The sequence below is a fragment of the Fibrobacter sp. UWH4 genome, from assembly GCF_900142475.1.
Lineage (GTDB): Bacteria > Fibrobacterota > Fibrobacteria > Fibrobacterales > Fibrobacteraceae > Fibrobacter.
The window spans coordinates 57,672-115,342 of record NZ_FRAY01000006.1 but is presented as its reverse complement, the minus strand read 5'-3'; the positions used below and the strand labels follow the sequence as shown (position 1 = coordinate 115,342).

At 52.2% G+C, this 57,671-nt stretch carries 50 protein-coding genes and 1 CRISPR repeat array (2 of these 51 cut by a window edge); of the genes, 39 read left to right on the top strand and 11 right to left on the bottom strand.

Annotated features, from left to right (window positions below; genetic code table 11):
- The 20 genes from casA to BUA93_RS11915 form a co-directional block, all read left to right on the top strand.
- Window positions 1-415 carry the final stretch of a type I-E CRISPR-associated protein Cse1/CasA gene (casA, locus tag BUA93_RS12010; RefSeq protein ID WP_072979755.1) on the top strand. It extends 1,145 nt beyond the left edge of the window, so only the last 415 of its 1,560 coding nucleotides appear in the window; the start codon falls outside the window, past its left edge; it ends in the stop codon at window positions 413-415.
- Between the two features lie 5 nt (window positions 416-420).
- The gene (gene casB / locus BUA93_RS12005; protein ID WP_072979753.1) at window positions 421-936 is read left to right on the top strand and encodes a type I-E CRISPR-associated protein Cse2/CasB; all 516 of its coding nucleotides are present in this window, start codon (window positions 421-423) and stop codon (window positions 934-936) included.
- Window positions 936-1,556: a type I-E CRISPR-associated protein Cas6/Cse3/CasE gene (gene cas6e / locus BUA93_RS12000; protein ID WP_072979751.1), complete on the top strand. Its 621-nt coding sequence runs from the start codon at window positions 936-938 to the stop codon at window positions 1,554-1,556. Before casB ends, cas6e begins: the two co-directional genes overlap by 1 nt.
- 26 nt (window positions 1,557-1,582) lie before the next feature.
- Window positions 1,583-2,704: a type I-E CRISPR-associated protein Cas7/Cse4/CasC gene (gene cas7e / locus BUA93_RS11995; RefSeq protein WP_072979749.1), complete on the top strand. Its 1,122-nt coding sequence runs from the start codon at window positions 1,583-1,585 to the stop codon at window positions 2,702-2,704.
- Window positions 2,705-2,706: 2 nt separating this feature from the next.
- Entirely contained in the window at window positions 2,707-3,447 is a 741-nt protein-coding gene (cas5e, locus tag BUA93_RS11990; RefSeq protein ID WP_072979747.1) for a type I-E CRISPR-associated protein Cas5/CasD, read from the top strand.
- A complete protein-coding gene (gene cas1e / locus BUA93_RS11985; RefSeq protein WP_072979745.1) occupies window positions 3,448-4,317 on the top strand; it encodes a type I-E CRISPR-associated endonuclease Cas1e in 870 nt (289 codons plus the stop codon).
- Window positions 4,318-4,605, top strand: coding sequence for a type I-E CRISPR-associated endoribonuclease Cas2e (gene cas2e / locus BUA93_RS11980; RefSeq protein ID WP_072979743.1), 288 nt, complete (start codon window positions 4,318-4,320; stop codon window positions 4,603-4,605).
- A 48-nt stretch (window positions 4,606-4,653) separates the two neighbouring features.
- A CRISPR array of direct repeats spans window positions 4,654-6,267; the repeat unit is 28 nt; unit sequence GTTTTCTCCGCGCAAGCGGAGGTGTTTC.
- A 328-nt stretch (window positions 6,268-6,595) separates the two neighbouring features.
- Window positions 6,596-7,099 (top strand): DUF1016 N-terminal domain-containing protein, encoded by a 504-nt coding sequence (locus tag BUA93_RS11975; protein ID WP_072979741.1) that lies wholly within the window; start codon window positions 6,596-6,598, stop codon window positions 7,097-7,099.
- A gap of 15 nt (window positions 7,100-7,114) precedes the next feature.
- Window positions 7,115-7,660 (top strand): virulence RhuM family protein, encoded by a 546-nt coding sequence (locus BUA93_RS11970; RefSeq protein WP_072979739.1) that lies wholly within the window; start codon window positions 7,115-7,117, stop codon window positions 7,658-7,660.
- Window positions 7,661-7,961: 301 nt separating this feature from the next.
- Window positions 7,962-8,465 (top strand): DUF1016 N-terminal domain-containing protein, encoded by a 504-nt coding sequence (locus BUA93_RS11965; protein ID WP_217651006.1) that lies wholly within the window; start codon window positions 7,962-7,964, stop codon window positions 8,463-8,465.
- 248 nt (window positions 8,466-8,713) lie between these two features.
- Entirely contained in the window at window positions 8,714-9,664 is a 951-nt protein-coding gene (locus BUA93_RS11960; protein WP_072979735.1) for an Rpn family recombination-promoting nuclease/putative transposase, read from the top strand.
- Between the two features lie 149 nt (window positions 9,665-9,813).
- Window positions 9,814-11,196: a Y-family DNA polymerase gene (locus tag BUA93_RS11955; protein WP_072979733.1), complete on the top strand. Its 1,383-nt coding sequence runs from the start codon at window positions 9,814-9,816 to the stop codon at window positions 11,194-11,196.
- 36 nt (window positions 11,197-11,232) lie between these two features.
- Window positions 11,233-11,454 (top strand): hypothetical protein, encoded by a 222-nt coding sequence (locus BUA93_RS11950; RefSeq protein ID WP_072979731.1) that lies wholly within the window; start codon window positions 11,233-11,235, stop codon window positions 11,452-11,454.
- Between the two features lie 110 nt (window positions 11,455-11,564).
- Window positions 11,565-12,770, top strand: coding sequence for a cytosine permease (locus BUA93_RS11945; RefSeq protein ID WP_072979729.1), 1,206 nt, complete (start codon window positions 11,565-11,567; stop codon window positions 12,768-12,770).
- On the top strand, window positions 12,739-13,569 hold the full coding sequence (locus BUA93_RS11940) for a pyridoxamine kinase (RefSeq protein WP_072979727.1): 831 nt from the start codon (window positions 12,739-12,741) through the stop codon (window positions 13,567-13,569). Before BUA93_RS11945 ends, BUA93_RS11940 begins: the two co-directional genes overlap by 32 nt.
- A gap of 2 nt (window positions 13,570-13,571) precedes the next feature.
- The gene (locus tag BUA93_RS11935) at window positions 13,572-14,231 is read left to right on the top strand and encodes a TatD family nuclease-associated radical SAM protein (protein WP_072979725.1); all 660 of its coding nucleotides are present in this window, start codon (window positions 13,572-13,574) and stop codon (window positions 14,229-14,231) included.
- Window positions 14,232-14,336: 105 nt separating this feature from the next.
- Complete coding sequence (locus BUA93_RS11930; protein WP_072979723.1) at window positions 14,337-15,278, top strand: LysR family transcriptional regulator; 942 nt, start codon at window positions 14,337-14,339, stop codon at window positions 15,276-15,278.
- Between the two features lie 62 nt (window positions 15,279-15,340).
- On the top strand, window positions 15,341-17,305 hold the full coding sequence (locus BUA93_RS11925) for a GTP-binding protein (RefSeq protein ID WP_072979721.1): 1,965 nt from the start codon (window positions 15,341-15,343) through the stop codon (window positions 17,303-17,305).
- Window positions 17,306-17,714: 409 nt separating this feature from the next.
- Complete coding sequence (locus BUA93_RS11920; protein ID WP_072979719.1) at window positions 17,715-18,422, top strand: hypothetical protein; 708 nt, start codon at window positions 17,715-17,717, stop codon at window positions 18,420-18,422.
- Between the two features lie 28 nt (window positions 18,423-18,450).
- A complete protein-coding gene (locus BUA93_RS11915) occupies window positions 18,451-20,889 on the top strand; it encodes an AAA family ATPase (protein WP_072979717.1) in 2,439 nt (812 codons plus the stop codon).
- Between the two features lie 177 nt (window positions 20,890-21,066).
- Here the strand turns inward: BUA93_RS11915 and BUA93_RS11910 are convergent, their stop codons facing one another.
- Both BUA93_RS11910 and BUA93_RS11905 read right to left on the bottom strand, forming a co-directional pair.
- Window positions 21,067-21,957, bottom strand: a complete 891-nt coding sequence (locus BUA93_RS11910) for a DUF58 domain-containing protein (RefSeq protein WP_072979715.1) — start codon at window positions 21,955-21,957, stop codon at window positions 21,067-21,069.
- 181 nt (window positions 21,958-22,138) lie between these two features.
- Complete coding sequence (locus tag BUA93_RS11905) at window positions 22,139-22,960, bottom strand: hypothetical protein (protein WP_072979713.1); 822 nt, start codon at window positions 22,958-22,960, stop codon at window positions 22,139-22,141.
- A 645-nt stretch (window positions 22,961-23,605) separates the two neighbouring features.
- Here BUA93_RS11905 and nhaA point away from each other — a divergent pair.
- Together nhaA and BUA93_RS11895 are read left to right on the top strand one after the other, a co-directional pair.
- Window positions 23,606-24,949 (top strand): Na+/H+ antiporter NhaA, encoded by a 1,344-nt coding sequence (nhaA, locus tag BUA93_RS11900; protein WP_072979711.1) that lies wholly within the window; start codon window positions 23,606-23,608, stop codon window positions 24,947-24,949.
- A gap of 57 nt (window positions 24,950-25,006) precedes the next feature.
- Window positions 25,007-25,351, top strand: a complete 345-nt coding sequence (locus BUA93_RS11895; RefSeq protein ID WP_072979709.1) for a GIY-YIG nuclease family protein — start codon at window positions 25,007-25,009, stop codon at window positions 25,349-25,351.
- Window positions 25,352-25,392: 41 nt separating this feature from the next.
- Here BUA93_RS11895 and BUA93_RS11890 read toward each other — a convergent pair whose 3' ends face one another.
- Together BUA93_RS11890 and BUA93_RS11885 are read right to left on the bottom strand one after the other, a co-directional pair.
- Complete coding sequence (locus BUA93_RS11890; RefSeq protein ID WP_072979707.1) at window positions 25,393-26,166, bottom strand: sulfite exporter TauE/SafE family protein; 774 nt, start codon at window positions 26,164-26,166, stop codon at window positions 25,393-25,395.
- Window positions 26,167-26,273: 107 nt separating this feature from the next.
- Window positions 26,274-27,419 (bottom strand): serine hydrolase domain-containing protein, encoded by a 1,146-nt coding sequence (locus BUA93_RS11885; protein WP_072979705.1) that lies wholly within the window; start codon window positions 27,417-27,419, stop codon window positions 26,274-26,276.
- 111 nt (window positions 27,420-27,530) lie between these two features.
- Here BUA93_RS11885 and BUA93_RS11880 point away from each other — a divergent pair, with 111 nt between their 5' ends.
- The 6 genes from BUA93_RS11880 (at window position 27,531) to BUA93_RS11855 (ending at window position 36,057) form a co-directional block, all read left to right on the top strand.
- Window positions 27,531-30,128, top strand: coding sequence for a hybrid sensor histidine kinase/response regulator (locus tag BUA93_RS11880; protein WP_072979703.1), 2,598 nt, complete (start codon window positions 27,531-27,533; stop codon window positions 30,126-30,128).
- Window positions 30,125-31,234, top strand: a complete 1,110-nt coding sequence (locus BUA93_RS11875; protein ID WP_083597405.1) for a BMP family ABC transporter substrate-binding protein — start codon at window positions 30,125-30,127, stop codon at window positions 31,232-31,234. Before BUA93_RS11880 ends, BUA93_RS11875 begins: the two co-directional genes overlap by 4 nt.
- Window positions 31,209-33,731, top strand: a complete 2,523-nt coding sequence (locus BUA93_RS11870; RefSeq protein WP_175547433.1) for a response regulator — start codon at window positions 31,209-31,211, stop codon at window positions 33,729-33,731. Before BUA93_RS11875 ends, BUA93_RS11870 begins: the two co-directional genes overlap by 26 nt.
- Window positions 33,731-34,264 (top strand): NUDIX hydrolase, encoded by a 534-nt coding sequence (locus BUA93_RS11865; RefSeq protein WP_254793970.1) that lies wholly within the window; start codon window positions 33,731-33,733, stop codon window positions 34,262-34,264. Before BUA93_RS11870 ends, BUA93_RS11865 begins: the two co-directional genes overlap by 1 nt.
- A complete protein-coding gene (locus BUA93_RS11860; protein ID WP_072979695.1) occupies window positions 34,264-34,503 on the top strand; it encodes a DUF1653 domain-containing protein in 240 nt (79 codons plus the stop codon). The genes BUA93_RS11865 and BUA93_RS11860 overlap by 1 nt, the downstream gene beginning before the upstream one ends.
- A 75-nt stretch (window positions 34,504-34,578) precedes the next feature.
- Window positions 34,579-36,057 (top strand): amidophosphoribosyltransferase, encoded by a 1,479-nt coding sequence (locus BUA93_RS11855; protein ID WP_072979693.1) that lies wholly within the window; start codon window positions 34,579-34,581, stop codon window positions 36,055-36,057.
- 75 nt (window positions 36,058-36,132) lie between these two features.
- On the opposite strand, the gene BUA93_RS11850 is transcribed toward BUA93_RS11855, so the two are convergent.
- Window positions 36,133-37,047, bottom strand: a complete 915-nt coding sequence (locus BUA93_RS11850) for a DMT family transporter (protein ID WP_072979691.1) — start codon at window positions 37,045-37,047, stop codon at window positions 36,133-36,135.
- A gap of 240 nt (window positions 37,048-37,287) precedes the next feature.
- Between BUA93_RS11850 and BUA93_RS11845 the strand changes: the two genes are divergently transcribed.
- A complete protein-coding gene (locus BUA93_RS11845) occupies window positions 37,288-38,565 on the top strand; it encodes an O-acetylhomoserine aminocarboxypropyltransferase/cysteine synthase family protein (protein ID WP_072979689.1) in 1,278 nt (425 codons plus the stop codon).
- Between the two features lie 155 nt (window positions 38,566-38,720).
- Here the strand turns inward: BUA93_RS11845 and BUA93_RS11840 are convergent, their stop codons facing one another.
- Window positions 38,721-41,003, bottom strand: a complete 2,283-nt coding sequence (locus tag BUA93_RS11840) for a YgiQ family radical SAM protein (protein ID WP_083597401.1) — start codon at window positions 41,001-41,003, stop codon at window positions 38,721-38,723.
- A gap of 168 nt (window positions 41,004-41,171) precedes the next feature.
- Here BUA93_RS11840 and BUA93_RS11835 point away from each other — a divergent pair, with 168 nt between their 5' ends.
- From BUA93_RS11835 to BUA93_RS11825, 3 genes are all read left to right on the top strand, one after another.
- Window positions 41,172-42,338, top strand: a complete 1,167-nt coding sequence (locus BUA93_RS11835; protein WP_072979687.1) for a pyridoxal phosphate-dependent aminotransferase — start codon at window positions 41,172-41,174, stop codon at window positions 42,336-42,338.
- 500 nt (window positions 42,339-42,838) lie between these two features.
- Window positions 42,839-43,675 (top strand): TIGR02147 family protein, encoded by an 837-nt coding sequence (locus tag BUA93_RS11830; protein WP_072979685.1) that lies wholly within the window; start codon window positions 42,839-42,841, stop codon window positions 43,673-43,675.
- Window positions 43,656-44,636 carry a hypothetical protein gene (locus tag BUA93_RS11825; protein ID WP_175547432.1) on the top strand — a complete coding sequence of 327 codons (981 nt, stop codon included), beginning with the start codon at window positions 43,656-43,658 and terminating at the stop codon, window positions 44,634-44,636. The genes BUA93_RS11830 and BUA93_RS11825 overlap by 20 nt, the downstream gene beginning before the upstream one ends.
- Before the next feature lie 3 nt (window positions 44,637-44,639).
- Here BUA93_RS11825 and BUA93_RS11820 read toward each other — a convergent pair whose 3' ends face one another.
- Window positions 44,640-45,305, bottom strand: a complete 666-nt coding sequence (locus BUA93_RS11820; protein ID WP_072979837.1) for an epoxyqueuosine reductase QueH — start codon at window positions 45,303-45,305, stop codon at window positions 44,640-44,642.
- 48 nt (window positions 45,306-45,353) lie between these two features.
- Window positions 45,354-45,746, bottom strand: coding sequence for a hypothetical protein (locus BUA93_RS11815; protein WP_072979681.1), 393 nt, complete (start codon window positions 45,744-45,746; stop codon window positions 45,354-45,356).
- Window positions 45,747-46,053: 307 nt separating this feature from the next.
- Between BUA93_RS11815 and BUA93_RS11810 the strand changes: the two genes are divergently transcribed.
- On the top strand, window positions 46,054-47,463 hold the full coding sequence (locus BUA93_RS11810) for a carbon-nitrogen hydrolase family protein (protein ID WP_072979679.1): 1,410 nt from the start codon (window positions 46,054-46,056) through the stop codon (window positions 47,461-47,463).
- A gap of 2 nt (window positions 47,464-47,465) precedes the next feature.
- Entirely contained in the window at window positions 47,466-48,026 is a 561-nt protein-coding gene (locus BUA93_RS11805; RefSeq protein WP_072979678.1) for an NUDIX hydrolase, read from the top strand.
- Here BUA93_RS11805 and BUA93_RS11800 read toward each other — a convergent pair.
- Window positions 48,023-49,582, bottom strand: a complete 1,560-nt coding sequence (locus BUA93_RS11800; protein ID WP_072979676.1) for a hypothetical protein — start codon at window positions 49,580-49,582, stop codon at window positions 48,023-48,025. The genes BUA93_RS11805 and BUA93_RS11800 overlap by 4 nt on opposite strands.
- Window positions 49,583-49,664: 82 nt before the next feature.
- On the opposite strand from BUA93_RS11800, the gene rsmG reads away from it, so the two are divergent.
- A complete protein-coding gene (gene rsmG, locus BUA93_RS11795; RefSeq protein ID WP_254793968.1) occupies window positions 49,665-50,498 on the top strand; it encodes a 16S rRNA (guanine(527)-N(7))-methyltransferase RsmG in 834 nt (277 codons plus the stop codon).
- 88 nt (window positions 50,499-50,586) lie between these two features.
- On the opposite strand, the gene BUA93_RS11790 is transcribed toward rsmG, so the two are convergent.
- Window positions 50,587-52,773 (bottom strand): PorV/PorQ family protein, encoded by a 2,187-nt coding sequence (locus tag BUA93_RS11790; RefSeq protein ID WP_072979674.1) that lies wholly within the window; start codon window positions 52,771-52,773, stop codon window positions 50,587-50,589.
- On the bottom strand, window positions 52,766-53,329 hold the full coding sequence (locus tag BUA93_RS11785; RefSeq protein WP_072979672.1) for a hypothetical protein: 564 nt from the start codon (window positions 53,327-53,329) through the stop codon (window positions 52,766-52,768). Before BUA93_RS11785 ends, BUA93_RS11790 begins: the two co-directional genes overlap by 8 nt.
- A 66-nt stretch (window positions 53,330-53,395) precedes the next feature.
- On the opposite strand from BUA93_RS11785, the gene BUA93_RS11780 reads away from it, so the two are divergent.
- From BUA93_RS11780 to BUA93_RS11765, 4 genes are all read left to right on the top strand, one after another.
- Window positions 53,396-54,820 carry an FKBP-type peptidyl-prolyl cis-trans isomerase gene (locus tag BUA93_RS11780; RefSeq protein WP_254793967.1) on the top strand — a complete coding sequence of 475 codons (1,425 nt, stop codon included), beginning with the start codon at window positions 53,396-53,398 and terminating at the stop codon, window positions 54,818-54,820.
- A gap of 2 nt (window positions 54,821-54,822) precedes the next feature.
- Window positions 54,823-55,281, top strand: a complete 459-nt coding sequence (locus BUA93_RS11775; RefSeq protein WP_072979670.1) for an RrF2 family transcriptional regulator — start codon at window positions 54,823-54,825, stop codon at window positions 55,279-55,281.
- Between the two features lie 29 nt (window positions 55,282-55,310).
- Window positions 55,311-56,378 carry a glucokinase gene (locus BUA93_RS11770; protein WP_072979668.1) on the top strand — a complete coding sequence of 356 codons (1,068 nt, stop codon included), beginning with the start codon at window positions 55,311-55,313 and terminating at the stop codon, window positions 56,376-56,378.
- Between the two features lie 72 nt (window positions 56,379-56,450).
- On the top strand, window positions 56,451-57,671 hold the 5' portion of the coding sequence (locus BUA93_RS11765; protein ID WP_072979666.1) for a DEAD/DEAH box helicase. 327 nt of this gene lie beyond the right edge of the window; 1,221 of the gene's 1,548 nt are visible here — the first part of the coding sequence; the start codon lies at window positions 56,451-56,453; its stop codon lies off the right edge, out of view.

The window sequence follows — 57,671 nt, the reverse complement described above, 5'->3', positions numbered from 1 at the left end:
TGAGTCTGAAACTCAATTGCACTCAAGTGCTTTTGGAGATTCTTTTTGCAATAAGCTTTTTGAAGAAATGAGAAAACTTAATGAATTCTGTTTTGATTTGCAAAAATTTGTGGTTGGGTATAATGCGGAGATTAGAGGAGGAAGTTCCTCAAAAAATGCAAGACAAATCGGATCGCAAAATATTCCAAGCGTAGAATCGGATTATTGGCAACAATGCGAAAGTATTTTCCAACGAATAGTTGATACCTGTTCTATTGATACTACAGACCAATACAATCATGAAATGGATAAAATCAACGATCAAATTTGGCAATTTGTAAAACAGATTTATAATCAATACTGTCCGAACCAATCGGCCCGTCAATTGGAAGCTTGGGCGAAAAATTTCCCTAAAAAGTTTGAAAAGAAGAGGTAGTGATAATGGCTGATGAAAATAAACAGAAAGAACCTTCATTGGTGGCGAATGTTTTTGCCCGTTGCAAAAATGACAGGGGCTTTGCTGCAACGTTAAAAAGGGCTGATAATCCTGATACCGCTTATCAGGCATGGGAAATTTTGGCTGCTTTTAAGGTTCCTTTAGACGTGGACTCAAAGAGGTTGCCTTATGCTTTAGTTTTTGCTGCAATAGCAAGGTCTTCCAGAGAAAAAGACGGAAATCTTGGCTTAGGAGCTGCTTTGGCGAATGCTTATCAAGATGATGGTGGTAGAGATAGTGATGCGGCAAAAGTCAAGTTGCGGAGAATTCTAGCTTGCGATAATGTCATTGAAGTGTGTCAAGTGCTACGTCCTATTTTGCAATTGATTTGTAGTAGAGGGGTTGGCATTTCGTTTGAAAAGCTCTTGAAAGATTTGATATTCTTTAATCCTGATAAAACACTTGCTCGATGGGCGCAAGATTTCTTTGGTTCAATATCTAAAGAAAATGAGGAGTCGTAATGTTCATATCCGTTTTACGATTGTCTCGAAGCGATATCCAGCAGATTGCTGTGTGTAATCAAGGTGTCTTTGATGCATACACTTTGCATAAAACTGTTTATTCGTTGTTTCCAAGGGAAAATGAGAATACTAGAAGTTTTCTGTATGCAGATCGTGGTGGTGATTTCAATGAAAAGAAAATTTTGATCCTTTCAAAGAATGTGCCGAAAGAACCTGAAATCGGAAAAGTTGAAACACAAGAAGTCCCGTCGCAATTTTTGCAACAGGAGTATTACGGTTTTGAAGTCTTGATGAATCCTGTCCGTTGTGATTCTAAAACAAAAAAGAAAATTCCCATCAGGGGGAATGATAAGGACTCCTTGAAACTGTGGTTTTTAGAAAAGGCTGAAGCAAATGGATTTGAGGTTGTTCCTGATTCATTGTCTATTGGGAATACCTCGGTTTTACAATTCCATAAGGACAAACAGAAAGTTGTTCTTGGAAAAGCCTCCTTCAAAGGTCGCCTTAAGGTCACTGACCGAGAAAAGTTTATTAATGCGTTTGAAAAAGGTCTTGGAAAGGGAAAAGCGTATGGCTTTGGACTCTTCCAAATTGTTCCACTAACAAATGCAATTGTCTAAAAAGTTTTAATAATAGGAGATAAAAAATGGTTAATCAGAACCCTTACACCAACAAGAAAATTGAATTCCATATCTTGCAGTCTTTCCCGGTTACGTGCTTGAACCGAGATGATGTGGGTGCACCGAAAACGGCTATGATTGGCGGCGTGAGTCGTGCTCGAGTTTCTAGCCAATGCTGGAAACGTGCTGTTCGTTTGGCAATGCATGAGGTTAGTGGCGTTGAACTTGGCACCCGTACAAAATTGCTTTCGGATCTTGTTGCATTTGCTTGTAAAGAAATTGAAGCTACACCGGAACAGGCAAAAGCATGTGGCGATAAAATTGAACAAATCTTTATAAAGTCAGACTCTAAGAAGAAAGGTGATGAGGAAGGAGATTCTAAAGCCGATACCTTAATGTTTTTGGCTCCTGCGGAAATCTCTTTGATTGCCGAAAAGTTTAAGGAATGTGAATTTAAGCCTGAAGAAGTAATTAAAGATGCAAAGCATCCCGAAAAGGATTTGGCAAAGATTATCGATAAGTCTAAGTTCGCTCAGTCTGAAACTTTGGACGGCCTTGATATTGCCTTGTTTGGTCGAATGGTCGCTCAGGCTCCGACAATGAATGTTGAAGCGGCAGCATCTTTTGCTCATGCTATTTCGACACATCGTGTAACAAATGAAGTTGAATTCTTTACGGCTGTTGCAGACTATCCCAAGGATAATCAGGGGTCTGCTCATATGGGATCTCTTGAATTCAATTCTGCTACATATTATCGTTATGTTTCCCTTGATTTGGGCCAACTTTATGAATCTTTGGGCGGAGATCAGTTCTTGCCGCAAGCGGTTTCCTCTTTTATTAAGGCTCTTTATGTTGCGGTTCCGTCTGCAAGACAAACAACGCAGGCCGGAGCATGTTCTTGGGACTTTGCAGAAGTATATGTTCGCAAAGGACAGGGAATGCAGCTTTCGTTTGAAACGCCTATTAAAAAAGACAATAACGGAGGTTTTTTGTCCAATAGCATAGATTACGTGAAAAGTACTCTTGCTAAAAAGGAAAAGCTTTCTGGATCGCTGTTTGGTTTGGTCAAGAAGTTTGAATTTGGTGAAGATGAAAACTTCTCTATTGACAATCTTATTGAAGGTGTTGTATCTGCAATTAAGGAGTAACAATGGATACTCGTTGGATGCTTCTTTGGTTTGAAGCTCCATTGCAATCTTGGGGTGCTGATTCCAAGTTTTCTCGCAGAGATACGCTAGAATTCCCAACGAAATCGGGAGTTCTAGGTCTTGTTCTTTGTGCAATGGGGGCTTCTGGCGAACAGAAAGAATTGTTGGCTCGTTTCTCGAATTTGAAACAGACCGTTTTGTCGTTCCGATACGATAGGGAGTCTTTGTTACATGATTTCCAAATGATTGGTTCAGGATATGATTCCAATGATCCTTGGCAGTCTATGTTGATTCCTAAAACAGGAGCAGGTAAATCAGCTGTGGGTGGAGGAACAAAATTGACTCATCGATATTATTTGCAAAATGCAGTTTTTGCGGTGTTGCTTGAGGTTCCTGCGGATTTGACGGAAAAGATTGCGAATGCTTTGCAAAATCCAGTATATCCAATATATCTGGGACGACGCTGCTGTGTTCCGACTGATTTTGTATATCATGGAGAATTCGCTTCTGAAAATGAGGCTGAGCAGGCTGCAAAGAATTATGCTGCTAAGAAATCAGAATTGCGTAATGAAAATCTTCCTGATTATGCTAAAAAATTGTTGTCTTTGAATTTTAAAGTGATAGATGGTGATTTCCCTGAAAAGGGCGATGTCTTTACATTGAATGATGTGCCTATACAGTTTGGTACTCAAAAGATGTATCGTGATCGTCGTGTCACCAAGATTTCAGAAGGATTGTCTTAAATGGCTGCTAATCAGATAAAAGAAAAAAGTAGCCGATTGATTATCAAGGTAACGCACGACACGTTACCACAAATAAAAGATCGGTACCCATTTCTCTATCTTGAACGAGGTCGTTTAGAAATTGACGATAGCAGTGTTAAGTGGATTGATAGTGAAGGCGAAGTTGTTCGCCTTCCTATTGCTACAATAACGACTTTGCTTTTGGGGCCTGGAACAAGTGTAACTCATGAAGCGATTAAGGTCCTCGCTGCCGCAAATTGTAGCGTGTGCTGGGTTGGTGAGGATTCTTTGTTGTTTTATGCTGTTGGCAATTCTCCTACCGCAAATACTCGGAATTTGCGGCGTCAGATGCAGATTTCGTGTGATCCTGAAAAATCTCTTGCGGTTGCAAGACGGATGTATGAACGGCGTTTCCCTGATGAAAATTTAAAAGGCAAGCCTTTAAAAGAAATGATGGGCATGGAAGGATATCGTGTTCGTGCGTTATATGAGAAAAAAGCGAATGAATATGGTGTTGGTTGGCGAGGACGCTCTTTTACACCTGGAAAGATGGAATTGAGCGATGTCACAAACCAAGTGCTGACTGCATCCAATGCCGCATTATATGGAATTTTATGCTCTTGCATCTATTCAATGGGCTATTCTCCACATATAGGTTTTATTCACTCGGGATCACCGTTACCTTTTGTCTATGATATGGCTGATTTGTACAAGGAAGAATTGTGCATAGATTTGGCTTTTAAGATGACATTGGATTTGGCGGGAGAGTACAACAAACATCGGGTATCAGCTGAATTCCGGAAGCGGGTTCTTGATTATAAATTGTTAGAACGTATAGGTCCAGATATTGAGGAAATGCTAGGTAAGTAAATGGTTGTTGTTATCGCAAATGATTTGCCCCCGGCTGTTCGGGGAAGAATGAAGTTATGGTTCGTAGAACCAAGAGCGAACATATTTGTGTCAGGAATTAAGGACTCTGTTGCAAATGATGTCGTCCAATATTTGTTAAAGTCTTGCCCTGCTCAATCAGGGCTTTTAATTTTTCAGCGAATAAATAAGGCTCCCGGATTTAAGATTTGGGGACAGGGTGATCCGAATAAGAAGATAGATGAAATATCGGGTTATCAGCTGATTGTCGAAAAACTCTTAAATCAGTGAAGTACTATATTTTGTGTATTGCCAAGTGTGTAATCACAAAATCTTGGTGTTTTCTCCGCGCAAGCGGAGGTGTTTCTACCGAGCAGGCTCGCGGCAGCGTCGAACACTCGTTTTCTCCGCGCAAGCGGAGGTGTTTCCCTCGCTGTGGACGTGTGTCATATCTATGTTTGGTTTTCTCCGCGCAAGCGGAGGTGTTTCCAGTACGCCGATGACCCTCTGTACCAGTTCTCCGTTTTCTCCGCGCAAGCGGAGGTGTTTCCCTAGCAGCAGCCATGAAGTCGTCGAGGGACGAGTTTTCTCCGCGCAAGCGGAGGTGTTTCCCTGCGTTTTGCTTTCGTGCAAGCGTTTGATGCGTTTTCTCCGCGCAAGCGGAGGTGTTTCTTGCCGAACGAATCCCGGCCAAGGAAGAACCGAGTTTTCTCCGCGCAAGCGGAGGTGTTTCCTGCGCCATTTGGGTGGGCAAAATTTTCCCGGTGTTTTCTCCGCGCAAGCGGAGGTGTTTCTTCCTACTTTGGACACCGTTCGCGTTTGGTTGGGTTTTCTCCGCGCAAGCGGAGGTGTTTCTACGGTTACATTGTGGCTGGTTGGCGTAAGCATGTTTTCTCCGCGCAAGCGGAGGTGTTTGATAAAGGATTTTCCATGATTGACTCAAAAAGATGTTTTCTCCGCGCAAGCGGAGGTGTTTCCGGGGTCGATGCGCTGCGGAGCGGGCAAGGATAGTTTTCTCCGCGCAAGCGGAGGTGTTTCTACGGCAAGCTCGCGGACGCTCTCCTGGAAAACGTTTTCTCCGCGCAAGCGGAGGTGTTTCCACTAAAGGCGATTTCAGGTATGTAGCCAAGTTGTTTTCTCCGCGCAAGCGGAGGTGTTTCTTACGAAGATTACGCAAATCTCGTCCTCGGCAAGTTTTCTCCGCGCAAGCGGAGGTGTTTCTGACCCCGTTAAAAAATGTTATACGTCCTTGATGTTTTCTCCGCGCAAGCGGAGGTGTTTCTCCCTTATCCCGATTGGAAGGTGACAGTTCCGCGTTTTCTCCGCGCAAGCGGAGGTGTTTCTATAATCATGCCTTGATTCAATAATTTGCGGCAGTTTTCTCCGCGCAAGCGGAGATGTTTCTAATGGATGCGGGCTTGACGGGCTGCGTGTGCGGTTTTCTCCGCGCAAGCGGAGGTGTTTCCGGTGCTTGGGTACACTTCTTGCAGGGCAAGAGGTTTTCTCCGCGCAAGCGGAGGTGTTTCTGGGCGACCTATGGCAGCAAGCGGCCTACCTTTGTTTTCTCCGCGCAAGCGGAGGTGTTTCTTCCGCAAGCCATGATCGACCTCCTTTTGGTTGGTTTTCTCCGCGCAAGCGGAGGTGTTTCCAAAATACCGACTAAAGGGATAGAGGACAAAAGGTTTTCTCCGCGCAAGCGGAGGTGTTTCTTGAATGAATCTTTTCCGTCAAGTCAGCCATGCGTTTTCTCCGCGCAAGCGGAGGTGTTTCTGACGATGCGGAACCTTTCGGCATAGCAACGGAGTTTTCTCCGCGCAAGCGGAGGTGTTTCTAAAGTTCTTTTCCGCCTTGTTGCCGTCGGCGTGTTTTCTCCGCGCAAGCGGAGGTGTTTCCGCCGATGGTAAGGTAGCATTTCCGGGTAGTGGGTTTTCTCCGCGCAAGCGGAGGTGTTTTACGATTAAATAAGGAACTGGATAAACTTATTAGTTGCGTCAAGAGATTACTTCGCTCTGCTTGTAATGATAGCTGATACCTTTCGTATTTTATGCGGCATTCAAAAAGGTTTTTTTAAAGTAGAAGTGCACTAAGAACGAATAACCCCAGTGGTTATGTAAAATTTCGTTATACCCCTTGCCAGTTCTTTGAGATTTTGATACATTACCGCTGAACGCATCTCGCTGTTTTAAGGCGAGGTGCGTTTTTGCGTTAAATCGGTTTATCGGTTTTGCAAGAACGCCTCAAACGTTAACAAGCCGTTTTCTGCGGCAAAATGGAGGCTAATATGGCTAAAGAAGTTATCTCTACGAAGCTGGTCCAAGATGCCAAGCAAATCATCGAGACTGCGCGGGAAAATGCGGTCAGGAGCGTTGATTTCTGTCGTGTCCAGATGTACTGGAAACTTGGCAAGCGTATTTTCGAAGAAGAACAGCATGGCAGGAAGCGTGCCGATTACGGGGCGTATATCGTGAAATCGCTTGCAGAAAAGCTGGAAGCAGAGTATGGGAGCGGATTTTCTAAGCGTCAATTAGAATTTTGCCGCCAATTTTTCATTACCTATCCAATTGCGAATACAGTGTGTTCGCAATTGAACTGGTCGCAATATCGTATGTTGATTCAGATTCCTGACCTCGACAAGCGCGAATATTACGAGCTTGAGGCAGTGAACAATTCTTGGAATGGCCGCGAGCTTGAACGCATCCTTGAAGCTCCGCAAGAGGTCATCAAGGATCCGATGATTTTGGAATTCCTTGGGCTGGAAAGTAGCCCCGCCTTTTTATGCATGTAGGCGGATGGAGGAAAGATGAAGAATGTCGGTTTGTTGCCGTCGGGTGAGGGTGACGACGAAAAGAACGAAATCATCGTGTATCAGCCGGAAGGGGGCGAATTTCACATTGAAGTTCGCGTGGACCAGGATACTGTTTGGCTGACGCAGGCACAGATGGCGGAATTGTTCAATACGGACAGAACTTCAATAAATCGGCATATTCGCAACATTTTTCAGACGCAGGAATTGTATGAAAATTCAACTTGTGCAAAAATTGCACAGGTTCGTTTGGAGGGTGGACGGTCCATTAAACGAGTTGTCCCGTATTACAATTTGGATATGATTATTTCTGTGGGTTACAGGGTCAATTCCATTAGCGGCACTCGCTTCCGTCAGTGGGCAAACCGTGTCCTCAAAGAGCACATGTTGAAGGGCTTCAGCGTAAACCAGCGCCTTGTTGCACATGAAAACAGGCTGGAAAACATTGATTCTCGGGTCATTTATCTCGAAAAGCAGGTGGATTTCTTCGTGAAGGCGAACGACGCGGAATCAAACTTGTCTGATTTTGTTTCTCTTCAGTAAACCATTTTGCATTTTTTGCAAATTACAAATTTGGGCAAACCTGTCGGAAATTCCGACAGGTTCAAATCAAGAGCTTCCACAAGGTCTTTGTTGATCATAGTATTGAAATACGAATAACCCGTCTCGTTATGTAAAATTTCGTTATACCCCTTGCCAGTTCTTTGAGATTTTGGTACATTACCGCTGAACGCATCTCGCTGTTTTAAGGCGAGGTGCGTTTTTGCGTTAAATCGGCTTACCGTTTTTGCAAGAACGCCCCAAACGTTAACAAGCCGTTTTTTGCGGCTAAATGGAGGCTAATATGGCTAAAGAAGTTATCTCTACGAGGCTAGTCCAAGATGCCAAGCAAATCATCGAGACTGCGCGGAAAAATGCGGTTAGGAGCGTTGATTTCTGTCGTGTCCAGATGTACTGGAAACTTGGCAAGCGTATTTTCGAAGAAGAACAGCATGGCAAGAAGCGTGCCGATTACGGGGCGTATATCGTGAAATCGCTTGCTGAAAAGCTGGAAGCGGAGTATGGCAGCGGATTTGGTATTCGACAAATTGAACGCATACGTCAATTTTTCCTATTGTATCCAATTGCGTCCGCAGTGCGGACGCAATTGAACTGGTCTCAATATAAGATGCTCATTGCTATTTCTGACCCCGACAAGCGTGAATATTACGAACTTGAGGCTGTGAACAATTCTTGGAATGGCCGCGAGCTTGAACGCATCCTTGAAGCTCCGCAAGAGGTCATCAAGGATCCGATGGTCCTGGAATTTCTTGGGCTGGAAAGTAGCCCCGCCTTTTTGTGCGTGTAGGTGGAGGGAGGAAAGATGAAGAATAGCGGTTTGTTGTCGTCGGGTAAGATTGACGGAGAAAAAGAAATCCTTTCACCAGTCTCCTTTTGTAAATCATTGTAAAATTTTCCGAAAAAACAGTTTAGACCATCTGAAAAAAACGTGTATAGTACAGGACCTCAAAATTAGGCTTTTTCCTAAAAAGATCCTGTCCTGCGGAACTCCTTTCGCGGGTCGTCTCTAGAATATGCAAAAAAGGACCGTTGCTAATGAATAATGTTATCATTGCAGAAAACAATACCCATCCTGAAGACGATATCAATATTGCAAAGGAATTCAACATTATTCTTGATTCTGTTGCAGACGAAAGCAGCTTTACCCATGACCGTTACCTGCGTTTCGCCTTCGCGAATCCGAAGCGCATGGCAGAATTGCTTGAACTCTATGCAAGGCGAAAGCCATCGCTGAGGGAATTTCTTGACACCATCAACATCTCAACGCTGCGTGGCGTCCCCGAAAATTTTTCGAGCGACAAACATGCCGGTTCGGCTGACCTCGTTTTCGAGGCGGATCTGAAAACGGGCGGCAAGGCGGGGCTATTCGTGGGCATTATCGCGGAGCACAAGTCCGATATCGATGATAACGTGATGAGACAGATTTCTGAGTATCACCATCATTTATTTGCCGAGAAGAAGAAGGATGTCCCCGTGGTCGCCTTTATTGTCTATAACGGCGCGGACGGCTGGGATCCGCTCTCAAAGCCGCATTTTGCGGACTATCCCGAATACTACCACGATATCGGCTACCCCTTCAAGGTAGAATTCCTTGACATCGGCCACGATATCGATGACGCTGAATTGAAGTGCTTTTCGCCCATGACCCTTGTCGCGCTCACTTCTTTGAAGTATATTTTTAATGAAGAAAAGTTCACTGTTTCTTTCCGCGAGGCTGCGGCACACCTGCTCAAGCTGGACCGCTCGCCCGAAGGCAGGGACTTTATCAAGCAGTCGCTCTCCTACTTTTTGTGGAGGTGGCCCAACAAGCACAAGGATATCAAGATGGACAGGCCGGAAATTGTAGCGAAGCGTGGATACGAAACCTTTGCGGAGCATTACGTGAACAAGGGGCACGCAGATGCTATCGACATTATGCGCGAGGTGGGCATTTCGCATGAGCAAGTCGCTGAAGTAAAAAAACGACTTGCTGCTTTGAATAAGTAATATCACTCAAATTTTTTTTGAAACCTAGCTTTCATAAGGCTAGGTTTCTTTCTTTGGCTTAAAGAACTGCAATCTCGGCAATAAAAAGATCGTCGAGCTTCTTCTGGAATTCTTCGTCGGTCTTGATTTGTTTAGTTATATTTCCCATTATGCCTTCACGCACTTATGCGGCCATAGACTTAAAGTCGTTCTTTGCCTCGGTGGAATGTATCCTCCGGGGGCTTGACCCGCTTAAGGCGAAGCTCGTGGTGGCCGACGAGAGCCGCACCGAGAAGACGATTTGCCTTGCGGTGACGCCTGCGCTCAAGGCTTACGGGATTCCGGGGCGTGCGCGACTTTTCGAGGTGAACCAGAAGGTGCGCGAGGTGCTGCGCCGTACGGGCGAAAAGGTCGAGTTCACGATTGCGAAACCGCAGATGGCGAAGTATGTGGAGTATTCCACGAAGGTGTACAATGTCTACCTGAAGTACGTGAGTGCCGAAGACATTCATGCGTATTCCATTGACGAATGCTTTTTGGATTTGACGCGCTACTTGAAGCTTTATAAAAAGACGGCACGCGAATTAGTGAAGACGATTATCCAGGATGTTTTCGCGACTACGGGAATAACGGCCACGGGCGGAATCGGGACGAACTTGTACCTTTGCAAGATCGCGATGGACGTGATGGCGAAGCATGCGGATGCCGACGGCGTGCGCATCGCGGAACTGGACGAGATGAGTTACCGCAGGCAGCTTTGGTCGCACAGGCCGCTCACGAGTTTTTGGCAGGTGGGGCGCGGCATTGCGGAGCGCCTGGAAAATTGCAGGCTGAATGCGGGGCGCGGCATTTACACGATGGGCGATATTGCCCGCGTGAGTGTGAAAAATCCTGAAGCGCTGTACAATCTGTTTGGCGTGAATGCGGAGATTCTGATCGACCACGCTTGGGGTTACGAGCCTTGCACGATTGCGGACATCAAGAAGTCAAAGCCGCGGAACAGGAGTACGGGCGAAGGCCAGGTGCTGCAGGATCCGTATCCGTTCGACAAGGCGCGTCTCGTGGTGCGTGAAATGGTCGATACGGTTTCGATGACTTTGATTGCGCACGACCTGGTGACAAATGCGATGGTACTCACGGTGGGTTACGACCGCGAAAATGTGGACAAGGGAATTTACCACGGCGTCACGGTCACGGATTTTTACGGGCGCACGATTCCGAAACCTGCTCATGGCACGGCAAGCATCGGTTATTATACCAGCTCTCAGTCGGTAATTGCCGATGCGGTCATGAAACTTTTCGACCGCATCGTGGACCCGAAGCTGACGGTGCGCCGCCTGAACCTGGTGGCCGCCGACATCGTGGATGCAAGTCACGAACAGTACGACTTGTTCACCGATGTGCAGAAGCAGGAAAAAGAAAAGAAGCGCCTGAAGGCGGAACTCCTGATCAAGAAACGCTTCGGCAAGAATGCGATTGTGAAGGGAATGGATTTGCAAGAAGGCGCCACCACCATTGAACGCAACGGACAAATCGGAGGACACAGGGCTTAGGGGTGTGAGGTCGCTCCCCTTGCAGGGTCGCTTTTTATGATTGATAATTACAAAGACATCATTGATTTGCCGTATCCGCGGAACGACTGGAATTTCATGATGAAGCATCCGCGCATGAAAGTGGAAGACCGCGCAAAGATTTTCCACCCATTTGCGGCGTTGCGCGGGCATGCCGAGGCGCTTGACGCGACGGCCGAACGGAAGCAGGATGCCGTGGCGAACGAATTGACGCTAGACGATCAGGAATTCGGCGCCTAGATTTGCTGTTTCTTTGGGTTATAGTTTAAAGCTATAATTGTAGATACAAAAGTAGTATAAGTCGTAGCCCTTGTGACGGTGGGGCCGCTTTTTTATTTTTGGCACCGTTTATGCGTACTAGTGTTTTTTCAAATGGAATTATTTGGTTCGGTGTCGCGATTTCCGTTTCCGAGATTGAGGCTGGTATCGAGATCGGCTCCGCGGCGGCGAAGGATTCCCTGTGGCTTCCCCTGGTTCTTGGTCACCTTCTAGGTGGCGTGATGCTGTTCTTTGTCGGTCTCATCGGTGCGCGTGTGCGTCTGAACGCCATGGAGACGACGGCTTCGACTTTCGGCAAGTACGGTTCCAAGTTTTTTGCGGCGTTGAATGTGTTCCAGCTGCTTGCGTGGGTGGCCGTGTTGAATGCGCAGGGTGCGTCGGCGCTTTCGGGGCTCAATCTGCCGATTTCTTTCCCGCTGACTTGCGTGATTCTTGCGGTGCTGATTGCGGCGTGGGTCTATGTGGGCCTCAAGCGTTCGGCGAATGTGGCGACGGTCGTGATGGCGGCCCTTGCGGTTTTGCTTGCCGTGCTTTCTGTTAAGTTGTTCGGTATCGCCCCGGCGTCTGGTGCCAAGGCTGCTGCAGTACTTGGTTTTTGGAATGTTTTCGAGATTTCGATTGCCATGCCCATTTCGTGGTTGCCGGTGATTTCCGACTATACCAAGGATGCCGAAAAACCGGTCGGGGCAACGGCGGTTTCTGCGGTGGCGTATTCGCTGGCGAGCCTCTGGATGTATTTTATCGGAATCGAGATTGCGGGAATTGGGGCGAGCAACAACATCGCGCAGGCGATTCTCTTGGCGGGCCTCGGTATCCCGGGAATCGTGATTGTGGTGCTTTCGACGGTGACGACCAACTTCTTGGCGGCGAACTCGGCCGGTGAATCGGCAAAGGCAATTTATGGCAAGCTGAATCCGAAAGTAGCAGGTGTTGTCGTGAGCGTGCTGAGTGCCGTCCTTGCGATTTCGGGAATCATGGATCATTACATCAGTTTCCTTTACCTGATTGCGTCTGTGTTTGCGCCCATGGCTGCCGTGTTGCTGGTTTCGTTCTTCTTTGCGAAGGGGCGTAGCGAAAGTCTCGGCGCCTGGCTCTGGAACTTTTTTGCGTGGCTTGCGGGGTTTGCGGTTTACCAGGTGGCGGAACGCCTGGATTCCGTATTCCTTGGTCCGACACTGATTGCGGTTATTGTTTCGGCAGCGCTAGCCTATGCCCGCGTTCTCAAATTTCTATTTTTGAATGGTCATGCCACAGAAAAAGATAGCGCTCATCAATGATATCACGGGTTTCGGACGCTGCTCGATTGCCGTCATGGCGCCTGTCGTTTCGGCGATGAAGATTCAGGCGGTTGCGGTGCCGACGGCGATCCTTTCGACGCATACGCAGTTCCCCGAATACTATTTTGACGACTACACTCCGAAAATGCGCGACTATATCCAGACCTACAAGAATCTGGACATGTCGTTCGACGCGATTGCGACCGGTTTTTTGGGTTCCGAAGAACAGGTGGATATCGTTATTGATTTTATCAGGACATTCAAGAAACCCGGCGTGTTCACCCTTGTCGACCCGGTGATGGGCGACGACGGACTCCTCTACAAGACCTATACGCCCGCGCTTTCCGAAAAGATGAAGGGCCTGGTTCGTTATGCCGATATCCTGACCCCGAACTTGACGGAACTCTGTGCGTTGACCGGCACGGAATATCGCGACGGCAATTTCAACAACACCGAACTGGAAAACCTTTGCCAGCAGTTGAGCGCCCAGGGGCCCGAACATATCGTGGTGACCGGAATCCATTGCGAAGATAGGCAGATTATGAACTTTGTCTACAGCAAGGGCGAAAAGCCGAAAACGGTCATGGTAGACCGTATCGGTGGCGACCGTAGCGGCACGGGCGATGTAATCAGTGCGGTCATTGCCGGAATGTACTTGAACGGGCACGACTTTTACGACTCGGTCAAGCGTTCGGCCGAATTTGCGTCCAAGTGTGTCGCCTATTGCGAAGAACAGCACGTCCCTACGCATTGGGGACTCAGTGTCGAGATGTTCCTTCGCGACCTCATGGAGGACTGACGATGGTTTTGTATACAGTGACTGGGCATGTGGGAGAGGCCGGCTATCTGGATATCGCGAATAGCGGCGATCTCACTGGCAAGAACATCTATGTGAACATGACGAACCGTTGCCCCTGCAACTGTGTCTTTTGCCTACGTCAGACCAAGAAGATGATGGAAGGCAATTCGCTCTGGCTCAAGGAGGGCGAACCGAGTGTCGACCGGGTGATGGATCTTTTTGCTCCGTACGACCTTTCCGTCATCAATGAACTGATTTTTTGCGGCTACGGCGAACCGCTCGAAAGGGTCGCCGATGTCTGCGAGGTGATTGACCGCCTCAAGTCAAAATACCCGGACCTGAAAGTGCGCGTCAATACGAACGGCCTTGCGAACCTTGTTCACGGTCGCGATATTACGCCGGAGCTTGCGGGCCGTTTCGACACGGTGTCCATTTCGCTGAATGCGCCGGATGCCGAGGAATTCCTCGCGCTCACGCGTTCCAAGTTTGGGATCGGGTCCTTCGAGGCACTCCAGGAGTTTGCTGTCCTCGCGAAACGCCATGTGCCGAACGTGGTCATGACGGTGGTCGAGAAGGTGATGTCCGAAGAAAAAATCGAACTTTGCCGCAAGTTGTGTAATGACCTGGGCGTGACCCTGCGCGTTCGCCCGTTCGAATCGTAATAAATTTTGTTTATTTTACTTGACTGATTAATAGGTTTTGTCTATATTTTATCCCTACAAAAGTAATAGGAAACTAAAAATTTAAATCAAAGGTGGCTACGACCCATGACTCTGCAACAACTCCGCTATGTAATCGGTATCGCCAAGGTGGGCTCCTTTAACAAGGCTGCCGAAAACCTGTTTATTTCGCAACCGTCGCTGACGGCCGCTATCCGCGACCTCGAAGAAGAGATCGGCATCGTGATTTTCAACCGCACGAGCCGCGGTGTGTCGCTTACGCCGGACGGCGAGGAATTCGTGGCCCAGGCGAACCAGCTGTATCACCATTACGAGACTCTCCGTGGCCGTTACGACAAGGCCGTGCAGCAGAAGAAGAAGTTCGCCGTTTCGACGCAGCATTATTCCTTCGCGGTCAAGTCCTTCGTGGAGATGGTGAAAAAGTTCAATATCGACGAATACGAATTCGCCCTCCGCGAGACAAAGACCAAGGACGTCATCGACGACGTGGCAGGCCTCAAGAGCGAAATCGGAATTTTGTACCTGAGCAATTTCAACCGCAAGTACATCAACTACCTGTTCAAGGAACGCGACCTGGAATTCCACCACCTGATCGATTGTAAGGCTTATGCCTACATGTGGAAAAATCATCCACTCGCAACGCGCAAGTCGGTGAACCTGATGGACCTTTCGCAGTACCCCTGCCTTTCTTTTGAACAGAGCGAAAGCGGTAGCTACTACTTTGCCGAAGAGATTTTGAGTACAAACGAATATCACCGTACCATCAAGGCGAACGACCGTGCGACTATACTGAACCTGATGGTGGGCCTGAACGGCTATACGCTCTGCTCGGGTATCATCAGCGAAGAAATCAACGGTTCGGACTATGTGGCGGTCCCCTTCAAGGACGCGAAGGGCGAAGATGACCGTACCATGGAAATCGGCTACGTGGTCAAGAAGAACTTTATGCTCTCGACCATCTGCCGTATCTACATTCGTGAAATGGAAGAGTATCTCCAGAGCTATACAGAATCGCACAAGCAAAGGTAGGCGCGGCTTCGGTGGCGCCCCTTGAGGCGAAGGGGCCGAACATTTTCTACATTGAAATGTAGATGTTGCAGCCCATTCGAAATATCGCGATTCTTGCCCATGTGGATGCCGGAAAGACGACGCTTTCCGAGCGGATTCTTTTTGCGGCCGGCGAGGTGCGCAGGCCAGGCAAGGTCGAGGAAGGGCTCGCGACGATGGACTACCTGCCCGAAGAAAAGGACCGCGGTATCACTATCGAAAGCGGTGTCGCTCATTTCGAGTGGAAAAATACCTGGTTCAACTTTATCGATACGCCGGGGCATGTGGATTTCGGTGCCGAGGTGGATACCGCGCTTACGGCGGTCGAAGGGGCCGTGCTCGTGGTGAGTGCCGCGAGCGGTGTGGAAACGCAGACGGTGGCCGCGTTCCGCAAGTTGCGCGAGGCGGGCGTACGTACTATTTTGTTTGTAAACAAGCTTGACAATCCCGGCTATTCGCTGGACGAGACGCTGATCAATATCGAGGAGGTGCTGGGCGTGCGCCCGGTGCTGATGACGCTCCCCGAATACAGCGGCGGCAAGATGACGGGCGTGCTCGATGTGCTGAGCAGGAGCCGCCTGGTGCATTCAGCGTCCGGCGAGGAGGTCGTGGACGATTCCTGGCCGCAGGCGGGCGAGGTGAGCGGATCGACCGCGAAGCTCGACAAGCATTACGCCGAGGCGGTGGAATTCGCGAGCAACTTTGACGACGAGGTGCTGGGGCTTGCGCTCGAGGGGAAGGCGGTTCCTCCGAAGATGCTCCTGCGCGCCCTCAAGGAACTGGCGAAGAGCGACGATTATGCGCTCTGCTACGCGGGTTCGGCGATGGATGGCTTCGGCGTTCGTAGCCTGGTGACGGCTCTTTCGTTCTTCTTGCCGGATGCGCCCGAGTTTGCCGAAGGCGAGCTCGGGCAGGTGATCCGCTTGCGGCATTTCAAGGGCGTGGGCGAAATTTCGCTTTTCCGTAGCCATGCCGACATGGAGCGCAAGGAGTGGCCCGCGGGTTTCGAGTTTTCGCGGCTCAAGGCGAACTTGCTGCAGCCGGTCGACGAGATCCGTTCGGGCGATATCTATGCCATGCGAACCCCGTTCGAAACCGAATTGGGACAAATCCTCAAAGTGACGCCCGAAGGGCGGAGCGACCCCATACCTCAAAGCGACCAAGGGGAGCGCGCTCATTCCTCTATCCGCGACAGGTACCAGCCCCTGCTGCAGACGCGTATCGAGTGCCTGGGTTCCGAGGATTACCTCCACGTGGAAAAGAGCCTGAATACGCTTAGCCGCATGGATCCGAGTTTCCGCGTGCAGAAAGACGATGGCGGATTCTGGTATTTGCATACGGTGGGCGAGGTGCAGCTGGACGTGCTGCTGGCCCGCCTCAAGCGCGAGTTCGGCTGCGAGGTGCGAGCGGGGGCTCCCGAGGTGCGTTGGCAGGAACGCCTCTGTCATGCGGTGGGGCCGGTAGAGAATACCTTCCAGCTCGGCCCCCATAAGATTTCTATCAAGCTTTCGGCGACACCGCTCGAGGGCGGCGCCCACGACATCCGCCTTTCCGCGGAATTCCTCGAGGCGGCTCCCCGCGAAATTTTGGCGGGTGTGCGCTCTGCGCTCCTGGAATCGACCGAAGTGGGCGTGCTCGGCAAGGGGGCCCTGGTCGGCGTCCGCTTCGAGGTCCACGAATTCTCCTGGACCGAGGGGGCGCTGCCGCCCATGATCAAGAAGGCCTGCGCCGATGCGGTCGTCAAGCTCATCAAACCTGCCGATGTGCAGCTCTACGAACCCATCATGGAACTTTCGCTGGAATGCCCCGTGAATTTTGCGGGGCTCGTGACGGGCGATATCCAGTCCCGCGACGGCAAGGTGAAGGAAATCGGGGGCGACGGCAGGACGCATTTCTTGAAGGCCGATGTCCCGCTGCGCAATATCTTCGGCTATGCCACCGGAGTCCGGAGCATCAGCAAGGGGACTGCCCTCTATAGCATGAAGCTGCTCGGGTACAGGCCCGCGTGATTGCCCTGCATCGTTTTTCTTGCATAATGGGCTCGCGTTAGCGTACCCTCAATTTTTTTTGTTTTTTCTTTTGATAATTAGAAAATAAAAGACGATAAAGTAAGTGTGGTGCGTCTTTTTGTAATTTCCGCTTTCTCCCGTCAAGAATTGAAAGAAAAATTTACAAAAGTACGACTTGCCAGAACTTGGAGAATTTTCTATCATTAATTAATTATGACGTTTAGTTTTATTTCTGTTTCGAGAAAATTGTCAGAAAGTGTCATTGGAAATTGGCTATATTTAAAAGTAGCCGCCAGTATCAAATAAAATAGTTTTTAAAGCGGGCTTTTCGCCTGTTTGGTATAAACCGTTTATCCTTTGGGAGTTCCAAAGGGGTTTTGAATTGTCGTCTTTCAAAAAAAGGAGCACTATGTACAGTCAGGAAGCCCTGTCCCTCATCAAAATCGCCCAGCTCAATCCTGCCGACCGTTCCCAGGTGGTACGCCGCCTTTGGAACATCCACGAAAAGTCCCTGATGAAGTATGCGGTCCGTCTTTCCCGTACCATGGAACCGGATTTCGCCATGCGTGGCATGAACGATGCCGCCCGCCGCGACTTCCTCATGGGCGAAGTCTACGAGACCTTCGACGACGCGGTCATGCTTTATGATCCGTCGCACAAAGCCTCTTTCGTCACTTACCTCTACAACAAGGTCTACTGGAGGTTCCACGACGAAAAGTGCACCAATTCGGAACGCGCCGACCGCGAAGTGTCCTGCGACAAGATGTCGTTCGAAGAGGACATGAGCGAGGACGAAATCCTCTCGATGTGTGCCTACGGTTCCGTCGAAAATGGGGATTTGACAAATGCCGACCTTAATGACGATATAGAGTATAGAATCGAATTGAAGGAATTGATGTCGACGATGTTGGATGCACTGGGCGGTGCCAAGGAACTGCTGGACTTCTGCGAGACGCACCTTGCGACTCTCGAGCGTTGCGACCGCTACGAAGAATCCGAAACGGCGAAGGCTCTGGACTGTACCCGTGCCACGGTCTATAACCGCCTGAAGGCCATCCGCAAGCTCCTTGTAGAGAAGGGCGTCGACAAGGACTTCCGCTACTTCCTGGCGGCTTAATTTCACAGACTGTATAATAAAGAGGGATATGATGAAGAAAGACGATCAGTATTTTAAGAAGGTTTATCAGAACCTTAAGAAGACGGACAAGCGCTCCGGCGCAAGATCGAACAGGCTGGATTTTGCGGACCTCAAGATCCTGGAGTACTGGGTGCGCATTGTCCGTGACAGCCCCGAAAGCTTGAACAAGGAAATTGCCATCCGCCTGGTGAACGAGCCTTACCGCAGCGCCATCGTGGAAGGGTTTATCGAGACTCTCGGCGGCTACATCAAGCCGAAACGCACGGTGGCGAAAAAGAAGAAGCAACCGGTCGAGTTCAGCAATGAACGGGATTGCGATGGAATCGAAGACGAACTCTTTGACGACCTCCTCGATGAAGAAGAGGCATTCGATGATGGCGATGTCGTGATGGATACAGAATATTGCGACAGCCGTTTCTTGAGGCAGATTTGCCGCTATCGTAAGGAAATCAAGCTGGGCGCCCGCGAACAGGTGACTGGGAATCTGCTCAAGACGATAGCCGATGTCGAGCCTTCTTCGATGGCGCCGTTCCTGTACAAGCGCGTGCAGAATGTCATCTGCGAGAACTTCGAGAAGTATGCGCTCAAGATGCTCTCGCGGGGGGTCTCGGAAAACGACCGTGTCTACAAGCGCGTGCAGAAGGTCAAGGAGACCTACCGTCTGAATGACGACGAGACCGAGATGCTCGTGTACATGTGGCTGCACAATCGGGAAGATCTGCAGATCGATTCGGACGGGGAATTCTTTGGTCGCCGCCGCCGTCATTTTGGACCGCCGAACATCACGCAGAGCCTGCTCCGTGAGCTTGCCCGTGCGACCGGCCTCGACCAGGATTACGTTTCGAGTCTTTTGGGCAAGAACGGTACGCTCCGCATGCTCAACCTGTGCGACGACGATCTGGACATTCCCCCGGAGGTGCAGGCCTACCTGAACGGCTACGGCGACAGCACGGGACTCAAGGCGTTCCGTCTTGCCGAACCGGGGACAATCCCGTTTGCGCAGCTGCAGGGCGGAAATCCCGATGCGCAGCTTGCGCTCGACATGGTCAAGAACCATGACTACAAGCATCCGCTGAACATTTTGTTCTACGGTGTGGAAGGTTCCGGAAAGACCGAACTTGCGAAGGCGATTGCGAAGGAAGCCGGACTCCCGCTGTGGGAAGTGAGTATCGATGCCGACAATGCGGAACCGGGACGCCGTATGGAATCGCGCACGCAGAGCCTGATGTATTACCGCGTCCGTGCGGCGATGCTTGCCAACTGGCAGTGCGAACAGGAGCCAGGCATCATCATGATCGACGAGGCGGACCTGGTGCTGAACGGATTCGAGAAGGGGAGCCTGAATCACTTCTTCGAAACGCTGCATACGCCCGTCATCTGGATTACCAATTCCCTGCACTTTACGGAAGGGAGTACCCGTCGCCGCTTCGATTTCTCGATTGCGTTCAAGGGGCTTTCCAAGGACGAACGCCTGAGTATGCTCGATTCCGTACTCAAGGCGCAGTCTGCCGAAACGATGCTTTCGCCCGAAGAAAAGCTGAAGCTCGTGGTGGAATACCCTGCGATGGCCGGCGGGTTTACGCTCGCGACGCAGCGCACGCGTGACCTGCTTGCCTGCGGTGCCGCGACCCAGGCGTACCCGACCATGGCGCGTATCCTGAAGGCGCATACGCAACTTCTCGGAATCAAGAACGGGACGCTTCGCGACGTGGAATGTCACGCTCCGTCGTATTCGCTGGGCGGCCTCAATATCGAGGGCTCCGTCGACGAAATTATGGAGGTCGTGCAGGCTTACGATGCGGTGTGGAAGGGCCTTGACGAAAATTCGGCGCCGAACTCGCTGAACATCCTGCTCTACGGTCCTCCGGGTACCGGCAAGACGGAATTCGTGCGCCATATTGCGCGCACCTTGGGCCGCAACCTCGTGGTGCGCAAGGCGAGCGACCTTCTGGGAATGTTCGTGGGTCAGACGGAAGCGCAGATTGCCGCCGCCTTTGAAGAGGCCGAACGCACCAAGTCGATCCTGTTCTTCGACGAGGCCGACAGTTTCCTGCGCGACCGCAGCGGAGCCATGCAGGGACACGAAGTCTCGAAGGTGAACGAAATCCTCACCCGTATGGAAAGCTTCAAGGGAATCTTCATCGCGGCGACGAACTTCGACAGTTCGCTGGATGCGGCGAGCCGCCGTCGCTTCGCGCTGAAACTCGGGTTCGGCTACCTGAAGCCCGAAGGTGTCCGTCACATGTGGGACGTGTTCTTCCCGACGCTCTCCTGCCCGGATACCGTTGCAAGTCTCCCGATGCTTACGCCGGGCGACTTCAACGCGGTGAATGGCCGTCTGCGTTTCCTGCCCGAAAGTGTGCGCACCGCAAGCCGCATCGAGGCGGAACTCCGCAAGGAGCTGCAGGCGAAGGATGCGCACGCCGGCCGCACCATGGGTTTCTAAACGCGGCGCGTTTAAAACACTTCCTCTCTAAAAAAAATACCGTGCGTCATGCCGGTGTGTTGTGGTAAGGGACCGTGTGGGCGAAAGCCTGCACGGTTTCTTGCTGTTTGACGGCGAACAAAATAAGCCCTCAATAATAATTGAGGGCTTTTATAATTTCGTTGTTATGGCTAGTGATTACGAACGGTTCTTCTTGGCGCGGCGGCGGAAGTGCTCGATGAGCGGGGCGACCGTTTCCTTGAAGTCGTCGTGGGTCTCGATGCGCACGAAGTCGATGGACATGCGCTGGAAGAGTTCCTTGGTCGCCTTGCCCTGGCGCTTTGCCTCGCGGGCGAATGCTTCGCGGAAGGCGGCGTCGCCGGTATCGATCAGGAGCGTTTCGCCGGTTTCGGGATCTTCAAGTTCCACAAGGCCTGCGGGCGGGAGTTCCATTTCACGCGGGTCCACCACCGAGACGGCAAGCACGTCGTGGCGCTTACGGAGAATCTTGAAGGCGTTCTCGAAACCTTCGTCCAAAAAGTCGCTCATCACCACGACGACGGCACGACGATTCAGAATTTTGCCGGCGTACTCGAGCGCCACCTGCGTGTTCGTGCCGTGGTGCTGCGGCTTAAAGTAAAGGATTTCGCGGATGAGCCGCAGCACGTGCTTGCGGCCCTTCTCCGGCGGAATAAAGAGTTCCACCTGGTCGGTGTAAATCAGCAGGCCGACCTTGTCGTTGTTCTTGATGGCGGCAAAGGCGAGGAGCGCGGTCAAGGTCGCCATGACCTCTCCCTTCATCTGCTTGCCGGAACCGAATTCCGAGCTGCTGGACGCGTCGACCATGAGGAGCATGGTCATTTCGCGTTCTTCGATAAACTTCTTTACGTATGGCGTGCCCGTTCGTGCGGTCACGTTCCAGTCGATGGTACGCACGTCGTCGCCCGGCATGTATTCGCGGACCTCGCTGAACTCCATGCCGTTCCCCTTGAACGAACTGTGGTAGGCGCCGGTCATCACGGTGTCGAGCGTGCCGCGAACGGAAAGTTCGATGCGGCTCACGGTCTTCAAAACTTCTTTATCTAGCATTTTCGTGTCGTGCCCTGCTGTCCAGGCCCCTATCGTCTGACGACTTAATGGTGACTGTGCAAGATTAGCCGGGCTTCTCCTATTTTCAATAAGAATATACAAAAGTATGGGGGCGGGGAGTAATCCGCTTATGTTTGTACGGCGGGAACATTAGAAAATGCCGATGGGGTATTCCTTGCCTTCATATAAGCAACGCCCTGATGTAATGTTCGACCTGCTTCACGGAGAGCGCTTTAGCGGCAGTCTCGAAGGTGGCGATGAAATTTTTGCCGAGAATGTAGCCGCTCGCCGCATAGTGGGCAATCTTCTGGACGGTTTTCTCGGCGTAGTCTGGGGCACTCATGAGTCCGAAGTGCTCCCAGATGATTTCTTCGCGGGAACGCTTGTCGAGGCAGGTAAAGTCGGGGTAGAGCGTGCCCCAGCCCTTGACGCTCGTGGGGTATTCGTAGCGGAAGGGGACTCCTGCGCGACTGAGCGCGTCCGCGATGATGACTTCGGACTTGGAGCGGACGCGCACGCCCGTGCCCGTGTAGAATTCGGGAGCGTTGATTTCGAAGGGCTTGCCCGTATAGGGATGATGCAGCCATGCGGCGATAAAGTCTTCGTCAGGTTCGTGCACGGGCGCAACAAGGACGCGGCGGCCCGGATGCAGTTCGGTGTAGGTTGCGTCAAGCGCTCCTGGTCGGTAATCTGCAAGAAACCGGTCGATGGTCGAGATCTGCTTTTTGAGGGCGTCCGCCGCGTCCCTGTTGTAATCGCGCTGGGCAATCGCCTGCGCCTTGCGAATCTCCTTGCGCGGAAGGTAGGTGCCGTTGGGCGCATCGCTTGAGTTGACAATGTAATATTGCGGACGATTGTGGTTTGTTACAACGCGAAGGTTTCCTATTGGAACATGTCTTGGCTTTGGAGGAATTTTAGCGAGCTGCTCACGAAGTAACGAGCGTTGCCTAATCGCCGCAAGAACCAGCGAGTCGTTTTGTGGAGGTGTATATTGTATTCCCATTTTTTTCCTTGTTAAAAAAAGCGCTGATATGTTGTTATGACATACCAAACGCTTGGGAATGCTGCTAATGTACAAAATAATGCAAATTTTGTCAAATGGCGTGTTTTGCCGGTCAAATGATGGCCTGACGCATTCGTGAGTTTTTGGCTCCGGCTAGGTGCCGCGGGCTGCTGGATGTTAATAGAAGTATATAGGGGCGAAAAACGTGGCTTTGCGGGCGATGCTTACATACTGAATTGAAAAAAAGCCGGCTCAGTATGTAAAATTTGAGTGAAGACAGGGAAAAATTGAGGTTTTAGCCCGTTCAAACCAGATTTTGAATCGCAGAACGGTCTTTTTAGAGGACAAAATGTGATTAATTTGTTCGAAAATTACATACTTGGCGTCAGAAAAAGTGGATTCAGTATGTAAGCACTTTTGCAAATTGCATGGAATTACATACTAAAAGCCGCTTTCGAGTCATTTAGTATGTAGCAGAGAGCGGAAGAGGGGGGGGATTGTAGGTCATGGGGAATATTCACCCCCGATTTTTTTCTTTTTATCGCCAAAATCGTAGTTTTGCATCGATTTATGCTCTCGCACCTCGAAAAAATGATTATTTTGTTAGGTGCAAGGCTGAATCACTCAACCAACTAACAGGTAGCTATGTCCGCAAAAGTTACGAGCAGCGACAAGATAGAAGATTTGTTCCCGGAAACATCCATCCGCAAGATTATCACACCGGTGGAACGCCTGATGAAGGTGGAAACGACTGGCGGTATCGTTCTGATCATCATGACGATTGCGGCTCTTTTGTGGGCGAACCTTTCTCCTGAAAGTTACCATCACTTTTGGCATTTGTCCATCGCGATGACGATCGGTAGCTGGGTGGGGTCTGCGGACCTGCACTGGTTCATCAACGACGCGATGATGACGATTTTCTTCTTCAATATCGGTCTCGAAGTCAAGGGCGAGATGACCTACGGCGAGCTCAGGAACCCGAAGGCGGCGAGCCTCCCAATTATTGCCGCGGCGGGCGGTATGCTTTTCCCCGCACTAATCTACTTGACCCTGTGCCCGCACGGGGCAAACAGTGCCGCGCACGGCTGGGGAATCCCGACAGCGACGGATATCGCGTTCGTGGTAGGCTGCATGGCGATTCTTGGAAAGAAGGTGCCGCATGCGCTCCGCGTGATGATCTTGACACTCGCGATTGCCGACGACATCGGCGCGATCCTGGTGATTGCGATCGGCTACCCGAGCGGCGATGGAATCAACTTCCTTGCGCTGGGCGCCGGATTTGCGCTGCTTGCGCTGATCAACGTGCTGTTCCGCATCGGTGTCCGCAACATGCTGTTGCACGGCGTGATCGGCATTGCCGTGTGGGCGTTCTTCGTGAAGAGCGGCGTGCACCCGACCATTGCGGGCGTGCTGCTCGGACTCTCGGTGCCGGCAAAGCCCGTGCTCGCGAAGGGCAAATTGGCCAACTTTGCAGGAAGTATCGGCGGAAAGCTCTCGGGCGAAACGAATGACCGCAACGAACAGTACGAAGTGTTTACTCTGCTGAAGCGCGGCGCCCGTGAAAGTATCTCGATGCAGGAGCGCCTGTTCAAGCCGCTCGTGCCGTGGGTGAACTTCTTCATTATGCCGCTGTTTGCGCTCAGTAACGCCGGCGTTGAAATCAAACTCGGCGGCGTGGAAGTGCCCGTGATGGGTGCGGTGGCGCTGGCATTAATCTTCGGCAAGCCGATCGGCATTTTCCTGTTCAGCCTCTTGGCGGTGAAGATTGGCGTGTCGGTAAAACCGAGCTACAGCTGGAAGGTGCTGTGGGGCGGCGGCATGCTCGCGGGTATCGGATTTACGATGGCGCTCTTTGTGGCAAACCTCGCCTTCGATGTAGGCGACCGCCAGGATTCCGCGAAGCTCGGTATCTTGCTGGGTAGCTTCTGTGCAGCGATCCTCGGCACCATCTACATGAGCATCGTGTCGAAGGCGCATCACGAAGAATAATTCAGAATTCGGATTTCGGAATTCTGAATTAGTAATGTTGCTAGATAATCCTTTAGAATGTCTCATTTCGTCTATATGCTCCGTTGTGCGGGAGACCGCATTTATACGGGGTATGCTGTCGATGTCGAAGCTCGTTTTGAACAACATAAATCCGGCCGGGGTGCAAAGTTCACCAAGGCGTTCCCGCCGGAGTGCATTCTGCGAAAATTTGAATTGAATAGTCACGAAGAGGCTCTCCGCCTGGAAGCGCGCATCAAGAAACTGCCTCGCCCGCAAAAAGAGCTGCTCGCCGCTGGCGACGAAACTTTGGTTGCGGAATTGCTCGCAGGTCTCGGCGAAACCCTTGAAGAATGCCGCGCCCGCAAACGCCGCGAAAAACGAATCAAATCAGGAACTAAATAAAGAAAATATGGTTTGATGAGTGAATTGTCAAAGTGATCGACTTATTTCACAATCAAGTCCACCACGAGCGCGATGGCCATGGCGATGCTGCAAATGCTGATGAAGCGCTGGATGAACTTGTTGCCCTTCTTGCGCTGCAAAAAGCTGCCGAAATAGCCGCCGACCCAGGCGCCGCCGGCCATCAGGGCGGCAATCGCCCAGTCGATTTTCCCGTTAAGTCCAAGCGCGATGGTGCTCACCAGCAGGAACACGTTGGTGAGTGAATTCTTGAGCGCGTTGATCTCTATCGGCGAAAGTCCCGTGTAGCGCGTGAGACCGAAAATTTGTACGAAACCCACGCCGACTTGCACAATACAACCGTAGACGGCGATGGCGAAAAAACCGAGGGCTCCCTTGAGCGTGAGCTTTTCGGGGGGCGCTGCAGGGGGCTTGCCCAGAACATCTTTTCGCAGGTTACTCATGACTACCACAAGGCAGATGACCACGGCGAGAATCGCCTGGAAAAGCTTGTCGCCGATGTGCACCAGGAAACAGGCTCCGACAAGGGCGCCGATCAGCGTAGGGGTGACCAGCTGCAAAAAGAGACGCTTGTTCAGGTAGCCGTGACGCGCCAGGTTGAAGGCGCTGCTGAAGTTTCCGATGATGAGCCCGATGCGGTTCGTGCCGTTAGCCACGGTAGCGGGAAGCCCGAGAAAAATCATCAGCGGAAGGCTCAGTGTTGAACCGCCGCCCGCGATGCTGTTGATAAGGCTCACGACAGCGCCTAGCACGAAATAGGCGGCGTAAAGGGCGATATGTGCGGCATCAAGTTCCATTGCAGCTGTAAATGTAGAAAAATGGATTTCGGCGGAAGGCTTTTCGGCCCTTCGGCAAACTCACTTCGACAAGGCTCGGTGCAGGCTGGGGCCTTGTAAAGTTTATGCTACTCAAAGAATGCGTCGCTGAGTTTTGCGCGGAAGGCGTGGATGCGGTCGGCGTTCGCTTCGCGGTGCGGGTAGGTGAAGTTGCTGAGAAGCACAACGGCGGCGCCCTGGTCGGGGTCGGCGACGATGCTTGCTCCGGTGAATCCGGTCTTTCCGAAGGTGCGTGGCGACACGTGCGTCCCCATGAACTTTTCGCTGTTCAGTTCCCAGCCGAGGGCGGTGCAGGCGTTTTTTGCGGTGGAGTACTTGCTTGCCGAATCGAGTGCAAAGGCGTTTTCGCTCACCATCTTCAAGATGCCTGCAGGGGCGACCCGCGCGCATTCCGTGATGCGGCCCGTTGCACCTTGCGCGCTTTTTTTTGCGCTGTCGGTTGCGTTAGCTGGGCAGCCCGGCACATTCGTGACGCCGTCGTTCAAAATCATCTGTACGAAATTCAGAAGGTCGGGCACGCAGCTGAACATGCCGGCGCTACCCACAGGGAAAAGTTTCCGCAGCACCCAGGCGCTTTCGTCGTGGATTTCTCCGCAGATTTCGCGGCCCCTGAAACTGCAGATTTCCGTCGGCGAAATTTCGCTTTTGGGAATCGGATTCCAGTCACGTGTGAGCGGATCCCAGCCGGAGCGCGTCATGCCGAGCGGAATAAAGAACCGCTCGCGACCCTGCTGCTGCAAGTCCTTGCCCTTGAGCCGCTGCAGGATGATTCCGAGCAGCACGCTGGCGGGGTTGCCGTAGTTGAAGTCTGCGCCGGGAGCCTTTTCGAACTGGTACGTATAAAGTGCGTCGAGGATTCCTTCGGCAGGGAGCGTGCGCAGGGTCTTCATGGGCACGCGGTAGTCGAGGCTATGGGTCAGCAGATGGAATACGCGGATATCTTCGCGGTAGTTTGTCTGTAATTCGGGGATGTAGTCGATGACCTTCGCGTCCACTGACAGCGACCCTTCCAGGATATAGCTCAGCGCAAGTGTAGACGTTGGGCACACCTTGGTAAGGCTTGCGATGTCGAATACCGTTTTTTCGGGCGTGTTGAGTGTCAGAACCTCGCGGTTTCCGTCAGGTAAAATGAACCCGGCGACCGCCTTGTTGAAAATGCCTTCGGTTTCTGCTACCTTGAGCAGGCCTTCCAATTTTTCCCTATTGAACTTCATACCCTTAAAATATAAAACCTTTCCTTAAAATGTCGCGTATTGGGGGGCTAAATCCATCTTATTCGGTTGCGGTCGTTTGCATTTCGTTTTTAAATCTTATATTTTGAAGGTATGCTTTTCCAAAAGATTGAAAAAGATAAAACGCTTTGGCTGCGTTACGGCATTGTCCTTTTGATAGTGTCGATCATTGTCGTGTCGACGGTGTCGTACCTTGTTCGTGCCTATACCGTCCCGGCCAAGGCGAATATCTTGCAGTCGTGTGCCTTCTTGAACAAGAAGGATGCTTTCGCGGTAGAGAACTTCTTGAATCGCGAAGAGTCCGTTTTGAAGATGGCTAGCCGCGTGGCCAATCTGCTGGTGGAGAATCATGGAGTTTCGGGGCAGATCGAGTCGCTGAAGACCCGGACCAGGGAAGAAAATCCCCGCTTTGGCGACCTGTATGGTTTTGTCAACGGAAAGCCGTATGGCAAATATCCTCTGGCGGATTCCGTCAACCCTGCTGGTGAACCGTGGTTCCAGGGGGCCTTGCTCGCCCATGGTGATATTGCACGGATTCCGATTCACAAGGGCAAGGAATCGATGGTCGTCTTGAGCAAGCGACTTTCCGATATGAAAAGCGTTCTTGCGCTGAATGTGAAACTGAGCGCACTGCGAAACTTTGTCAATCCTTGGACATTGCCCAGCATCTGGATGATCATGGATGAGCAGGGACTCATCATTGCGCATAGCAATGTGGCAAACCAGGGGCTCAATTATTCATCCTCCGAATTCTGGAATAATGACGAAAGAAATCTTGCCGACCGGGTCACCTCATCCTCGAATGAAGCCCCGGGCGAAAAACAGTTCCTGCTCAATTACGATGGTGTCGACTACCAGGTTTTTTCTACACCGATCAAAGGCGGTTGGTTCATGGTCCGGATGGTTGAAAATAAAGTGCTGTGGAACGAAATGTACTGGAACGTTTTCAAGGGAATAGCCGTTGTCGTGTTGCTGTATGTACTGATGATTCTGTTGATGTCGCTCAGCTTGATGAACCGATTCAGGGCGATTCGTGTAAGCCAGGCGAAAAGCGGATTCTTGACTAATATGAGTCGTGAAATCCGCACTTCGATAACGGGGCTGCTCGGCATGAATTCTATCGTGATGAAGGAAGTCCGGGATGACGGGCTCAAGGAATACCTGAAGAATATCCAGAATACGGGACAGGGTATATTGTCGCTTGTGAATGACGTCCTGGATGTCTGCAGGATTGAATCGGGTAAGATGAGCATCGTCTCAATGGAGTACGACATCTTTTCGGTGCTGGCGGACTGTTACAGCGCTAACGAACTGAAAGCGTCGGCAAAGAAGTTGCGCTTTACGGTGGACTGCAATCCGGATATCCCGTCGAGCCTGTGGGGCGACGAGAACCGTATACGCCAGATTATCAACAACCTGCTTTCGAATGCGATCAAGTTTACCGAAGTGGGCGAGGTCACCTTGCTGGTGAATTACGAGAACCTTCCTCCAGTGGGAACGCTGAAATCCGACGAGTACGTGATGCTTTCGTTTACGGTCAAGGATACGGGAACCGGCATCAAGAAAGACGAGCTGGGCTTGATTTTCAATAAATTTGCTTCGCAGAATATGGATGATCCCTCCGAAGGAATTGGTCTCGGCCTGTGCTTGACCAAGGAACTCGTAGAAAAGTGCGGGGGCCAAATTACGGTGAACAGCCGCCTGGGAGAGGGCTCCTCCTTTACGGTCAGGATTCCGCAGCTCGTGCTGAATATCGAACCGATGGGCGATTTTGCCCTGAGGTACAATGGCCTTGGCCGCAAGAGGGGCGACTTTTCGGGGATTTTCCTTGCCCCCGAGGCGCGCATCCTGATCGTGGACGATGTCGAGCAGAATCTCAAGGTGCTCCGTGGGTTCTTGCGGCGATTCAAGGTTCAGGTGGACGTGGCGGTGAGCGGCGCGCAGTGCCTGAAGCTTGCGCAGTCCAAACATTACGACTTGATTTTCCTGGATCACATGATGCCGGTGATGGATGGCGTGGAAACGTATCGCAGGTTGAAATCCCTGGACAACTTCATCAACAAGGATACGCCGGTCATCGCGCTCACTTCGGAAGGTTCCAACGAAGTCAGCGAATCTTTCCTGGTGATGGGTTTTGCCGATTATCTGCCCAAGCCGATCAAGGAGCGTGACTTGCAGCGGGCGCTCAAGTGGTATTTGCCGAAGCAGCTTGTCCTTTCGGGCGAAGACATCCAGGAGGTCGCCGGTGCCCAAACTTCTGTCGACACGATACAGCTCCCCATGCCCGCACCGACCTATAATGACGAAATTGAACTTCTGCAGGTGACGGTGAATCCCTACGAAAAGCTCGCGCCCTTCAAGGATTGCCTGGATATCAAGGCCGGCCTGGAATACTGTGCCGATGACAGCGATATCTATATCGAAATGTTGCAGGAATTCATCGCATCTCCGCTTCACCGCAATGTGGAAACCTGTTTCAGGAACGAGGACTGGGAAAACTACATTTTCTATATGCACGTCCTCTGTGATTCCTCGTCGGCAATCGGTGCCGTCAGCATGGCGGAGAAATTCCAGAATCTTGAAAACGCCTGTCGGGAATCCCGTATGAACATAGTCCGTGAAAATCACGACCTGGTGATGGCCTTGCATGCAGAACTGGTTCGCAATATCCAGAAGGGGTTGGAAGGATGATTAGGTGGCTAATCACATTGTCGATCGTGGTGTCTGCGATCATTGTGGCGGTTATAGTCGTGTACGATTATGATTCCGATGGCAAGGATTCGCGGAAAAATGTGTGTGTTGCCATGATCATGAGGGGCGTCTGTAATGATCACAGCTGGAACGAGTCGCATTGTAAGGCCATAGAGAAAGTGGCTCAACGCCTAAACCTGAAAGTGGCGTATTACGAAAATACTCCACCCGATTCCACGGCGTACAACAATATGGAAAAGGCGATTGCCGATGGCGCCGAAATCGTGATTGCGAACTCGTTTGATTTCGGTGCGGCTGCGATGTCGGTTGCCAAGAAACATCCGAAGGTCAAGTTCCTGCATGCGGCGGGGGTGCGGTCGGGGGCGAACCTGTTGACTTATTATGGACGCATCTACCAGATACGCTATCTTTCGGGAATCGTGGCTGGACTTAAGACCAAGACGAACGAAATCGGTTATTTGGCTTCCTTCAAAATTTCCGAGGTGGTCCGCGGGCTGGATGCGTTTGCGCTCGGGGTCCAGAAGGTGAATCCGCAGGCGAAGGTATTTGTGAACTGGACGCATTCCTGGTCAGATGAATCGATGTCGGCAGAAGCGACGCATAGCTTGCTGAGGGCGCACAATATAGACGTGCTGACGGTGCATCTGGATGCCCTTTCCCCGTATGAAATCGCCGACGAGAAGGGAATCTGGATTGTGGGTTACAATATGGACAATTCCTCGTATTTCCCGAATCATTTCTTGACCGCTCCTGTATGGCACTGGGAAAATTTTTACGAGTCGCGGATTCGCGACATCTTGTCCGGCAACTTTGTTTCGGGAAGGTCCTGGCTCGGGATGGAAAGTGGCGTGGTGGATCTTGCTCCGCTGTCGGCCCATGTTGACGAAGAAATTTCTAAGAAAGTGGCCCATGAAAGGGAAATGCTTGCTAAGAATCGCTACGATGTGTTCTGGGGACCGATTGTCGACAGTCACGGAAACGTTCGCGTAGAAAAGGGCGAATGCATTTCCGACGAAGATTTGCTTGAACATTTTGACTGGTATGTCAAGGGAGTTTACGATGGAATTAAATCCCAGAAGTACTAAGGTCAATATAGAGCTGGTGGTCTGGATGGCCATCGTCGTTTTCGCCCTCTGCATTGTTTGCATTTTGTTGAGGGTGAAACTGGAAAGTTTTTTGGACCAGTATGAAGCCCGGCAGGTCTTGCAGAAGTCGACTCTTGTCGCTGAACTCGCGAACGAGAATTTCCGTGTCCGTCTAAATGCGCTGGAAGGCATGGCGCGGCATATCGAGAGGCATTCCGACCTGGGAGGAGGCGTTGTCAGCCTGGATCTCGATATCAAGAACTACAATTACGGCCTGCTGTCGCTCGGTGACGGTTATTTCGAGGGAGACACGTTGACTGGGGTGACCATGGATGAATTTGGTTGCCTGGCCGAAGCGTTGCACGGCGCGAAGACTTTCTGCTACCGTCAGGGAAAGGGCCTGCTTTTTGCGGTCCCTGTCTACCATAATCGAAATATCCGCAATATCCTTTACAAGCTGTATCGTGAAAAGGGGGTGGATGATTTCTTTGATGACAACTGCATCTCCGAAAGATGCTACATGGTGGTGCTGGATAGTAGCGACCATCCTGTCATTGAGTCCAAGAGAGGCAACTGGAAAAACGATTCCGGCTGGCGTGAGTTGGATTACACGAGGATTTATGAACGGCTGAATCTGCGCGACCGCTGGACGGGAGCCATGGTTGTCAGTGAAAATGTGGGCGGTGAACTCTACTATTTCTACCGTGCGAAACTCGGCTACCGTGGATTCTCTCTCGTGGGGATGGAGCCGAAATCCAAGGTTGGCGCCGGGCTTAACCGGATTCCGTTCCTGGTATTCTGTGTCGTCGGAATGCTGGTTGTTCTTTTCGTGTTGGGGATATTCGCCTGCTTTTTTATAGATCGTAAACGGAGGGAACGGCACCGGCAACGCAAGGAAGCCGATCCTGTTGATGACCCGTATCAGGAACGGCTTTCGCTTTTGCGCAATGCGGGAACCGAGATGCGAGCCCCCTTGTCGAGTATCCTCGCGATGAATTCGGTGATTGCCAAGGAAAATCATGACCCCGCCTTGAAGGATTATACCCGAAATATTTCTGGTGCCGGGCAGTGGCTGCTTTCTCTTGCGGATGACCTGGAAGATATCGCGAAGGTTGACTTGAATTCGTTGGAAATTACGTCGACGGAATACGACCTGTTCGCGGTACTTAGCGGTTGCTTGACGGCGGCGGATAGCGTGAACAAGACGAAAAATTTTGAGCTGAAGGTCAATAGCCGAATACCGTCGCGGTTGTTTGGAGACGAAATCCGTGTCCGGCAGATTCTGGGCAATATCTTCTTCAATGCCGAAAAGTTCTCGTCGGGGGCGGTGGCGGATATCTTCGTCGATTACGAACGCGTTACCGAGGACGGCGAATGGGACGGCCGCAATATCAACTTGATTATCAAGGTCCCTGATTCGGGTAGCGGCTGGACGGGAATTGGATTGACTCTGGTGAGGCGGTTAGTTCTCTTGATGCAGGGGGAATTGAAGCTGAACGCCTTGCTGGACGACAAGCCCGCCTTTATGATTGTCTTGCCACAACAGGTTGTGAGAAACGAGCCTGTAGGGGATTTCAAGCGGCGTTACGACGAGTTGCAATTGTCGTCGCGGAACAGCACACGGTATTTCTGTGCACCGACGGCGTCTGTCCTCGCGGTCGATTCCATGCTCATGAATCTGCGCGTGATGGGAGGTATGCTCAAGGAAACGGAAATCCACATGGATGCAGTGGATAACGGGATGGAAGCGCTCGAAAAGTTCAAGCGGAAGCATTACGATATCGTGTTCCTGGACCACGCGATGCCCGTGATCGACGGAATGGATCTTTTCACGATGATGAGCGGCCTCGCGGACCACCCGAACAAGGATACTCCCATCGTGATGCTGACGGCGAACAGCGAGACGATTGCAAGGGAGGTGTGCAAGAAGATCGGGTACGCCGATTTCTTGACGGAGCCTGTCCGTGAGGAATCGTTGTTTGCGATGCTCCTGAAATTCCTGCCGAAGGATATGGTGCAGTGGTTCGATGTTGTCCCCGAAGAAGAAGTCAGGGATGAAGAACTGCAGGAGGATACTCCTGTCGCTCCTCCGCGTAAGCGGCCGGAAGTTTTGGCGACGGCGACACCGGAAACGCCGATGCTTCCGGACGACCTGGAAAACCTGATGACGACAGGTTTGGTCGATGTGCTCATTGGATTGGAATGTTGCCAGATGAACGAGGCGATTTACCGTAAGAGACTGATGGATTTTTCGTCGTACCACGCGGATGTTATCTTGAATTCTTACTTCAAGGCAGAAGATTTCGAGAATTACCGCTTGCTGGTGCGTTCGCTGAAGAGCAAGGCACTGTATATCGGTGCGGTGGAAATATCGAGTATCAGCAAGACGCTGGAATTCGCTTGCAACGAAGGCGACTATGATTTTGTCCGTAATCGTCATGGCGAGCTGATGCAGAAATATCGCCAGCTGATGCAAATCTTCAAGGAGCTTTTCTGATGGAAGAACAGATCGACGTATTGAATGCAGACGGGACTCCGGCGGGTTTCTCTTGCGGACGCGGCAAGGTGCATGCCGAGGGCCTTTGGCACCGGACGGTGCATATCTGGGCGTTCGATTCGAACAGGCGTATCCTGTTCCAGCTGCGGAGCCGCGTCAAGGAAAATAATCCGGGGCTTCTCGATACGAGCTGTGCCGGGCACATTTCGGCAGGGGATTCCAGCGTGAACGCCGCCGTGCGCGAACTCCGGGAAGAACTGGGCGTGCACAAGAGTTCGCGCGACCTCGAATATCTATTCGAGGCCAAGCACGAAAGCGTGCTTAACGGCGGCTCCTACCTCGACAACGAGTACTACGACGTCTACCGTATTACGCTTTCCGACGACGAGATAAAGTCACTCGTGCCGCAACCGGGCGAAGTGGACGGCTTCGTGTGGATGACCCGCGAGGAATTCTTCGCGAAGCACAAGCTGCATCCCGAAAAATTCGTGGAACATCCGAAGGATTACTGCTGGCTTGAGGAGAATGCCTGATGTCGAAGGCGATTGCCGGGCACCGTTACCGCCACTACAAGAAAGAGACGATGCTCTATACCGTGGTGTCCGCCGATGCGCTTGACTGCGAGTCGGTGAAGCCGCTGGTCGTTTACCGTAGCGAGTACGAAACCCCCGACCACCCGAAGGGAACGCTTTGGGTGCGCGACCGTAACGATTTTGAAAGTAAAGTCCTGCTGCCCGACGGCTCGACCATGGACCGCTTCACCGAAATATGAAAAAAAGTGTATTGCAGGACGCCTAAAATTTCTAACTTTTAGCGAAACAGAATCCCTTTTCGACAAGGAGTCTTTATGGGCGGCTTTTGCGGTGTTGTTTCTAAAGAAGACTGTGTAAGTGATCTCTTTTTTGGAACCGACTACCATTCACATCTTGGAACCCACCGTGGCGGTATGGCAGTCTTGAATCCGAGCGGTAAATTCCATCGTTCGATTCACAATATCCAGAACACCCCGTTCCGCAGCAAGTTTGAACACGACCTCGCCGCGTTTTCGGGCAAGGTGGGTATCGGTGTCATTTCCGATACGGATCCGCAGCCGCTCGTGATGACCTCCAAGCTGGGCACGTTTGCCTTTGTTACCGTCGGTCTCATCTCGAATATCGAGGACCTGAAGAACGAACTCTTCAAGAACAACTGCATGCAGCTCCAGTATTCGACGACCAGCGGAATGGTTGGCCCGACCGAAGTGGTGTCGGCGCTGATTGCCACGCGCGATTCGATTGTGGATGGCCTCAAGTATGTCCACGAAAAGGTAAAGGGCAGCTGCTCGGTGCTCCTGATGGACAGCGAAGGAAAGTTCTACGCAAGCCGCGACAAGTGGGGCCGCACGCCGATCGTTCTCGGCAAGAAGGACGGCTCGATGATTGCCGTGCAGGAAAGCTGCGCACTCCACAACCTCGGTTACGACTATGTCCGCGACATGGGCCCCGGTGAAATTGTCGAACTCACTCCGGATGGCGACAAGACACTCGTCGCTCCTGGCAAGAAGATGGCCATCTGCTCCTTCCTCTGGGTCTACTACGGTTATCCCGCTTCCAGCTACGAAGGCCGCAATGTCGAAATGACGCGCTACCGCTGCGGTTCCGCTCTCGCCAAGAGAACGCCGACCGAAGCCGATGCCGCCTGCGGTATTCCTGATTCCGGCACCTCTCACGCATTAGGTTATGCGCACGAGGCCGGCATCAAGTTTGCACGCCCCTTTGTCAAGTATACGCCGACCTGGGCCCGCTCCTTTATGCCGCAGGACCAGAAGCAGCGCGAACGCGTCGCCTCGATGAAGCTTATCCCGATTCCGGGGCTCATCAAGGACCGTCGTCTTGTGTTCTGCGACGACTCCATCGTGCGTGGCACGCAGCTCGGAAAGCAGGCCCTGAAGCTCTATTCTCTCGGCTGTAAGGAAACGCACATGCGTATCGCCTGTCCGCCGCTGGTTTACCCCTGCAAGTTCATCAACTTCTCCCGTTCCAAGAACGAGTACGACTTGATTACGCGTCGCTACATCCGCGACAAGGAAGGCGAAAATGCCGACATCGAAAAGTACACGAACCCGGATGGCGAAGAATACAAGGGAATGGTCGAATACATCCGTCAGAAACTCAACCTGACGACGCTCGCCTTCCAGCGCATCGACGATGTTATCGCGGCCATCGGTCTCCCCGAAGACCAGCTCTGCACCTACTGCTGGAGCGGCAAGGACTTCGCCGAGACGGGGGACTGCTACCATTGTCCCTGCCACTGCGGCGAAAATTCGGACAAGAAGGACAAGGAATAGCCAGTCCTCTTTCCCGTTTTTATAAGGTTTTGCCCGGTTCAAAGCCGGGCATTTCCTTTTTTTATTTCCGCTTGATTATTTCCGTTTGAATTGCGCGAGGACTATCCCTGCGACAATGGCGAGTGCACCTGCGATGGCGACGGCCGTGATATGCTCGCCGAGTGTGATGGCCGCGGTAACGGTCGTAATCAGCGGGATGGCGTAGGCATAATTGGAGGCGAGTACGGTTCCGATTTGTTTTAATACTTTATTCCAAATAAGGTAGCCGAACAGCGAAGAAAATACCGTGAGGCAGAGGAAATTGAGCGCAACGACGGGCTCCGCGAAATTCTGCCATGGAATCTCGCGCCCCTCGATAAGCATGATGAAAAGCGAGGTGATGCTTCCGTAAAAGAACATCTTTCGCGTGATGAACAGTGCGGAGTACTTATCGTTCAGCTGCCGCACCACAAGAGAATAGACGGCCCACATGATTGCGCCTCCGAACGCGATGAAGTCTCCGACGGGAGAAAGCTTGAGGACGAATTTTCCGTTCAGCACGACGAGTACCATGCCGGTGAAGGTTAGGAGACATCCTAGAATTTGTCGCTTGCCGAGGCGTTCGCTCTTGTAGAAGATTCCGCCGAAAATCATGGTCAGGAGTGCGCTGGAACAGACGATGAGCGAGACGTTGCTTGTGGGCGAAAGCGTAAGGGCCGTGTTCTCGGTCCAGAAATAGAGCGTGCATCCGGTAATGCCGCAAATAAACAGGAGGAGTTCGTGCTTCCAGCTTTCGCAACGGAACTGGCGGTGCCTTGCCGCAAGGAGTATCAGGTAGGTGACGGCGAAACGTAGCGCGAAAATCTGTACCGCCGAAAAACCGTGGTTCAAAAGAACCTTGGTGCTCACGAAACTTGTGCCCCAGAACGTGATGGTGACGATGGCGAGCAAGTGCCACGGCGCCGTACCATGGAGAAGTCTCGGGGTGTAGTTTTTGCTAAGGGGGAGCATCGAGCGCAAATATAGAAACCGCTTGGAGAAGTTGGACTTTTCTGATCGGGGATATTTCGCGCAAAAAAGTGGGCTTTTTAGTTCGTGTTATAGCTTTTTGTTATGGCTACCTATAAGTTTGACCTAATAACGGGGTGTTTTTTTACATTTTTTTTCTTTGGTTATCACTTTTTTATAGACTTGGTTATAGGATCTATCTATATTGAATTTCATAAAAATTTTAGGAAAAAGGATAAGGAAATGTCCAAGATCGAAACTTTGTGCGTCCAGGGCGGCTGGCAGCCGAAAAACGGCGACCCCCGCGTCCTCCCCATCTACCAGAGCACCACTTTCAAGTACGAGTCCAGCAACGCCATGGCCGACCTGTTTGACCTGAAGGCTAGCGGCTACTTCTACACGCGCCTGCAGAACCCGACTAACGATGCCGTGGCATCCAAGATTGCGGCCATGGAAGGCGGTGTCGCTGCGATGCTCACGAGTTCCGGTCAGGCAGCGAACTTCTTCGCCGTGTTCAACATCTGCGAGGCGGGCGACCACTTCATCAGCACCAGCGCCATTTACGGCGGTACCAGCAACCTCTTTAGCGTCACCATGAAGAAGCTGGGCATCGAATGCACATTCGTGGACCAGGATGCTAGCGACGAGGAAATCGAGAAGGCCTTCCGCCCGAACACCAAGTGCTTCTTCGGCGAGACGGTTGCAAACCCGGCCGGCAAGATTCTGGACCTGGAGCGCTTCGCGAAGCTTGCCCACAAGCACGGCGTGCCGATGATTGTGGACAACACGTTCCCGACTCCGATTCTCTGCCGCCCGATCGAATTCGGCGTTGACATCGTGACCCATTCCACCACCAAGTACATGGACGGTCACGCCATGGCCGTGGGTGGCTGCATTGTGGATAGCGGAAACTTCGACTGGGAAGCCCATCACGACAAGTTCAAGGGCCTCACCGAACCGGATCCGAGCTACCACGGCCTTGCCTACACGAAGGCTTTCGGCAAGGGCGCCTTCATCACGAAGGCTACGGCACAGCTCATGCGCGACCTCGGCAGCATCCAGGCTCCGCAGAATGCGTTCCTGTTGAACGTTGGCCTTGAAACGCTCCACCTGCGCATGCCGCGCCACTGCGAAAACGCTCTCGCCTGTGCGAAGTTCCTGCAGAACCACCCGAAGGTGGCCTGGGTCGACTACGCGGGCCTCGAGGGCAACAAGTACCACGAACTTGCTAAGAAGCAGTTCAAGGGTGGCCTCCCGTGCGGCGTTCTCACCTTCGGTATCAAGGGTGGCCGTGAAAAGAGCATCCAGTTCATGGACAACCTCAAGATGATTTGCATCGTGACCCACGTGGCCGACGCCCGCAGCTGCGTGCTGCACCCGGCAAGCCACACGCACCGTCAGCTCAGCGACGAACAGCTCATCGAAGCAGGCGTCGCGCCTGACCTGATCCGCTTCAGCGTGGGTATCGAGAATGTCGAAGACATTATCGCCGACCTTACGCAGGCTTTGGACAAAGTGTAAGTTTTTTATATAAAATAAATTCAAGGGTACCCCTTGTCAAGGGGTACCCTTTATTGTAACTTTATCCGCAAAAAGTGTTTTGAGGGTTAGGAGTCCATCAAACACCTCGGGGAGTTCTGCCACGCAAGTGGTGGGACTCCCTTAGGGGTGTATTTTTATTTTCCGCGGCGCATGGAACTGAATTGCACCGGGGAGTTTTGGCGTTTATCGCCGTTGTTTCGCGTGTTGTTGCGAGAATCGCGATTCTTGTTTCCGCCGCGGTCGTTGTAGAATTTGCGATCGCTATGGAAACTCTTGCGCTGCTCGCCGTTGCCGAAATTACTGTTGCGGTTGTCGTCACGGAAGTCGCGGCGTTCGCGGTTGTCTTCGCGGCGGCCTTCGCGGCGGCCTTCGCGGTTGTTTCCGCGGTTTTCACGAGAATCGCCGCCGTTGTTTCCGCTGTTACCGAATTGTGCGGCGCGGCGTTCCTTGCGGGCGGAGTTTTCCCAGCGACCCTTGTCGCCGGATTTCTGCGGCACAATAGTGACGGCACGCTGCTCGCGTTTCTGCTGTTCGCGCTCGCGGTAGACTTCGTTTTCTTCGCGTTCCTTGCTCGGGTAGAATTCCTTGCCTTCAGCCTTTGCGCTGCGGCTTAGGAGCAGTCGGCCAATCTTGCCGAGTTTCAGGCGCTCGAGTGTGGCGCGAATCTGCGGGCGGTTTTCGGGAATGTACCAGAAGAAGAACTGGCGCTGACTCCGCTTCTGTTCCGGTGTTTTCGCCACGTAAAGCGGCTTGCCGTCCGGCGTCATTTCGCTGTAGAACATCTCGGTCGCAATCGTCATCGGTGTCGGCGTAAAGTCCTGCACCTGTTCCAGCTGGAATCCGAGCTGCTTTGTCTCGAGTGCAAGTTCCGCCATGTCGGCCTCGGTACATCCGGGGTGGCTACTGATAAAGTAAGGAATAATCTGCTGGCGCTTTCCGATGCGCTTGCATTCGTCGTCAAAGAATTCCTTGAACTTGTGGAACAAGGTAAAGCTCGGCTTGCGCATCAGCTTGAGCACTGCATCGCTGGTATGTTCCGGGGCCACCTTCAGGCGCCCGCTCACATGATAGTCAATCAGTTCGCGGGCGTATTCTTCGTGGTCGCGGATCAGTTCCTGGTCGTCGGTTTCCTGCAGTAGCATGTCGTAACGCACGCCGCTTCCGATAAACAGGTGCTTCACCTTCGGGTGGTTGCGCACTTCGCGATAAAGTTCCAGGAGCTCGTGGTGATGCGTGTCCATGTTGTCGCAGACTTTCGGCGTGAGGCAACTGGGGCGTGCGCACTTTTGGCAACGGCTCGGGTCCTTGCCGCGCATGTTGTACATATTGGCGCTCGGGCCGCCCAAGTCGGTGATGGTGCCGGCGAATCCGTCCATCTTCGTAATCAAATCGACTTCGCGCAGAATGCTTTCGCGGCTACGGCTCGCGATGAATTTGCCCTGGTGCGCGTTGATGGCGCAAAAACTGCAACCGCCAAAACAGCCGCGGTGCGTGTTGATGCTGAACTTAATCATATCGAACGCAGGCACGTTGCCGCGTTTCTTGTAACGCGGGTGCGGTTCGCGGGCGTAGAGGTATTCAAAGCTCTCGTCGAGTTCGCCGTATTCCAGCGGCGGGTACGCGGGGTTAATCACCACGGTCTGTTCTGCGACATCCTGCAGAATGCGGCGCTGGAACCATTTGTTGCATTCAATGTCCACCTTGCGACAGTTGTCAATCTGATTGCGCTTATTGGCAAGGCAATCTTCGTAGCTTGCGAGGCGCAAGTCTTCCCATTGCTTGGTCGTCGGGATTTGCCCCTTGGGCGCCAGGTAGGCCGTCTGCGGCACGGAATGCAGGCTCGAAAACGGTACGCCCTTCTTCAAGAGTCGCACGATTTCCTTGAGCGGCTTTTCGCCCATGCCGTACACGAGAATGTCTGCCTGCGTATCGAAAAGAATGCTCGGCTTGAGTCTGTCGCTCCAGTAGTCGTAATGCGTCACGCGGCGCAGGCTCGATTCAAGCCCGCCAATCAGCAGCGGAACATCGGGGTAGAGTTTCTTTAAAATCTTCGCGTACGTGTAAGTCGCGTAATCCGGGCGGAAACCCGCCTTGTTTCCTGGCGTAAAGGCGTCGTCGCTGCGGAGGCGTTTTGCCGCGGTGTAGTGGTTCACCATGCTGTCCATGCCGCTAGAAATCGCGAAGAACATACGCGGTTTGCCAAGCTTCTTGAAGTCGCGCAAGTCATCGCGCCAGTTCGGCTGCGGGAGTATTGCCACGCGCAAACCTTCGTGCTCGAAAAGGCGACCGACTACGGCATGCCCAAAACACGGGTGGTCCACGTAGGCGTCCGCGCTGATGATAATCACATCGACATAGTCCCAGCCGAGTTCCTCCAGGTCTTCTTTGCAGATGGGTAAAAAGCGCGGATCGTACATAATCTGCAATTTAGAAAAAAATGCATAGTTGGTAGAGCTTAGACGCTTCGCGTGTAGAACTTAGATAGGTGGCAACTAATGAAACTTATAGATGGGAGAGGGTTCTTAGCTCTAAGTTCTAAGTCCTGAGATCTGAATTCAATTGTCTTTCTTTCTACATTTTCTTCCATGAAACCTTTAAGCAATCGTACGGAACATTTCACGGAATCGGTCATTCGTCACATGACGCGCATCGCGAACGCTTGCGGCGCCATCAACCTTTCGCAGGGTTTCCCGGATTTTGACCCGCCCAAGGCCTTGCAAGACCGCCTGGCCGAAGTCGCCCACACGGGTCCGCACCAGTACGCGATTACGATTGGCGCTCAGAATTTCCGCGAGGCGCTTTCCAAGAAGCAGGAGCATTTCAGCGGACTCCGTTACGACCCGCAAACCGAAATGGTCATCACTTGCGGCAGTACCGAAGCCATGATGATTACGATGATGTCGGTCTGCAATCCGGGCGACAAGGTGGTCATCTTCTCGCCGTTCTACGAAAACTACACTGCCGATACGATTCTGAGTGGGGCGACTCCGATTTACGTGCCGCTCGATCCGCACGATTTTACCTTTGACGCAAACGTTCTCGAAGATGCCATGAAACAGCCGGGCGTGAAGGCTCTGGTGCTTTGCAATCCGTCGAACCCGAGCGGAAAAGTCTTTACCCGCGAAGAACTGCAGATTATCGCCGACCTCGCCATCAAATATGATTTGTATGTAATCACCGATGAAGTCTACGAACACATCGTCTTTGCACCGCACCGTCATACTTATATTGCGACGCTCCCGGGTATGCGTGAACGCACCATCGAGTGTTCCAGTCTTTCCAAGAGCTATTCCATTACGGGCTGGCGCTTGGGCTACGTGCTCGCTGCCGAACCCGTCATGAACAACATCAAGAAAATTCATGACTTCACGGTGGTGGGGGCCGCTTCGCCGCTGCAAGAAACCGCACTCACTGCGCTTAACTTTGGCGACGATTACTACGCGGAACTGCAGGCGCATTACACGCACATGAAGGAAATTTTCACCGGCGGCCTGCGCAATCTGGGCTTCAAGTTCACCGAGCCGCAGGGCACGTACTTCGTGATGATGGATATCAGCGAATTCGGCTACAAGTCCGATGACCAGTTCTGTATCGACCTTGCGCAAAAAGTGGGCGTCGCCGCAGTACCTGGCTCCAGCTTCTTCCGCGAACCGGTGAATCACCTGATCCGCTTCCATTTCGCCAAGAAAGACGAAACCCTCTACGACGCGCTTAACCGTCTGGAAAGTCTGAGAAAGAAACTGAAATTGTAGGAAGTAGACAGTGGTTAAGGATGTGTAATGTGAAATGTGTGATGTGGAATTGTTCATTTTTCATTAGTCATTTCACATTCCACATTGTGCCTGTGTCGTCCTGAGCTATACGAAACTTGGCAACTTGTTGCCTTAGTTGAGTTATCCTCTATGTGGAGAAGAGCCGCAAGGCTCGGAATCGAATGATCTCTACTTAAATGTCATCCTGGAGGGCTCGTAGAGACCGACGGGATCCAGGTCATATTTGCCTTTATGAAACAGATCGTTTCATAGAATGCTTGTTATTCTGTTTAATTTTATGAAAAGTAGTGATTTTTACTAAAAAATCACTTGTTTTGTTTCATAGAATTCTCTATCTTTTGTTTGAAACAAGAAAACCATAGCCTTGGATTGGCGGGAGATGCCCGCTAAGGTTGGTGATAAGGTCCCTGAGCTCGGTTGGTGAGCCTGCCGAACCATGCCGAAGGGCTGGACCACGGGGCATGACGAATTGCGAGAATATGAAACCGATTGCAGAGTATAACGATTACCGCCGCTATATGCGCGATTACTACGAGGAACGCAAGCGTACCTCGTATTTCTCGTGGCGGGAGTTCGCGAAACGGGCAGGCTTTTCTTCGTCGGGTTACTTGAAACTGGTTTGTGATGGCAAGACGCGTCTCCGTCAAGATGGCGCCCTTAAGGTGGCGCGAGCCATGGAGCTTTCTGGATACCGTCGGGAATATTTTTGCCTGCTGGTAGAATTCTGCGATGCTCCGGACGAACGCTCCCGTATACAGGCTTTCTCCCGGATGCGTGCTCTGATGGAGGAGAATGGGGTGCGAGTCCTGGGAGCCGAGGCGTTCGACTATTACCGCTCCTGGGTGAATCCTGTCGTGCGTGAACTTGCTCCGATGATGTCTGGGGCAAAACCCTCGGATATTGCGAAGATGTGCGTTCCTGAGGTGACGGCGGGTGAGGTCCGCAACTCGCTGGAACTGATGGTGCGTGCGAATTTGCTGGAACGGTGTGCCGACGGATCTTACGTGCAAAAGAACAAGGGACTCACGGGGGATCCCGCCTTGTTGTCGGCGTCCATGAAGGCGATGCAAAAGCAGGTGATGCAGCTGGCAGCCGATGCGCTGGATAATGTTCCCGCCGATGAACGAGATATTTCGGGCTTTACCTTGGGCATCAGCGAAAATGCCTACCGCCGCCTAGTGGAAGAAATCGCCGCATTCCGCAAACGAGTCAAGGAAATTGTTTCCGAAGACGAAGGGTGCAGCCGAGTGTACCGATTAAACCTGCAACTGTTTCCCCTAAGTGAAAAATTGAGGAATGAAAATGAAGATAAGTGAGATGAGAAATGTTTTTGCCTTTTGTCTTGGAAGCCTCGCCCTGCTTGCAGGCTGCGGCGGCTTTACCGAAGATGTGAACGGGAATATTGTTGAAGGCACTCCCGCCGATGTGAACCAGATGGAGTCACGGTATGCACGAGCCCGTTTTATGGAATCTGGCCCCATTATTGTCGATGAAGTTCATGATTCGGTGACGCTCATCTACGAAACAATTGGCGATTGCCGTAAGGATAATGGTTCGTTCTTCTATGATCCGAATTATTATTATAGTTATTCAAGAACTTACGCCTATAGTTTCCGTGGCGATACGTTGTTGCTCACGCATCATTATGTACCGGATACTTATGAAGTGGACCAGACAGAGTTCGATGAATCCTTTGTCCTGGTTGGCGGCACTCCCGGTAAGCTAGATGGAATTTGGTTCTGGACGCAATGTCGGTATAGAGAAGAAAGAATGTATTGTGGCAATGATAACTACGATACATATATCAAATTTGATGGTGGTAAGATGGAGTATCGCATTGCGGACCGAGATAGTTTTGATTATATAGAAACTCCTTTTATGGGCGAACTGTATAGATTTATGAATGACTCCTACAGTACAATTGATTTTGGTGATATCTTCTACCACGATGACACGGAGTATTGGCGCGAATCAAATGATATAAGCATTCTTGACAAAACTAATCGAAGTGTTACGTATGTCTCCGAGAATCGTATATTTAATTTGTATGTGAATTATGCTTCTTCTATGGATAGTGTGTCCGTAACTTTGACATCTGAAGGTGTGACTTGTGTGGGTGAATATAAGTACATAGAAATGACTCCGCCAGAATTATGTAATGAAGATAATGCTGACTATATATGGGGCGAAGGAACGGGACATTCCAACTACATTAAGACGAATCGTCTTGAGTTTGAAGCCTGCATCAACGGCATTCTTGGACGCAGTCGAGAATAATGATTAGCGCGATTCTTCACGCTTCTCCGCGTCCCGCTTGGAGTACGCGCAGCCGCAGTAATTCTGTCGGTAAAGATTGTATTCCGCCGAAAGTTGGATAGAACGCTTATAGCCGCCCTTCTTCTTGAAGTCGCTAGGCAGGCGCTTGATTCCGTAAATATCGCACTGCTCTTGCACCACCTCGTTTAGCACCTGTGCGTTCTTCATGGGGCTAATCGTGAGTGTGGTGGTGAAGTATTCGCAGTTCAGTTCGCGGGCGAGCTTAGCTGATTCGGCGAGGCGCAACTCAAAACACTTGCGACAGCGTGCGCCCCCTTCGGGCTCATTTTCGAGTCCACGGACGGTGTCGTAGAATTTTTTCGGGTCGTAATCGCCTTCAATCAGCGTGACCGGATGCTTCGTCTTGAATTCGGCGACGAACCGCTTGATTTCTTCGACGCGGTGACGGAATTCTTCGTCCGGCGCGATATTCGGATTGTAGTAGAAAAGCGTGATCTTGAAGTATTGCGACAGGTATTCGATGGTGTAGCTGCTGCAGGGTGCGCAACAGGCATGCAACAAAAGCGTTGGCACTTCGCCGGTGCGTTCCAGCCTGCGGATAATATAATCCAAGTCGCGCTGGTAATTATGCTTAGGATGGCCTTTGTCATGCCCGACTTGGTCGGGCATCTCCTTTTCGCGCTGAACAATGTGCGTTTGATCCTTTTCGGCCATATATTACTCCCAGCTTAAAGTGCCAAAAGCAGTAATCCAGAAGCAGATGCTTGTCACGACGGCGAAGCTTCCCATCACGGTACGTTCCTTGTGGGCGGTGCTAAAGAGAACCGTCGCCGTATAGAACGTCAAGTACAGCGCAAAGAAGAATGCGAGAATCCGCGTCACCATGAACGGGATAATCTCGGGCAAAACGTGCCCTGCCGAAAGTAGTACGAATAGCGCCACGAACTGCATCGTGGTCGGCACGATGAAAGCCTTGCGGACCTCGGGCGGAATCACCTTGTAGCGCGCATTCATGGCGTAGGCGCCGAGCGGGGCGCCCAAGGCGAGCGCAATGTTCAAGGCGATGGCGGGCAAAAAAGCGATAGCCCCGATGATAGTTGCGAAAATCATTAGCGAAAAAATAGAATTTAGTCCGCCGAAAAAAAAGGACGGCCCCGGGTAAAGGAGGTAACCTAGGGCCGTCAGGGAGTGTTTGGGTGCCTATAAAATAGATTTTCAGGTTTGGAAAAACTATGGCCATGAACAAAATCGCGTTTACCGAAGTAAACAGGTTTGTATACATCGGCTAGGGCCTTATTCGTCGGCGAATGTCTGTGTGATTTTGCTCACACGCGGGCTCCGCAAATTTTGTGTCGAGAGCACCACTACACTATTTTCCCTTTTTCTTTTTTTTATTTTTAATTTTTAGTTACTACTTATGCAGAACCTTTATAACATTGTTGCGGAGTTATGTGCGTCTATCGTGAATTCTTGCTCCGAAGAATTCTTTGTGAGGTACAGTTGTGTTTCTCCTGCAGAAAAGAGGCGTATCTACAAGGAAGTGCAGGCGAGTGTCGGCACCTTGTTCCTGGCGAAGCCGGAGGGGAATCTTGAGACTCCTGATGATGAGTCAATCCGTGAACTTGTTCCGGCTGATTTAACCGATTCTTTTTATGCAAATTTGCAGGCGCTCATTGGACGTTTTACGGAAAATGGGGACTACTATGCGATGCTTGGACTTTTACAAATTTTGGATCAGTCCATGGCTCTGTTATTGAACAAGGCTATCGGCGAATTTGAACAGGAAAGTTTTTCGATAGTCCTGAATACGAACCGCGAATCGGTGGGCGTTGGAATTTTGCCGCGCTGCTCGTGTATTTGGGAACGCAAGCATCGCCTGGTGCACCGTTACAACAATCTTGAAAGTTTCCTGTACAATATCCTGCTCATCGAGAATTCGGTGTTGGGAGAGCTGATTGACGAACATTACTTTTTGAAGAAGGATTTGTTCCCGCGCTTCGGGGGGTGCAATGCCGTGAAAATCGCGGCGACTCCTTTAAGGCGTGAACGGAATTTTAAGGTCAAGTTGAGTGACAAGGACAAGGTCCAGTATTTCAACATTGCCTACGAAAATCCCTCGTTCGAAACGGATAACGAACTCATCTGGAAAAAAATTTGGTCCGCTGGCGAAAACGAAAGCGATATCGTCGTGTTTCCGGAACTTCTGGGAAATGCGGAGACTGCGGGTTATGTTGCTGCTAAAATAAAGTCGCTCCAGCCTGCGGATGCGCAGAAGATTCCTTCTCTGATTATTTTGCCGTCGTATTGGGAAAAGAACCGCAATGTCGTTACGGTCATGGACAAGTTTGGCCACGTGATCTGCAAACAGAACAAGCAGAACCCGTTCCGCAAGGAATTTGATGGGGTCGGCTACCTGGAACAGATCAATTCCAACCTCGTGGTGAACATTCTGCATTTTGAAGGCATTGGCCGCATCGCGATCATGGTCTGCCGAGATTTCTTGGAAACCGAGTACATGCGGCAGCTGATGCGTTGCTTCAAGCTCACGCTGATTATCGTGCCCTCGTTTTCGACAGGTTCCTACGATTTCCGCCGTTCGTTTGACCTTTGCGCCCATGAAGACTGCAACGTGGTTTGGATTAATACCTGCGCGGCGCTTATCAAGGGGAAAGAGGCTAATTTCCAGGATATCGGCTATGTGCGCAAGCGAATTTCGCGCAACGAGGACGAAGCGCAGATGCTCTACAAGATGCCCATTTGCGAAGGTGCGTTCAGGGGGGCGTGTGCGCATGACTGCATTTATTACGAGACCATTCAAGGGGTGTGATTATGGAATTCGAGTCGATCGAAAAGGTCCATCAGGGCAAGTTTATTACCCGTTACGACATTCATTACAGGACGGTCAGTGGCAAGGCCAAGACCTACGAGATGATTAGCCGCAATCCTGACATTACGGGACTTAAGGACATGCTCGAAAAGAAACCGCACGCCGTTGTGATGATCATGCACGACTGCACCGGTCAAAAGCTTCTGCTTTGCAAGGAATACCGCATGGCGGTGGGCGAGAGCATCTATAATTTTCCGGCGGGTCTGATTGACCCTGGAGAATCCTACGAAGAGGCGGCTGCCCGCGAGCTCCGCGAAGAGACGGGGCTTTCACTCATGCGCATCGATGAAGTGTGGAAACCCAGCTACTCGGCGGTGGGCTTCTCGAATGAGCGTAATGTGGTAGTGCTCGGCGTTGCGGGCGGCGAGATTCGCCCGAGCGATTCGGAACTTGAGGAAATTCAGGCGCAATGGTTCGACAAGAAGCAGATCCGCGAAATTCTTAAGGATGAACGCCTTTCGGCCCGCACGCAGACTTATTGCGCCTTGTGGAGCCGCACTTAAAAATTGAATCTGGCGAAGAATGCCGCATGTAGCGGGTGGAGCGGGGTTTCGGCGGTACGCCGGAACGTGACTGCGAGCGACAGCTGCAAAAAATCATTCCCGATGTCAGTGCTACTGCGTAGCCGGATTTCTCGCGAAGGAGTCCCCTTCGGGATTGTGAAGGTAACGCTTGCGTTGTTGAAAGCGTCTTGCGAGTAAGCGACTCCGGCTTCGTAAAGAGGCATGCCAAAGCCTTCATCTAGCGTGTGCCTTGTACGAATTTTTCCTGAAAAGGCCAGCTGTTCGCGGTCGACATTCCATGAAGACTTAATCCTTAAATCAAAGTCATTTTGTCGGCAACGTTCTTCTGCCGAAAGGCAAGTTGCGCTTGCCGTTCCCCTCAAAGCGCCAGGCCCCGTTTCTGCCGATGCCTTCAAGCTCGTCCTGCTGGAATCGCCCTCGAGTGGAATAATGGTGCGGGCGTTTACGCCGAACTTGCTCCTCCACGATTCCGCTGCGGTCACTGCAAATGTCTGGCTTCCCCAGAAGCGGCTATCTGCAATCGTTGAACTCAGGTGTGCCTCCTTCGGTAACGAATTTCCATGCAGATAGGCGTCCGCCTTCCACGCGACGATTGCGACATCCGTTTTTTCCCGGTAGTGTAACTGTATCTTGAATAGGGGAATGTCATGCCCATCTTCAGGAATCCACCAGGTGGCAAAGCTTCCCCAGTTTCCCTTGGCCATCGCCGAGACGGAATGCCTTTCGGTACGGAGTGTTTCCGAGGTGCCGCCCGTACCCGTGTGCTGATGCCGCCAGTACGCAAGTTCCAATTCCGTTCCGTTGCCGTGAACGAACCCGAGGCTTGCTCGCGTTGTCTTGGCGGTATCCAGGAGCGCCCCCAGCCGGAATTTCCAGATCGGATAAAGCATTGCCGTGCCCCATAAGGTGTCGAGCGGAATGTTGCTGCGAAGTTCCTTGGTCGAAATCTGCCCCAGGTGTGCCTCGCTACCTGCATTTTTATAAGTCAGAAGCGACTGTGTGCCGAGCCGCAACGAATAACGGTAAAAATGGAGCCGTAGTTCCGTGCGCTCGCTCTCCAGGTGCCCAAGTGAATCTGTCCGGCCTCGCCATTCGATATATCCGTGTGGAATCACGCTCGGCCGGGCATCCTTTTTTTGAGCGCGTGTGACTTTCTCTTTTGAGGTGTGCGTGTCCTCGGTGCGAGCGGTTTCCTTCCCTAAATTTTTTTTGGCCGAAGCCTTGCGGTGTTGTTTCTCAATCGGGTTGTCGGTTGCGCAACTTTCCAGGGCGTACACTTCGGCGAGCATGCACGCTTCTGGCGTGTTGCCTTCTTCAAGGAGATCAAGGATTTCGCGGGCCTCGTCGCCATCGATAATTCCGCTGTCCCACCATTCGAAAACCTGGGCCTCGTCAAGTGACAAGTCGGTTGCGTTTGCCGTAACGGGGGCTTCGGCAGGGTAATCTTCGACAGGTGCGTTGTCGTTGATGGCCGCAGCGATTTTTGCCCAGACAAGCGCAACGAATAAAATTTTAGCGCAGTATAGATTTCTCATTTCAGGAGTTCCTCTATACTATACACGCACGATTCCCGAAAATTATCCCTTTGTGCTCCTTTTTATTTCTACCTTTGCTGTCATGGCAAGTAACTGGTCCAAGAAACCGTTTTCAAGGGAATCCGCGCAGTCTCGCGACGGGTCTCAGCGGCAATCTTCTCGAAACGCTGGTTCCCGGCAACCTTCCCGCAATGCGTCCGCTGCAGGTCGCGACTTCGTGCCGCACCTCAAGGCGCCCCGTACCGACTTCCCGCTTTTTAACGGCAAGCGCGTTACGCCCTCGCTTGCGGGCCTCGACAAGTTGCTGCATTACTACGGTGTGGAACTGCAGCCCGAAACGCTCCAGCAGATTTGGGAATTTCATCAGTTGTTGCGCGCCAACAACGACGACCAGGACTTGACGCGCCTGAATGCTTTTGAGACGATGGTGGAACGCCATTACGCCGACTGCACGTTGATTAACGCCTATGTGCCCAAGTGGCCTGCCCGCATGATCGACGTCGGCAGCGGTGCCGGTTTCCCGGGGATTCCTCTCAAGATTGTGAATCACTCCATCCGCTTGACACTCTGCGAACCGCGCCCGAACCGCATCAACTTCCTCAACATGGTCATCGAGAAGATGGGCCTCAAGGGAATCGACGTGTTCGGCCACAAGGTGACGAGCCGCAGCATGACCATTCCGGTAGACGGGGTCATCAGCCGCGCCTTCGAACTCATGGAAAAGACGCTCCCGCGAATTGCCAATTCACTCAAGGTGGGCGGTCGCGTGTTCTTTATGAAGGGCCCCGCCGTGGCCGACGAACTCAAGACCTTCCATCCGGAAGATTTCGGCTACAAGTTTGTAGGGAAGCATTTCTACACGATTCCGAACAGCACGCAGGAACGCGCCCTCATAATTCTTGAACGCATAGAATAAAATTAATGTGTAATGTGAGATGTGTAATTAATTAGTCATTCCACATTCCACACTACACATTTCACATTGCGGCGTAGCCGCTAAGCTGCTAGAACTTGAATAGCATGCCAAAGCGCATCTGACCGTCGCGAACGCCGTCGTTGTCGCCTACGTCCTTGATGGTGGCGAAGTCGAACTGCAATACGTCGGAAAGCATAAAGCCGAAACCGAGGTCCACTTCGTTGCGCTTTCCGGTCTGGTCGTACAGGTAACCGGCGCGGAGGGCGATCGTGTTCGCGTATACGAATTCTGTACCCACGTTGAAAACGCCCTGCATCAGGGAATTCTTGGCTGCCTCTAATCCGTCGCCGCCGCGTTCCGGGTTGGCGATGGATTTCCAGCAAGAAATGTAGAACGGCTCGGGGTTGCCCTTGTCGTCGTCATACACGACTTCGCGGTTGTAATCGGCGACGATAGTCCACTTGTAGTCGGCGAGGCTCAGCAGCTCGTAAGAGAGGCCTAGACGCCATGTCAGGGGAATCGGGTCTTCGATGGTCTTGTCCACGTAGTAGACGCTCGGACCGATGTTCGCGAGGACGAGGGCGAAGTTTAATTTGTCTACAAGAAGGTTCTTCTTCAAAATACCGATGTCGAAGGCGTAACCGAAGGTGGTCGCTTCTTCTTGCCCGGCGGCGGCGCCGGAGCTCAGGTCGGAGTAGAAGAACTTGATAGAAAGACCGAGACCCCAGTCGTTCGGGAAGCGCGTACCGTAGCTGAAGCCGCCCACGATTTCGGAGCTGTTGTAGGCTACGAGGTCGTCGGCGTCCACGTCACCCGAGGCGACCGTAGAACCGAAGCTCACGAAGTTCACGAAGAAACCTAGCGTACCCCAGTCGTTCAGTGGAATGGTCATGCCAGCGTAAAGGTGGTACAAGTCGGGAATGTTCAGGATCGGGAGGAGCTTTTCGTAGAAGGCCGTAATCTGGTAGTCGGCGTCCTTGAACTGTTCCATGCCGTTCGCGGTGCTGAACCACACGTCGTTGCCCTGCGGGAGCACTGCCCATACCTTGTTGGTCGAAAGGCCGTTGCCGCTGTGGTAATGAACCCATTCGTCTTCGCTCTTGGTGGAGCCTTCTTCTTCGGCGGCGCCGCGCTCAAGTTCCGCCTTGCGGCCGCTTGCGGTGGCGTAGTCGGGCAGGTGGCGCCAGACACCCTTGTCGGTTGCGATCCAGATACCGCCGCGCTGGTCCACGGAAATGTCGTTCACCCTGTTGTCGGCGAACTGCACCTGTTCCCATTTGCGCAGTGTAAAGTGCGAGAGGCCTCCGTTGTGGGCCGCCCATACATGTCCCGAGCTGTCGATGGCGAGCGCGGTCGGGGAGAGGTCCATGATGCCGTCTTCCTGGTTGAACAGGCTCCAGCGGTCCTTGTCGTTCACGCTCTTCTTGGGAATGAGCCTTGCGATGCCCGCGCCTTCGACTGCCACGTAAAGTTCCTTGCGGTTTTCGGACCAGACCAGTGCGCGGATCTTTTGGCTGGGGAGCACTTTACCTTTCTGTTCGAATTGGCCGTTGCGGTAGACGAACAGGCCGTCTTCGGTTCCGATCCAGATCGAGGCACCCTGGCTTTCGAGTGCGGTAATGCGGTGCTTGCCGAGTTCGCTGTCGTAGTTTTTCCAGGCCTTGCCGTCAAAGCGGTACAGCGACTTGGGAGTACCAACCCAGAGCTTCTCTGTACGGCTTTCGTAGAGAACCGCCGTGATGGTGTCCTTCACGATCAGGTTCCAGGGCATCTTGACTTCGACTACGTGTTTTTCGTCGTCGGCCGTCTTGATATCATTGAATTTCTTTACCTGGCGAACATATTCGTCAAGTCCGTGTTCAGTGCCTACGTAGACCTTGACTGCGTCGCGGACCTTGGCGTTGCCCTGCAGCGTGATGGAGTGATAGTCAACCCACTGTTCGCCGTCAAATTTCTGGATACCGTTGGCGGTACCTGCCCAAAGTTCGCTCTTGCTGAAGAAACCGTCCTTGGAACGTGCCGCCATGCTCGTGAAGAAGGGGGCGTTCTTGGATTCGACAGGGTAGCTCATGCGCCATTCGTCGGCCAGGGGGCCGAAGGCGAGACCGGCAGGGTTGTAGTACATGGCTGTCGGGTCGTCGGCGAGGGCGGCACCTGCTTCGCCCATGCCCAGCTGGCGTGCGCCGACGGGCATTTCGAGCGTGATGATGGCAGAGCCTGCCGCAAAGGACAGCGCGGGCGCTAAAACGAGTGCAGTAAGTAACGATTTACGCAAGGTGCCTCCAGTCGGGGACGTCGTAGTGGTTGCCGTGCGAAGGGACGACTGCTTTCCAGCCGGACTTGCTCGGGTTTTCCCAGGGTTGCTTGGGGAGAAGTCTGCAGTCGCAGCCGAGTACATAGGGCGGCAGAATTTCCGCATGGTTGCGAATCTGCTCGCGGGTAATAAAGTTTTCGTCGCTCACGAACTTCACGTATTCCTTGCCCTTGGGGCCGAGTTCGATGCGGTAGGTGGCGGTGCCGTTCTTGTCGCCTTCGTCGATGGTGCGGATGGTGGCTTCCATCGAGGCGTTCCATTGGGCGATGAGTTCCTCTTTCTTTTCGGGAGGCAGGTTCTGCGTGTCGAGCCAGGACCTGAGCGAAGCCTCGGAGGGCTTTACGGCGGAAAGCGATTCGCGGGCGGGGCGTACCACGACGGCGTACTGGCCCGAAACATCGATGACTCGCTTCGGTTCGTCCTTTTCGTCGGAACTATGGATAACCACATACGCGCCGATAGCGGCGAGTATTACGGATAATACAATAATCACGATGACGATAATGACTGATAGCATATTTTATTCCATTATTCGTTACCCTTCAAAACTAGCAATTTTCTAAATTGTGGGGCAGGAGATTTTATGTCGAAATTGAAGATTTTTCTTGTGTTGCTGATGTGCAGTGCCTGTTTTGCCATTCCTTTCAAGGTCGAGACGGTCAGGGAAGGCTCTGGGGACTCCATTCGGGCAGGACAGCTTATTAGGGTGCATTACAAGAGCTACGTGTATCTGGACAGCGTGAGGATCTTGGCCGAAAAGGCCCGGCTGGCGGATTCCCTGCGGATTGCCGACTCCCTCCGCCTTGCGAACGACTTTAATTCCGACCAAGTTGCCGGTGTGACAAAAGTTGGCACGACCGCATTGTTGGACAAGTCCGCGAAATCCAAGAAGAAAAAGTCGAAGGAAGAATCAAAGGCTCCTGTAGATACCGTGGCTCAGGTCCCGGCGGTGGATTCTGCTGCCGCCCCGATGACCTTTGTGGATTCGATTGCTCCCGCTTCTTCGGACAGCCGTTTCAAGCTTTTCTCGGAATCATACCCCGGTGGTGAACCTCTTGAATTTACGCTCGGCGTGGGCCTTGTGATCCAGGGCTGGGAAAAGGGCCTTGTGGGCATGAAACCCGGCGAAATCCGCAAGCTCTATGTGCCCTACCAGATGGGCTACGGCGAAAACTCGCTCGAGGGCGTTCCCGAATATTCTGACCTGTTCTTTATCGTGGAACTGGTGAGTGCCGATCCGCCGATGGAACCTGACGTGTTTCCCAAGAATGTCGAGGGCCTCAAGTGGCGCGAAGCGGCCAAGGGCCTCAAGATTTACGACGAGAAGGTCGGTGGCGGAAAACCCGCTGTGGTGGGTTCCGTGCTCAAGACGCATTACACGGGTTGGCTCCTTTCCGGCCGCAAGTTCGGTTCTTCCAAGGATATGGGCAAGCCGCTCCAGGTCGTAATGGGTGCCGGCAAGATGATCAAGGGCTGGGAAGTCGGTCTCGAGGGCATGCGCGAAGGCGGAGTCCGCTGGTTCCGCGTATCGCCTGCCATGGGTTACGGTGCGACGGCCTACTCGATGATTCCCTCGAATTCCACCCTGGTTTTCCGCGTGGAACTGGTGAGTTCCGAAGTGGACGAGGCTGTTGTCGCGAATATGGATTTCTTCCCAGATACCACGGCGCTCACGTTTGAAAACGGCCCCGAAGGTCTCCGCTATGCGGTTATCAAACAGGGCGAAGGTGAACCCGCACAGAAGGGTAACGTGGCGAAGGTGCATTACACCGGCTGGCTCACGAACGGTTACAAGTTCGACAGTTCCCGCGATCGTGGGCAGGCTTTCGCCTTTACGCTTGGAGCAGGTCGCGTGATCCGCGGCTGGGAACTCGGTGTGCAGGGGATGCTTCCCGGTGAAAAGAGAATCCTGGTGGTCCCGCCCGGACTCGGCTACGGTGCCCGCGGTGCAGGCCCGATTCCTGGTGGCTCGACGCTGATTTTCGCTGTTGAATATCTAGGAGAATAGGGTTGAGAATTTCGACTAAAGGACGCTACGCGCTTCGCGTGATGATTGACCTTGCGAATAACGGCAGGGACGATTACGTGAAATTGCAGGAACTCGCCGAACGCCAGCAGATTTCCGAGAAGTATCTCGAAGGAATCCTGGGCGCATTGGTGCGTGGAAAGTTGCTTGCGGGAGCCCGCGGAAAGGCGGGTGGCTACAGGCTCAACTGCGAACCTTCGACTTGTAGCGTCTGGCAGATCCTTTCGTTGGTGGAAACCTCAATGTCTCCCGTGGCGTGCCTTGACGATTCCGAGAACTCCTGCGAACGTGCCGATATCTGTGTGACTCTTCCCGTCTGGAAAGAACTGAATTCCATGATCCGCAGCTATTTGGAAGGGATCAAGCTCGAGCAGTTCTTGCGGAATGTGCCCGAAAATAAAGGCAGGGAACTTCACGGCAAGACCCTGAAATGTGGACTTTAACTATCTTGTAAAAAAAATTGGAGTTTTCTATGGAAATCAAATGGCTTAATCCCGATGCAAAGTTTGATCGCCTCGTTTTGGCAGGCGATATTGGTGGTACGAACACGAACCTCGGCATGGTCGGTTACAAGGATGGCAAGTTTACGCTGATTCTTGAAACGGATTGCCCGTCCAAGGACATTTGCGGACTGATTGAACCTATTCGCGAAACGCTCCGCATTGCCGTAGAAAGCCGCGCAGACCTCAAGCCGTCCCACATCTGCATCAGCGCCGCGGGCCCCGTGGCTGCTAACAAGTGCGTCATGACGAACCTCCCGTGGAGTGTCGATGGCGACGCCATCACCGATGCGACGGGAATCCCGACGCTCGTGATCAACGACTTCATGGCAATCAGCTACGGCATCCCGACTCTCGACGTGAATGACCCGGCCCAGATTCACCAGCTGGCTCACACCGACGGCAGCAAGCCCGCCCCGCAAAAGACGACCAAGGCAGTTGTCGGCCCGGGCACCGGCATGGGCGTCGGTTTCCTCGCTTTTGACGGCGAAAAGTACATTCCGGCCTGCTCCGAAGGCGGCCATTCCACTTTCGCTCCGTTCGACAAGGATTCCCAGGAATTCCACGACTACATGGAAAAGAAACTCGGTGCAGTTCCTGGCGTAGAACCGCTTGTGTCCGGCATGGGTCTCCGTAACATGTACGAATGGTGGAAGGAAACCCGCGGCGTTCCCGATAATGAAGCCTTCAAGAAGATTGAAGAAACCGAACCGAACGACCGTCCGAAATATATCAGCCGTGCGAGCGACACCGATCCGGTGGCCGCCGAAATGATGCGCCTGTTCGTGAAGATGCTTGCACGCTTTGCAAGCGATGCCGCCACGCTCTTCCTCCCGCTGGGCGGTTTCTATCTGGCCGGCGGTACGGTGCAGAAGGACCTGCGCTGGCTTGAACGCGACAATTTGTTCATGAAGTATTTCGAAAAGAACTACAACCCGAACATCCGTCCGCTCCTGAACAAGATCCCGGTGTACATCATCAAGGATTACAGTATCAGCCTGTACGGTGCCGCAAACGCAAGCCTGAACTTGCAGAAGTAATCTTAAATTCATCCCCTGTCATCCTAGCGCCGCGTAGTGGCGATAGGATCTGTCGGGGATATTCGTATATTTATGCTTTTTTCGGAACTTCCTCTCGCTAATCCCTTGCAGCGTGCTGTCCGCGCTGTAGGCTACGAACAGCCGACTCCTATCCAGGAACAGTCCATCCCTAGTTTGCTCGAGGGCAAGGACTTGCTGGGCATTGCGCAGACGGGTACGGGAAAGACGGCTGCCTTCGCGCTCCCTATTCTGCAGCTGTTGCTGGATTCGGGCAAGTTCCGTGCTCCGAAAACTTGCCGTGCGCTGATTCTTTTGCCGACGCGTGAACTCGCGATCCAGGTGGAGGATTGCTTTAAGCAGTACGCGCAGTTTACGGCCATTTCGACGGCTTGCATTTTCGGTGGCGTGAGCGATGTTTCGCAAAAGCGTAATTTGATCCGCGGTGTCGACGTGTTGGTGGCGACTCCGGGCCGCCTCTTGGATCTTATCAACCAGAAGGCTGTTTCGCTGAAGGCGCTGGAATTCTTCGTGCTCGACGAGGCCGACCGTATGCTCGATATGGGTTTTATCCACGATATCCGCAAGGTGGTGGCGCTCCTTCCGCAGAATAGGCAGAACCTGTTCTTCAGCGCGACCATGCCCGACGATATCACGAAGCTTGCCGCGACAATTCTCCGCCCGAACCCGGTGCGGGTCGAGGTGGCGCCGCAGAGCACGCCCATCGAACGCATCCATCAGGAACTTTACCGTATCGACAAGCGCCGCAAGGGAGCGCTCCTCAAGGAACTCCTGCTCGCGCATCCCGAGATGAAAAAGGTGCTGGTGTTCAGCCGCACCAAGCACGGTGCAGACAAGATAACGCGCGTACTCGAAAAGGCGGGCATCAAGTGCGCTGCGATTCACGGCAACAAGAGCCAGAACCGCAGGCAAGAAGCCTTGGGCAACTTCAAGTGCGAACAAATTCGCGTACTGGTCGCGACGGATATCGCCGCCCGTGGAATCGACGTGGACGACGTGTCGCATGTGTTCAACTACGACCTGCCCGATGTTCCCGAAACTTTTGTGCACCGCATCGGTCGTACCGCCCGCGCAGGGAAAGACGGTATTGCCATCTCGTTCTGCGCCCCCGACGAGGAACAGGATCTGCGTGCCATCGAGAAACTGACCCGCATCAGTATTCCCGAAGGTGACAAGGCCATTTTCGAGAAGCTCCCGCCCCCGCAAAAGGAGACTCCCGAAAGCGAAATGCGCAACGCCCGCGGCCGCGGATTCCCCCAAGGCAACCGTCACGGC

Excerpts from the sequence above, each read along its gene's own strand:
- cas5e (WP_072979747.1), top strand. The coding sequence starts at position 2,707 with ATGGATACTCGTTGGATGCTTCTTTGGTTTGAAGCTCCATTGCAATCT.
- BUA93_RS11895 (WP_072979709.1), top strand. The coding sequence starts at position 25,007 with ATGTCTCATTTCGTCTATATGCTCCGTTGTGCGGGAGACCGCATTTAT.
- BUA93_RS11830 (WP_072979685.1), top strand. The coding sequence starts at position 42,839 with ATGAAACCGATTGCAGAGTATAACGATTACCGCCGCTATATGCGCGAT.
- BUA93_RS11925 (WP_072979721.1), top strand. The coding sequence starts at position 15,341 with ATGTTGCAGCCCATTCGAAATATCGCGATTCTTGCCCATGTGGATGCC.
- BUA93_RS11850 (WP_072979691.1), bottom strand. The coding sequence starts at position 37,047 with ATGCTCCCCCTTAGCAAAAACTACACCCCGAGACTTCTCCATGGTACG.
- BUA93_RS11835 (WP_072979687.1), top strand. The coding sequence starts at position 41,172 with ATGAAACCTTTAAGCAATCGTACGGAACATTTCACGGAATCGGTCATT.
- BUA93_RS11880 (WP_072979703.1), top strand. The coding sequence starts at position 27,531 with ATGCTTTTCCAAAAGATTGAAAAAGATAAAACGCTTTGGCTGCGTTAC.
- BUA93_RS11860 (WP_072979695.1), top strand. The coding sequence starts at position 34,264 with ATGTCGAAGGCGATTGCCGGGCACCGTTACCGCCACTACAAGAAAGAG.
- BUA93_RS11785 (WP_072979672.1), bottom strand. The coding sequence starts at position 53,329 with ATGCTATCAGTCATTATCGTCATCGTGATTATTGTATTATCCGTAATA.
- BUA93_RS11875 (WP_083597405.1), top strand. The coding sequence starts at position 30,125 with ATGATTAGGTGGCTAATCACATTGTCGATCGTGGTGTCTGCGATCATT.
- BUA93_RS11770 (WP_072979668.1), top strand. The coding sequence starts at position 55,311 with ATGGAAATCAAATGGCTTAATCCCGATGCAAAGTTTGATCGCCTCGTT.
- BUA93_RS11800 (WP_072979676.1), bottom strand. The coding sequence starts at position 49,582 with ATGAGAAATCTATACTGCGCTAAAATTTTATTCGTTGCGCTTGTCTGG.
- BUA93_RS11905 (WP_072979713.1), bottom strand. The coding sequence starts at position 22,960 with ATGGGAATACAATATACACCTCCACAAAACGACTCGCTGGTTCTTGCG.
- BUA93_RS11845 (WP_072979689.1), top strand. The coding sequence starts at position 37,288 with ATGTCCAAGATCGAAACTTTGTGCGTCCAGGGCGGCTGGCAGCCGAAA.
- BUA93_RS11910 (WP_072979715.1), bottom strand. The coding sequence starts at position 21,957 with ATGCTAGATAAAGAAGTTTTGAAGACCGTGAGCCGCATCGAACTTTCC.
- BUA93_RS11865 (WP_254793970.1), top strand. The coding sequence starts at position 33,731 with ATGGAAGAACAGATCGACGTATTGAATGCAGACGGGACTCCGGCGGGT.
- BUA93_RS11955 (WP_072979733.1), top strand. The coding sequence starts at position 9,814 with ATGCCTTCACGCACTTATGCGGCCATAGACTTAAAGTCGTTCTTTGCC.
- cas7e (WP_072979749.1), top strand. The coding sequence starts at position 1,583 with ATGGTTAATCAGAACCCTTACACCAACAAGAAAATTGAATTCCATATC.
- BUA93_RS11885 (WP_072979705.1), bottom strand. The coding sequence starts at position 27,419 with ATGAAGTTCAATAGGGAAAAATTGGAAGGCCTGCTCAAGGTAGCAGAA.
- BUA93_RS11945 (WP_072979729.1), top strand. The coding sequence starts at position 11,565 with ATGCGTACTAGTGTTTTTTCAAATGGAATTATTTGGTTCGGTGTCGCG.
- BUA93_RS11825 (WP_175547432.1), top strand. The coding sequence starts at position 43,656 with ATGAAAATGAAGATAAGTGAGATGAGAAATGTTTTTGCCTTTTGTCTT.
- BUA93_RS11805 (WP_072979678.1), top strand. The coding sequence starts at position 47,466 with ATGGAATTCGAGTCGATCGAAAAGGTCCATCAGGGCAAGTTTATTACC.
- BUA93_RS11965 (WP_217651006.1), top strand. The coding sequence starts at position 7,962 with ATGGCTAAAGAAGTTATCTCTACGAGGCTAGTCCAAGATGCCAAGCAA.
- BUA93_RS11935 (WP_072979725.1), top strand. The coding sequence starts at position 13,572 with ATGGTTTTGTATACAGTGACTGGGCATGTGGGAGAGGCCGGCTATCTG.
- cas1e (WP_072979745.1), top strand. The coding sequence starts at position 3,448 with ATGGCTGCTAATCAGATAAAAGAAAAAAGTAGCCGATTGATTATCAAG.
- BUA93_RS11840 (WP_083597401.1), bottom strand. The coding sequence starts at position 41,003 with ATGTACGATCCGCGCTTTTTACCCATCTGCAAAGAAGACCTGGAGGAA.
- BUA93_RS11920 (WP_072979719.1), top strand. The coding sequence starts at position 17,715 with ATGTACAGTCAGGAAGCCCTGTCCCTCATCAAAATCGCCCAGCTCAAT.
- BUA93_RS11940 (WP_072979727.1), top strand. The coding sequence starts at position 12,739 with ATGCCACAGAAAAAGATAGCGCTCATCAATGATATCACGGGTTTCGGA.
- BUA93_RS11810 (WP_072979679.1), top strand. The coding sequence starts at position 46,054 with ATGCAGAACCTTTATAACATTGTTGCGGAGTTATGTGCGTCTATCGTG.
- BUA93_RS11820 (WP_072979837.1), bottom strand. The coding sequence starts at position 45,305 with ATGCCCGACCAAGTCGGGCATGACAAAGGCCATCCTAAGCATAATTAC.
- nhaA (WP_072979711.1), top strand. The coding sequence starts at position 23,606 with ATGTCCGCAAAAGTTACGAGCAGCGACAAGATAGAAGATTTGTTCCCG.
- BUA93_RS11815 (WP_072979681.1), bottom strand. The coding sequence starts at position 45,746 with ATGATTTTCGCAACTATCATCGGGGCTATCGCTTTTTTGCCCGCCATC.
- BUA93_RS11975 (WP_072979741.1), top strand. The coding sequence starts at position 6,596 with ATGGCTAAAGAAGTTATCTCTACGAAGCTGGTCCAAGATGCCAAGCAA.
- BUA93_RS11950 (WP_072979731.1), top strand. The coding sequence starts at position 11,233 with ATGATTGATAATTACAAAGACATCATTGATTTGCCGTATCCGCGGAAC.
- BUA93_RS11930 (WP_072979723.1), top strand. The coding sequence starts at position 14,337 with ATGACTCTGCAACAACTCCGCTATGTAATCGGTATCGCCAAGGTGGGC.
- BUA93_RS11970 (WP_072979739.1), top strand. The coding sequence starts at position 7,115 with ATGAAGAATGTCGGTTTGTTGCCGTCGGGTGAGGGTGACGACGAAAAG.
- rsmG (WP_254793968.1), top strand. The coding sequence starts at position 49,665 with ATGGCAAGTAACTGGTCCAAGAAACCGTTTTCAAGGGAATCCGCGCAG.
- cas6e (WP_072979751.1), top strand. The coding sequence starts at position 936 with ATGTTCATATCCGTTTTACGATTGTCTCGAAGCGATATCCAGCAGATT.
- BUA93_RS11870 (WP_175547433.1), top strand. The coding sequence starts at position 31,209 with ATGGAATTAAATCCCAGAAGTACTAAGGTCAATATAGAGCTGGTGGTC.
- BUA93_RS11890 (WP_072979707.1), bottom strand. The coding sequence starts at position 26,166 with ATGGAACTTGATGCCGCACATATCGCCCTTTACGCCGCCTATTTCGTG.
- BUA93_RS11960 (WP_072979735.1), top strand. The coding sequence starts at position 8,714 with ATGAATAATGTTATCATTGCAGAAAACAATACCCATCCTGAAGACGAT.
- BUA93_RS11855 (WP_072979693.1), top strand. The coding sequence starts at position 34,579 with ATGGGCGGCTTTTGCGGTGTTGTTTCTAAAGAAGACTGTGTAAGTGAT.
- BUA93_RS11915 (WP_072979717.1), top strand. The coding sequence starts at position 18,451 with ATGATGAAGAAAGACGATCAGTATTTTAAGAAGGTTTATCAGAACCTT.
- casB (WP_072979753.1), top strand. The coding sequence starts at position 421 with ATGGCTGATGAAAATAAACAGAAAGAACCTTCATTGGTGGCGAATGTT.
- BUA93_RS11780 (WP_254793967.1), top strand. The coding sequence starts at position 53,396 with ATGTCGAAATTGAAGATTTTTCTTGTGTTGCTGATGTGCAGTGCCTGT.
- cas2e (WP_072979743.1), top strand. The coding sequence starts at position 4,318 with ATGGTTGTTGTTATCGCAAATGATTTGCCCCCGGCTGTTCGGGGAAGA.